This window comes from Cryobacterium sp. W22_MBD10_FK3 (genome assembly GCF_052113745.1).
Lineage (GTDB): Bacteria > Actinomycetota > Actinomycetes > Actinomycetales > Microbacteriaceae > Cryobacterium.
Genome location: NZ_JBGQOH010000010.1, coordinates 1 through 56,993 on the forward strand (window position 1 = coordinate 1; position 56,993 = coordinate 56,993).

Below are 56,993 nucleotides of genomic sequence, written 5' to 3' on the forward strand. Positions count from 1 at the left end.
GTCATCGTCCGAAGCCGGCGGTGGTGCCACATCAGGGCTACTCATGCTGAGATCGTCTCACCTACCACCGACACTGCAGCCTCCCCGGCACCAGCCCGGACGAAAGCATCCACGACCACTAAAAAGAGCCGCCGAAGTCGCGCATTTTTCGGGGCCCTGGCACGGTTCGGGGCCAGAACGGTCGGTTAGACTGCACGTGCATGAACCTCAACTGAATACTGGGCCTAGCGCTCGATGCGGGAGAGTTCGACGTCGCAAGACGAGCGAACACCGAAGGAGCAATCCTCCCCGACAATCTCTCAGGTACTCGTACCGCATCGAACGGGCCACTCTGAAAAGCGGACGAGCACAGCGCGTCCGGGCCTCGCTCAAGCGGGAACCGGACAGAACTGCCGAGTCCCGCCCATGGTGAAAGCCGGCGCAGCGCAAAGCGCCCCGGCGAAGCTCTCAGGCCAGACGACAGAGGGGGAGTTCCCAGCGGGGTTCAAACGAGCCCCGGAGCAACTCGCTTGGCACCCAGCCCGGCGACGAACCGGAGAACTCATGACCTCGGCAAGCACTGACCCCATCAACTCCGCTAATTCCGTCACTCCCGACGTCGCTGTGCCCGCTGACCCAGCCGGCACCGCGCCGACCGAACGGTTCTCGCCGCTGCACTCAGCCCACGTGGCCGCCGGCGCCAGCTTCACCGACTTCGCCGGCTGGCAGATGCCCGTACGGTACTCCAGTGACCTCGCCGAGCACCACGCCGTGCGCAAGGCCGCCGGCCTCTTCGACCTGTCCCACATGGCCGAGATTAGGGTGAGCGGGCCCCAGGCCGGCGAGTTCCTCGACCACGCCCTGGCCGGCCAGCTCTCGGTCATCGACCTGATGCAGGCCAAGTACAGCCTGCTGCTCAACTCGCGCGGCGGCATCATCGACGACCTCGTGGTCTACCGCACCGGCGAGACCGACTTCCTCGTCGTCGCCAACGCCGGCAACCACGACCAGGCGCTGGATGCCCTCACCGCCCGGTCCGCCCGGTTCGACGTCACCGTCACCGACGAGAGCGACGACACCGCCCTCATCGCCGTGCAAGGTCCGAACGCCCTCGCGATCGTGCAGGCCACCGAGGGCCTCAACATCGACAACGACGTGACGAGCCTGCGCTACTACCGCGCCCTCACCGCCACCTACAACGGCGCCCCCGTGCTCGTCGCCCGCACCGGCTACACCGGCGAAGATGGTTTCGAGCTCTACCTGCCGGGCGTGGAGGCCCTCGCGCTCTGGGACGCCATCGTCGTCGCCGGCGCCGCGCACGGCCTCGTTCCCGCCGGGCTCGCCAGCCGCGACACGCTGCGCCTCGAAGCCGGCATGCCGCTCTACGGCCACGAGCTGACCACCTCCACCTACCCCGCCCAGGCCGGGCTCGGCCGTGTGGTCAACCTCGCCAAGCCCACCGACTTCGTCGGCCGCACCGCCAGCGAGGAGGGTCCCTCCGGCGAGGCCCCCGTGCTTGTCGGCCTGGTCTCGGCCGGCAAGCGCGCCGGCCGCGCCGGCTACGAGATCTTCCGCAGCATCGATGCCACCGAGCCTGAGGGCGTCATCACCAGCGGCGCGCTGTCCCCGACGCTGGGCTACCCGATCGCCATGGCCTACCTGGCCCCGCCGCTGGCCCGACTCGACACCGAGGTGTTCATCGACGTGCGCGGCACCCGGTCACCCGCCACGGTGATCGCCCTGCCGTTCTACAAGCGCCGCAAATAACCGCGCCGCACGGATGCCCGGCCCCGGGCATCCGGCACCCGACGGCGCGAGACCCTCGCGCTTCGCCCCAGAACTGATCCACCGAACCCTGATCAACTCCCGATCAACCCCCTGTGATCAACCCCTTGAGAGGAAGCCCCATGGCTGACAAGACCGAACTCCAGTACACCGCAGAGCACGAGTGGGTGCTCGTCGACGGCGACATCGCCACCATCGGCATCACGGCCTACGCCGCCGACAAGCTCGGCGACGTGGTCTTCGTGGAGCTGCCCGAAGTGGGGAGCTCCGTCGCGAGCGGCACCGTCGTGGGTGAGATCGAGTCGACCAAATCGGTGGGGGAGCTCTTCGCCCCCATCGACGGCACCGTCGCCGAGATCAACGACGCCGTCGTGGACAGCCCCGAGCTCGTCAACAGCGATCCCCTCGGCGCGGGCTGGCTCATCAAGGTGAACTTCGAGACCCTGCCGACCCTGCTCAGCTTCGCCGAGTACTCCGCGATCATCGGCGAGTAACAGCCAACCCGCTGCCCACAGCCTCACCTCGCACGACCGAACCAGACCCCGGAAAGAGCCTCCCCTCACATGTCGCAGCCCTTCACCCAGCGTCACATCGGCACGGATGCCGACGCCCAGTCCCGCATGCTGGCCGTCCTCGGCCACACCAGCGTCGAGTCACTCGTCAACGCGGCCGTTCCGGCGTCGATTCAGGTCGAGCAGTTCCGTCGCGACGGCGACAGTACTCTGCCGCCTGCGGCCACCGAGCGGGAGGCTATCCAGGAGCTTCGCGCCCTGGCCGACAAGAACACCGTGAAGCGCTCGATGATCGGGCTCGGCTACTACGACACGATCACGCCCGCCGTGATCAAGCGCAATGTGCTGGAGAACCCGAGCTGGTACACCGCGTACACCCCGTACCAGCCGGAGATCAGCCAGGGCCGCCTCGAGGCCATCATCAACTTCCAGACCATGGTCGCCGATCTCACCGGCATGGCCACCGCCAACGGTTCCATGCTCGACGAGTCCACCTCCGTGGTGGAGGGCATGCTGCTGGCCCGCCGCGCCTCCAAGTCGCCGTCGAACCGGTTCATCGTCGACGCGGATGCGCTGCCCCAGACCCACGCGCTGCTCGGCAACCGCGCGCACGCGCTCGGCATCGAACTGGCCGTGCTGCCGCTGGACGAGACCACCACCGCGGAGGAGCTCGGCGACTACTTCGGCATCTTCGTGCAGTACCCGGGAGCATCCGGCCGCATCTGGAACCCCGCCGCCGTGATTGCCCTCGCCCACGAGAACAAGGCACTCGCCGTGGTCGCCGCCGACCTGCTCGCTCTCACCCTGATCACCTCGCCCGGCGAGCTCGGCGCCGACGTCGCCGTTGGCACCAGCCAGCGCTTCGGCGTTCCGATGGGCTTCGGCGGACCGCACGCCGGCTACCTTGCCGTGCGCAAGGGCCTGGAGCGCCAGATGCCCGGTCGCCTCGTCGGCGTGAGCGTCGACGCCGCCGGCCACCCCGCCTACCGCCTGTCGCTGCAGGTGCGCGAACAGCACATCCGCCGCGACAAGGCCACCTCAAACATCTGCACCGCCCAGGTGCTGCTGGCCGTGATGGCCGGCATGTACGCGGTCTACCACGGGCCCGACGGCCTCAAGGCGATCGCCACCGAGGTGCACGAACGCGCCGGCGCCCTCGTCGCCGCGCTCCGTGCGATCGACGTCGATGTGACCAACGACAGCTTCTTCGACACCGTTCGGGTGTCGGTGCCCGCCGGCGCCGCCGCCATCGTGGCCCAGGCCGCCGCCGCCGGCTACAACCTGCACGCGGTCGACGCCACCACCGTGGGCATCTCGGTCGACGAGACCACCACGGCGGCCGACCTCGCCGCCGTCGTGGGCTTCTTCGGCGGCCGCGACTCCTTCGGCCACGTCAACCTCAGCGCAATCGAGGACGGCCTGCCCGACGACCTGGCCCGCACCAGCGAGTACCTCACCCATGCCGTGTTCAACACGCACCGCTCGGAGACGAGCATGATGCGCTACCTCAAGCGCCTCGCCGACTACGACTACGCGCTGGACCGCGGCATGATCCCGCTGGGTTCCTGCACCATGAAGCTCAACGCCGCCACCGAGATGGAGGCCGTCACCTGGCCCGAATTCGGCGGACTGCACCCGTTCGCCCCCAAAGCCGACGTCGAGGGCTACCTCGAACTCATCCGCCAGCTCGAAACCTGGCTCACGGATGTCACCGGATACGACTCCGTGTCGCTGCAGCCCAACGCCGGCAGCCAGGGCGAACTCGCCGGACTCCTCGCCATCCGCGGTTTCCACCTCGCCAACGGTGACGTGGACCGCACGGTCTGCCTGATCCCGTCCAGCGCCCACGGCACCAACGCCGCATCCGCGGTGCTCGCCGGCATGCGTGTCGTGGTCGTGGCCTGCGACGAGCTGGGCAACGTCGACCTCGATGACCTGCGCGCCAAGATCGAACAGCACGCCGACAGCCTCGCCGCGCTGATGATCACCTACCCCTCCACCCACGGCGTCTACGAGCACGAGGTCGGTGCGATCTGCGCCGCCGTGCACGACGCCGGCGGCCAGGTCTACGTGGACGGCGCCAACCTCAACGCGCTGCTCGGCTTCGCCCGGTTCGGCGACTTCGGCGGCGACGTGTCGCACCTCAATCTGCACAAGACTTTCTGCATCCCGCACGGCGGCGGCGGCCCCGGCGTCGGTCCGGTCGCAGCCAAGGCGCACCTAGCCCCGTTCCTGCCCGGCCACCCGCTCGCGCAGAGCGACGAGCACTACCTGCTCGGCGGCACCGGCACCGAAACCGTCGTGCACGGCGGCGGCCCGGTCTCGGCAGCCCCCTACGGTAGCCCGAGCATCCTGCCCATCTCCTGGGCGTACGTGCGCATGATGGGCGCGGACGGTCTCAAGGAGGCCACCGGTGCCGCCGTTCTGGCCGCCAATTACGTGGCCAAGCAGCTCAGCGGCCACTACCCGGTGCTCTACGCCGGCGACAACGGCCTGGTCGCGCACGAGTGCATCCTCGACCTGCGTCCGCTCACCGCGGCCACCGGGGTCACCGTCGACGACGTGGCCAAGCGCCTCGTCGACTACGGCTTCCACGCGCCCACCATGAGCTTCCCGGTGGCCGGCACCCTCATGGTCGAGCCCACCGAGAGTGAAGACCTCGGCGAGATCGACCGGTTCATCGAGGCCATGATCGGCATCAAGGCCGAGGCGGATGCCGTCGCCGCCGGCACCTGGCCGGCCGACGACAACCCGTTGCACAACGCCCCGCACACCGCCCAATCGGTGATCGAGGGGGAGTGGACGCACCCTTACGACCGCGAGACCGCGGTCTACCCGGTGCGAACGTTGATTCGCAACAAGTACTGGGCGCCCGTGCGCCGCATCGACAACGCCTACGGCGACCGCAACCTGGTGTGCGCCTGCCCGCCGCCCGAGGCCTTCGAGTGACCCCAGCCTCACGAACCGAGTGAAAAGCCCCAAGAATTTCTTGATTCTTGGGGCTTTTCTCACGGGTCGCGGGCTAGGACGCGGGGGTCATGAGCGCCGGCCACCAGAGCACCGCCAACGGGTAGCCCACGAAGGAGAGGATGTCGAGCACCCAGTGCGCGATGACCAGCGGCATCACCCGGCCCCAGCGTAGGTAGCACCAGCCGAATACCACTCCCATCAGGGCATTGCCCACGAACGGGCCGATGCCCTGGTAAAGGTGGTAACTGCCGCGCAGCAGCGCCGCCGACACGATGATGGTCCAGGCGTTCCAGCCCAGCTCGCGCAGCCGGGTGAAGAGGTAGCCCACCACGATGAGCTCTTCGCTGAGTGCGCTGCGGATGGCGGAGAACACCAGGATCGGAATGGTCCACCAGAACGTGTCCAGCGGTGAGGGCACCACAGCCACCGTGAAGCCGAGCGCCCGCCCGGCCAGGTAGAGGCCGAGCCCCGGGATGCCGATGATCAACAGCAGCCCGCCGCCGCGAAGCAGGTCCCGGCGTGGTTGGGTAAAGTCCACGCCAAGCCGCCGGAACCCGTTCTGCCCGGGTTGCCAGAGCAGGTAGAGCACCAGTGCCACCGGGAACAGTGAGAAGACGATGCCGAGGAACTGATAGGTGAAGTCGAGCCACTCCCGTGTGGACTGGGACCCGTTGATGGTGGCCGATTGGTCGGCCAGGGCCACTTCTGCGGTGAGCCTGGCGATGATCGACACTATCGAGTACACCGCGGAGGCGCCGAGGGACAGCCCGAGCACTATGACTACCTCCCAGCGCAGCCGCACCGACGAGGGCCCCCGGGGGCCTGCGGTCGCGGCCGGACCAAGGGGCAGACTGCTCATGCCGGCCTCGGCATCCGGCACGCCGGAGTGCCGCCGGGCAGCCGGTACCTGTAGCGGGCGACGAGCCTGTAGCCGGCCTCGGCGGCCCATGACCACGGTGGCAGCACGGCCAGCCAGCCGAGGGCTCGCAACGCAGGAATCGGTTGCCCGCGCAACAAAGCAGCGACAGCGGCGGCGCCACCGTAACGCCGGCTCCCCACGACGAACCACACCCGGCTCCTCGCCTGCTCCTCGGTGAGGCCGAAAGCCGCGAGATCTGTCCATTGGAATGGTGCGGTCGCCGGGACGCGAGGCATCGTGCGCTCAAGCCAGAGCACCGCGGTGGTGCAGAATCCACAATCGCCGTCGAAGATGAGAGTGGCGGGTCGTTCGGACGGGGTGATCGGCATTCCTCTATTTTGCGCCTTGAGCGACAAAAGCACCGTTTCGGTAGCCACAGTCGCCTTCTTGAAATCGCTTGCACACACCCTCGGGACCATGGTCCCAAGCATCGTGAGAAATCCTCGTTGGATTCGCAGATAAAGCCGAGAATGCCCGCCTCGGCGCAAGAATCGTGCGTCTATTGTTTCTCATCGGTAACGTTTACCGCTACGTTTTGCACCCGGCGCGAGACGTACCTAGGGTTTTGATAACTAGCGCGCCGCTCTGGTCACGAACCACGGCGGCGCCTTCACCTTTGCACAGGAGGAATTTTGAAGAGATCCCGCATGGGCCTGAGCGCCCTCGCGCTTGTTTCGGTTAGCGCTCTGGCGCTCGCCGGCTGCGCTTCGACCGATGAGGCTGACGCCCCCGCAGCAGACTCTGCTGCCATCGTCAGCACTAACGGTAGCGAGCCGCAGAACCCGTTGATCCCCACCAACACCACCGAGACCGGTGGCGGAAAGATCGCCACGTCGATCTTCGCTGGTCTGGTGTCGTACAACGCTGCAGGCGAGATCGAGAACGAGGTCGCCAAGTCGATCGAGTCCGACGACGCGACCAACTGGACCGTCACGCTCAACGAGGGCTGGACCTTCTCCAACGACGAACCCGTCACTGCTTCCTCCTTCGTGGATGCCTGGAACTACGGCGCGCTCTTCAGCAACGCGCAGAGTGCTTCCTACTTCTTCGACGACATCGTCGGCTTCGACTACGAAGCTGACTCCGAACTGACCGGCCTCAGCGTCGTTGACGACACGACCTTCACGGTCGAACTCGCTTCGCCCGAGGCTGACTGGCCGCTGCGCCTGGGCTACACGGCCTTCATGCCGCTGCCGACCGCCGCGTACGACGACATGGCCGCCTTCGGTGAGAACCCGATCGGCAACGGCCCGTACATGCTTGATGGTGAAGGCGCCTGGATCCACGAGGAAAAGATCAACCTCGTCACCAACCCGTCCTACGAAGGCGTGCGCAAGCCCGTCAACGGTGGCCTCGAGATCAAGTTCTACTCCACCCAGGACGCCGCGTACGCGGACGTTCAGGGCGGAAACCTCGACGTGCTCGACGCTGTTCCGGACTCCGCGTTCGAAACCTACGAGGCCGAATTCGGCGAGCGTTCGGTGAACCAGGCTGCAGCCATCTTCCAGGGCTTCAATATGCCGTACTACCTCGAGCACTGGAGCGGTGAAGAAGGCCAGCTGCGTCGTGCCGCGATCTCCATGTCGATCGACCGCGACCAGATCACCGATGTCATCTTCCAGGGCACCCGCACCCCCGCGACCGACTTCACCTCCCCGGTGATCGACGGCTACTCCGACAAGCTCGAAGGCGCCGAAGTCCTGGAATACAACCCGGAAGAGGCCGTCAAGCTGTGGGCCAAGGCTGACGCCATCGCACCGTACGGCGACACCACGTTCGACATCGCCTACAACTCCGACGGTGGCCACCAGGCCTGGGTCGACGCAGTGATCAACAGCGTCGTCAACACGCTGGGTATCTCCGCAACCGGCAAGCCGTACCCGACCTTCGCTGCGGCCCTCGAAGACCGCTCCAACGACGCGCTGACCGGTGGAACGCGCGCCGGCTGGCAGGGCGACTACCCCTCGATGTACAACTTCCTCGCTCCGCTGTACCAGACCGGTGCCGGATCGAACTACGAGGACTACTCGAGCGAAGAGTTCGACGGCCTGCTCAAGGAAGGTGCCGCGGCCGAAACCGTCGACGACGCCACCGCCAAGTACCAGGCTGCACAGGAGGTTCTGCTCAAGGACCTGCCGTCCATCCCGCTGTGGTACTCCAACGTCAACGGCGTTTGGGCTGACACCGTCAGCGACGTGGTGTTCGGCTGGGATTCCGTCCCGCTGTACTACCAGATCACCAAGGGTTAATTCCTAGTTCCACCCGCAGTGCAATGTCCGGGGCGTCAAGCCCCGGACATTGCACTGACTAGACTCATTCAGTGATTGCGATCCTCATGCATAAAAGACTCACGGAGCTCACCTGATGCTGTGGTACACAGGCAGGCGCGTCCTCCAAATGATCCCCGTCTTCTTCGGGGCGACATTCTTGATTTACTTCATGGTCTTCTCCCTGCCGGGCGACCCGATCGCGGCGCTCTACGGCGATCGTCCGCCGGCACCAGGCGTGATCGAACAGATCCGCGCCCAGTACAACCTGGACAAGCCGCTCATCCAGCAGTACTTGATCTACATCGGCAACTTCTTCCAGGGCGACCTGGGCACCACCTATTCGGGCCGACCCGTCAGCGATGTGATGGCCGGGGCCTTCCCGATCACCTTCCGCCTGGCCATGCTCGCCCTGTTCTTCGAGTCCGTCGCCGGTGTCGTCGTCGGTCTGATCGCGGGTCTGCGCAAGGGCAAGTGGTTCGACGCCAGCGCCCTCGTCGTCAGCCTGCTCCTGATCAGCGTGCCGACCTTCGTGCTCGGTTTCCTCTTCAGGCTGATCTTCGGCGTGCAATTGGGCTGGTTCAGAACCACCGTGAGCAGTGAGGCTCCCTGGGGCGAACTGATCCTGCCGGCCCTCGTGCTGGCCAGCGTGTCGTTCGCCTACATCGTGCGCCTCACTCGCGCCAGCGTTGCAGACAACCTCAACGCCGACTTCGTGCGCACCGCCACCGCAAAGGGCCTGTCCCGGCGCCGCGTGGTCACCGTTCACGTTCTGCGCAACTCTCTCGTGCCCGTCGTGACGTTCCTGGGAGTCGACCTCGGTTCCCTCATGGTCGGCGCGATCATCACCGAGGGCATCTTCAACATCAACGGCGTCGGTGGCACCGTGTACAAGGCGATCGTCCTCGGCGAGAGCACCACCGTGGTGTCGTTCATCGCCGTCATGGTGGTCATCTTTGTGCTCGCCAACCTGCTCGTCGACCTGCTGTACGCAGCTCTGGACCCAAGGATTCGTTATGCCAAGTAAGCGTGGCCAGGCCCATTTCGTCGCGGAGCTGGAAGACACCCCGGTAGCCCCCGTCGACCGTCTCGACGAGTCGCAGAAGGCGCGCAGCACCTGGGCGGATGCCTGGGACTCGATGCGCCGCCGGCCGATGTTCTGGATCTCCTCAGTGCTCATCGTCCTCATCGCCGTCATCGCCCTGTTCCCAGGGCTGTTCACCTCGGTGTCACCCAGCCTCGGCTGTGACCTCGGCAAGAGCAACGGCGGCCCGGAGGCCGGGCACCCCTTCGGGTTCACCCGACAGGGCTGCGACGTTTACGCGCGCACCATCTTCGGCACCCAGGCATCCGTCACCGTCGGCCTGCTCGCCACCGCCCTCGTCACCCTCATCGGTGTCGTCATCGGTTCCCTCGCGGGCTACTACGGCGGCTGGCTCGACGCCATCGTCTCCCGCGTCGGCGACATCTTCTTCGCGATCCCCACCATCCTCGGCGCCATCGTGCTGATGTCGGTGCTGCCGGCCGCGACGCCCACCTCGGTGGCCTTCGTGCTGTCGATCTTCGCCTGGCCCCAGATTGCCCGCATCATGCGCGGTGCGGTGCTGTCGGCCACGAACTCCGACTATGTGATGGCCTCGACCGCCCTCGGCGTCTCGAGGTTCCGGATTCTGCTTCGGCACGTGATCCCCAACTCGATCGCACCGGTCATCGTGATCGCCACCGTGTCGCTCGGTACGTTCATCGTGGCCGAATCGACCCTGTCATTCCTGGGCATCGGACTTCCGACCAGCGTGATGTCGTGGGGGAACGACATCAGCCAGGCCCAGACTTCCCTTGTCACCAACCCGCAGGTGCTCCTGTACCCGGCGGCCGCCCTGTCCATCACGGTTCTCGCGTTCCTGATGCTCGGCGACATTCTGCGCGACGCGCTTGACCCGAAGGCGAGGGCGCTTCGATGAGCCAGACACTGACAGACACCACCCCGGAGGGCACCGAGAGCCAGGAGCAGCCGCTGCTGCAGATCCGCGGCCTCGAAGTGGGCTTCCAGACCCAGCGCGGTCTGATTCCCGCGGTGCGCGGCGTTGACATCACCCTGTACTCCGGCCAGACCCTCGCGATCGTGGGGGAGTCCGGTTCGGGCAAGACCACCACCGCGCAGGCGATCATCGATCTTCTGCCCGGCGCCGGCAAGATCACGGGCGGTCAGGTGCTCTTCGAGGGCCGCGACCTCACCAAGCTCAGCCCCAAGGACATCCAGGCTGTGCGCGGAAACCTGATCGGCTACGTGCCCCAGGACCCGATGTCGAACCTCAATCCGGTCTGGAACATCGGCTTCCAGGTCGAGGAGGCCATCAAGGCCAACGGCCTCGCCCAGGGCAAGGCCGCACGTGCCCGCACCATCCAGGTGCTGCAGGAAGCCGGACTCAGCGACGCTGCGGACCGCCTCAAGCAGTACCCGCACCAGTTCTCCGGCGGTATGCGCCAGCGCGTGCTGATCGGCATCGGGCTGTCGGCCCGACCGAAGCTGCTGATCGCCGACGAGCCCACCAGCGCGCTCGACGTCACAGTGCAGCGTCAGATTCTGGACCACTTGGGCACCCTCACCCGTGACTACGGCACCAGCGTGCTGTTCATCACGCACGACCTCGGCCTCGCCGCCGAACGTGCTGAGCAGCTCGTGGTGATGTACAAGGGCAAGGTTGTCGAGTCCGGTCCGTCGCAGGAGATCCTGGCCAACCCGCAGCACCCGTACACGCAGCGTCTCGTCTCGGCAGCGCCGAGCCTGGCATCGCGTCGTATTCAGTCGGCGAAGCACGCATCAGTGGGCGACACCGCGATCTACAGCGGCGATTCGCTCGACGACGCCATGGTGTCCAGGGCGGCAGAGCGCGAAAGCGCCGCACCGGTCAAGGACCTGATCTCGATCGACAACATCTCCAAGGTGTACCGCATTCGCAAGAAGGGCCTGCGCACCGACGAGCTCAGGGCCGTCGACGGCGTTTCGTTCGGCATCCAGAAGGGCACCACCACGGCCCTCGTGGGCGAGTCCGGCTCGGGCAAGTCGACTGTCGCCAAGCTCGTATTGCAGCTGGAGAGCATCACCAGCGGTGCGATCGAGTTCGATGGCCAGGATGTCGCCGGGCTGAAGGGCAAGGCGCTCCTGAAGTTCCGCCGCCGAGTGCAGCCGGTCTTCCAGGACCCGTACGGATCCCTCGACCCGCAGTACAGCGTGGGCAACACCATCGCCGAGCCGCTGCTGGCGCACGGCGTCGGTACCGCCAAGGAACGCCAGGCCAGGGTAAAGGAACTGCTTGACCAGGTCTCGCTGCCGTGGTCCTCCAGGTACCGGTATCCGAGCGAGCTTTCCGGCGGTCAGCGACAGCGCATCGCGATCGCCCGTGCGCTCGCCCTGAAGCCCGACGTGCTCGTGCTCGACGAGGCCGTTTCGGCGCTCGACGTGCTCGTGCAGGGTCAGGTGCTCAACCTGCTCACCGAGCTGCAGACCGAGCTCGGCCTGACCTACCTGTTCATCACCCACGACCTTGCCGTGGTCCGCCTGGTCGCAGACAACGTCTGCGTCATGCAGAAGGGCCGGATTGTGGAGGCAGCGTCGACCGACGACGTCTTCGACAACCCCCAGCAGGCGTACACGCAGGAGCTGCTCGCCGCCATCCCCGGTGGCAACTTCCAGTTCGGCCGGTAGGCCGCGCTCGCTGTGACTGCCCCTCGACGACTGCGCCTCGGCCTGTCGCCGGGGGGCAGTCGTCGTCGGGGGGAGCCGGCCGGCGTTCGCCTGCGCGCCCGCACCTCGGTGCTGGTTGGCGTGGCTCTGCTCGCCCTGGTGGGTGTGTTGCTGGCCGACGCGCTCGTCCGGGGCCGGTGGGACGTGGCAGTGCTTTCCCTGCCCGCCCTGGGGCTGGTGGCGTTTCTCGCCGTGGAGGTGTTCCTGCGACCCAGCATCCGGGTGCACCCGGGTGGCATCACCGTGGTGAACCCGCTCGTGACGACCGAGGTGCCCTGGGCCGATGTGGGCGACGTCACCACCCGGTTCCTGGTGACAGTGCACGCCCGCAACGGCAGGCGGATCCACTGTTGGGGTGCCCCGACGGCCGCCCGAACCGCACCGACGACCACCCGCTCAACCGTCTCGTCGGCGTCTGAGACGAGCGCCTGGCTGCGAGCGTCCTCGCCGCACCGCGTGATTGAGTCATATGTTGTGCAATACGGTGACCTGCCGGCATCGACGGGCGGCGTGGAGCACGCTGCCGGGGCGCACCGACACTGGCACTCGATGACGGTTTTCCTTGCCCTGGCGCTTGTACTGGTGGCCGCCGGCCAGGTAGCCATCGGCGGCTAGGGCTGCTCATCTGAGCGCACGATGTGGTGGATTCATCGGACCGTCGCGAAGATTTCATGCTCAATTCCAGAGATTTCAGCTGATATGTGCGAATCGGGTGTTTCCTGCGAATCTGCCGTCAGAGCTCGCCTAGGCTCTCCCCAATACTTGCTGAGCACCGGAGCTTTGATCGTTAGTGCTCTCCTGGGGGGGAGCTAAGGGGGAACACAGTGAATCGCACCACCCTGTTTTTCAAGCTGACAGCCACCACCCGCGTCGGGATTCTTGGGAGCGCTCCGAGCCGATGGGTCCAGACCGGCCGACGACAGGCGGTCAGGCTCTAGGGCAGTTCGAGCTCCGACATGGTCTTCTACACCCTGCGGCGATTCGTCAACTATTTCATCCTCTCCGCGATCGCCACCTGCCTCGCCTACGTCGTCGCGAGCCTGGCGCTCGACCCGGCGGCCAAGTATTACGGCCGGAACCCGCAGCCGAGCGCGCACGTTATCGAGAGCATCCTCAACGGCCTCGGAGTCAACCCCGATGTGCCCGTGCTCGTGCGACTGTGGAACTGGATCGTCACACTCGTCACCCAGGGTTCACTGGGCGAAACCGTCGGTGGCCGGTCCGTCGTCGCCGAGATCGTCACCCGGTCCGGCGTCAGCCTCCAGCTGCTTCTGCTCGGCTCCATCATCGGCGCGATCCTCGGTGTTGTGCTCGGCGTCTGGGGCGCCGTCAAGCAGTACTCGCTCAGCGACCAGGCCGTCACCTACAGCTCCTACCTGGTCTTCGCCACTCCCACGTTCGTGATCGGCGTTCTGCTCATGATCGGTGCGACCGTGCTGAACGGCGTCGTCGGGCAACAATTGATCACCTTCACGGGGTCGTATTCGGCCGGTCTCACGGGTTCCTGGTGGGACCTGCTGGTCGACCGCGCCGTGCACCTGCTGTTACCGACGATCGCGTTGGTGCTCACCGGTGCGGCCAGCTACTCCCGCTACCAGCGCAGCGTGATGCTCGACGTGCTCGCGTCCGACTACATCCGCACCGCACGCTCCAAGGGCCGTTCGCGCAACTCGGCGCTGGTGCGGCACGGAGTGCGGGTGGCGCTCATCCCCATGTCGACGTTCTTCGCCTACAGCTTCGGCACCCTCGTCTCCGGTTCGATCATGCTCGAGATCGTGTTCTCCTTCCACGGCATGGGGGAATTCACCCTGCAGGCCATCACCCAGAGCGATATCAACGCCGTCGCCGGTTCCACGCTGTTCCTGGCCGTGCTGGTGCTGTTCTCCTCGACCCTGTCCGAAATTCTCTACGCAGCACTCGACCCCCGAGTGAGGAACTGACATGTCGATCGTCGAAGGCGCCAGCGCCACCCTCGTTGCCGGGCCGGAGCCCGAAGAAACTCCCGTCACGCTGGCCCGCAAGCCGCTGTCCCGCGGCCGGCTGATCTGGAACCGGCTGGTGCACACCCCGCGGTTCTGGATCGGCGCAGTCGCCATGGCGATCATCGTGCTGTGGGCCGTGCTCGGCCCGATGCTGTACCCGGTGGATGCCTTCAGCCGCGACCCGCTCAACATGGGCATGGGCCCGACCCAGTTGCACTGGTTCGGCACCAACAACATCGGCCAGGACATCTACGCGCAGACTCTCATCGGCCTGCAGAAGTCGTTGGTCATCGGCTTGATCGCCGGCCCGCTCGGCACCCTGATCGCCGCCGTGGTCGGTTCGGTGGCCGGGTACGTGGGCGGCGTCGTCGACAGTGTGCTGGTTTGGCTGATCAACCTGCTGCTCGTGCTGCCGTCGTTCATCCTGCTGGTCATCCTCAGTCCGCTGTTCGAGGACCTGTCCTGGGTGTTCCTCACGGTCTTCCTGGCCGGCTTCAGCTGGATGATCATGGCCCAGGTGATCCGGTCGCAGACCCGGTCGCTCCGCGGCCGTGACTTCGTCAAGGCCGCCAGGTACATGGGCGTGCCGATGCGCACGATCCTCTCCAGGCACATCATCCCGAACGTGGCCTCGCTGCTGATCATCGACGCGACGCTCGGTGTAGTGGCCATGATCATGGCCGAGACCAGCCTGAGCTATTTCGGTTTCGGCATCCGCGCCCCCGATGTCTCGTTGGGCACCCTGCTCTCCGAGGGCACCGGCGCCGCCGTCACCCGGCCGTGGCTGTTCGTGTTCCCGGCCGGGGTGCTCATCATCACCCTCTTCGCCGTCAGCCTTATCGGGGACGCGCTGCGCGACGCCGTCGACCCCACTTCGGGAGTGAACCGTGACTGATCTTCTCACCGGCACCGTCGGCGCCGAACGCGCCAGGCGCAGCAGCCCGCTGTTGCAGGTGCGCAACCTCTCGGTGACCTTCCCGCAGCGCAGCGGCCCGCCCGTCAACGCCGTACGCGGCATCAGCTACGACGTGCACGAGGGCGAGTTCCTGGGCATCGTGGGGGAGTCAGGGTCGGGCAAGTCGGTGTCGTCGCTGGCACTGATGGGCCTCCTGCCCAGCTCCGCCCAGATCACCGGCAGCATCGACTTCGACGGGCACAAGCTCCTGGAGATGAACGACCGCCAGCTGTCCGGGCTGCGCGGCCGGAAAATCTCGATGATCTTCCAGGACCCGCTGTCGGCACTCACTCCGGTGTACACGGTCGGCGACCAGATCGCCGAGGCCCTGCTGCTGCACGACGCTGCGTTGAGCAAGCAGGCGGCCCGCGCCAGGGCCGTTGAATTGCTCAAGGTGGTGGGCATCCCCGCACCGGAACGCCGGGCGAAGGCGTTCCCGCACGAGTTCTCCGGCGGCATGCGCCAGCGCGCCATGATCGCCATGTCGATCGCGAACGATCCGAAGCTGATTGTCGCCGACGAACCCACCACGGCCCTGGATGTGACCATCCAGGCCCAGATCCTCGAGGTGCTCGAGAAGGCCAAGGAACTCACCGGAGCTGCGGTGGTTCTGATCACCCACGACCTCGGCGTCGTCGCCGGCCACGCCGACCGCATCGCCGTGATGTACGCGGGCAAACTCGTGGAGAACGGCAGCACCGCCGATGTCTTCAGCGAACCGCACATGCCGTACTCCATCGGCCTGCTCCGCTCGGTGCCGAACATGCAGACGGCCGGCACCCAGCGGCTGGTACCGCTCGAGGGCCGACCGCCGTCGCTTACTGCGCTGCCGCCGGGATGCCCGTTCGCCGCCCGCTGCCCGATTGCCCTCGACGTCTGCCGTGAGGTGGAACCTCTCCTCGCCGCGCACGGCGAATTCGCTGACGGTGTGACAGGCGTCGACCTCTTCGCTACCGGCCCGACGGCCGCTGACACGGCAACGGCCGGTCCGTCCACCGCCGCCCACGTGGCCGCCTGCCACCGCTCCGGCGAGATCGCCGCAGGCACCCTCACCCGCGCCGACGTCTTCCCCCGGCCGGAACCGCTGGACGTGCAGCACGCTGTGCGGCGGGACGCGCAGGTGCCTGTGCTCACCGTCACCGGTCTCAAACGCCACTTCCCGCTCACCAACGGCGGAATCTTCTCCCGCCGCATCGGCACAGTGCGGGCCGTGGACGGCGTCTCGTTCTCCATCCAGCCGGGCCAGACCCTCGGACTGGTTGGCGAATCCGGGTGCGGCAAGTCCACCACCATCCTCGAAATCCTCGAGATGGCCACGCCCCAGGCCGGCCAGATCCTCATCGACGGCACCGACACCGGCACCGCCAGCCGGGCCGAGCGGCTGCGGTTGCGCAAGGACGTGCAGATCGTCTTCCAGGACCCGATGGCCGCCATCGACCCGCGTCTGCCCATCGGTGAGGTGATAGGCGAACCCCTCACCGTGCACGGAGTCGGCCGGGCCGAGCGCCGGGCCCGGGTGCAGGAACTCCTCGACCTGGTGGGACTGGACCCGCAGATGGCCGACCGCTACCCGCACGAGTTCTCCGGGGGCCAGCGCCAGCGCATCGGCATCGCCCGCGCCCTGGCCACGAACCCGCGCCTGGTGGTGCTGGACGAACCGGTTTCAGCGCTCGACGTCTCGATTCAGGCCGGCGTGATCAACCTGCTCGAAGACCTCAAGGAACGACTCGGGTTGTCTTACCTCTTTGTGGCCCACGACCTGGCCATCGTGCGTCAGATCGCCGACACCGTCGCCGTCATGTACCTGGGTCGCATTGTGGAGTACGGACCGGTTGCCGACGTGTTTGCGCACCCCCGGCATCCGTACACGCAGGCTCTCATCTCGGCCGCGCCGATCCCCGACCCCGCCATCGAACGCAGCCGCACCCGGGTGCTGCTCGAGGGCGACCTGCCCAGCCCCACCGAGGAGATCACGGGCTGCAACTTCCGCACCCGCTGCCCGCTCTATAGGTTGCTCGACCCGGCCGCCCAGTCCCTGTGCGCCACAGACGACCCGCCACTGACCGCCCACGATGGCGTGGACGCCGCGTGCCACCACGTCGGTCGCAATCGGATCGTCGATTCGGCGCTTGTCGCCGCCCCCTAGCTCGTCTGACCGCTCTATCCGCAGTACCGAACACAGCACCTGAAGCCCAGCACAGCAAGCACAGCCCTCACCAAGATAAGAAGGAGAAACCCTATGCGTCGTAGAAACACCGCATTTGCGGCAGTCGCCGTTCTGAGTGCGTCTGCCCTACTGCTCACAGCCTGCGCGCCAGGCAACACCGCCACGGATACCTCAAGTTCCGGCGCCGCCGAGGAACTGCCCAGCACCGCTTGGGCCGCTGCCGACGCCGCCGATGTGCAGGATGGCGGCACCCTCAACCTTTCCATCGGCTCCATGCCGGTCAACTGGAACTCCTGGGAGGTCGACGGCAACGAGGTCGACAGCATCAACACGATTTCGCCGACAACCGGTGGACCCATCCGGATCGGCGAGGACGGCACTCCCGAGATCGACCCCGACTACGCAATCTCGGCCGAGGTCGTCAGCGAGGATCCCCAGGTTGTGGAGATCAAGCTGAATCCCGAAGCGGTCTGGGAAGACGGCACGCCGATCACCTATAAGGACTACGTCGCTACCTGGCAGGCCGTCAACGGCAGCAACGAGGCGTATCTGCCGGCATCCACGGCGATTTTCGAGGACATCACCGCCATCGAGTCAACCGGAACCGACTTCGACTTCACGATGACCTTCGACAAGATCACCGCCGACTGGCAGTCCATCCTCGTCGGAGCCCCCGGGGTCCTTCCGGCCGCCGCCGCAGCGACGCCCGAGACCTTCAACGCCGGCTACCTCGACTCCCCGGTGCCGTCGTCGGGCCCGTTCATGATCTCGGACATCGACACCTCCGGCCAGGTCGTCACCCTGGTGCGCAACCCGGTCTGGTGGGGCGAGACCCCCAAGCTCGACACCATCATCGTCAAGGTCATCGACGCCGCAACCGCGCCGACGTCCTTCGGCAACTCCGAGACGGACGTGCTGTACATCTCCTCGAACGCCGACGCGTATGAGACCGCGAAGAAGCGTACGGATGCCGAGATCCAGGCATCCGGCGGTCTCACCTGGACCCACGTCACCATGAACGGCTCCAAGGGCCCGCTCGCCGACGTCAAGGTGCGTCAGGCCATCGGTCACGCCGTGAACCGGGAGCTGATCTCCGAATCCGCCAACACCCCGGTGGGAGTACCCGCCACCACGCAGGGCAGTTACGTGTTCATGCCCGGCCAGAAGGGCTACGAAGACAACGTGGGAGCTGCCATCGGTTTCGATGTCGACGCTGCAGCCAAACTGTTCGACGAGGCCGGCTACGAACTGAACGACGACGGACTGCGCGAGAAGGACGGCGATGTGCTGACTCTCTCGATCACGGTGCCCGCCGAAACCCCGACGAACAAGCAGCGCGCCGTTCAGGTTCAGGCCGACCTCAAGGATGTGGGTGTCACCGTCGAACTCGACGAGGTTCCCGCCGCCAAGTACTTCTCGGACTACATCATCCCCGGCGACTACGAGATGACGAGCTTCTCCTGGCAGGGCACCGCCTTCCCGATCTCGTCGACCGAAGCGCTGTTCTCGCCGGTTGACTCCGAGTCGAACTTCACCGGAATCACCGACGACTCGCTCGAGGGCCTGTTCGACGAGGCCAACGCCGAGCTGGACCCCGATGCCCGCCTGAAGATCGCGGACAAGATCGACAAGGTGCTCGCGGCCTATGTGCCGATCGTGCCGGTCGCCCCGCTGCCCAATGTGTACGCGGTCAAGGACGGGCTGGTCAACTACGGTGCCAAGCAGTTCCAGTCGGTCGACTGGACCGTCGTGGGCTGGGCCAAGTAAGTCTGCGAACAGAGCTCATGTCGCCGGCACCGGCCGGCACCTGACCTCAGGATGGGACGTGGCCGAGGCCGCGTCCCATCCGTCGTCTACCCCGTGTGTGGGGGACCGGTTCATGGGCTGTTAGCGCACTGTATATAGGAGTGATCGGGCCCGGCCCGACGAGAAGTGGGTCGAGTACGGTAGCATAGACCCTTGGGTCCGTAGTGACCCCACTCATCCACTCTGCGCCGCATGTGATTTTCCGCGGCATCCATTCTTCGTAAGGATCTATTTTTATGGCGATTGCTACCCGCAATAACCTCCGGAATGTTGCAATCGTTGCCCACGTTGACCACGGCAAGACGACCCTGGTCGACGCGATGCTCCAGCAGACGAACTCGTTCGCCGAGCACTCGCACACCGAAGAGCGCGCGATGGACTCCAACGAGCTCGAGCGCGAAAAGGGCATCACGATCCTCGCCAAGAACACGGCGATCTCGTACAAGGGCGTTCACGCCACCGACGGTCCCATCACCATCAACGTCATCGACACCCCCGGCCACGCCGACTTCGGTGGAGAGGTCGAGCGCGGCCTGTCCATGGTCGACGGTGTCGTGCTCCTCGTCGACGCATCCGAGGGCCCGCTGCCGCAGACCCGCTTCGTGCTGCGTAAGGCACTCGAGGCGCACCTGCCGGTGATCCTCCTGGTCAACAAGACCGACCGTCCCGACGCTCGTATCGATGAGGTCGTCGAAGAGAGCCAGGACCTGCTCCTCGGCCTCGCATCCGACATGGCCGACGACGTTCCCGACCTCGACCTCGACCTGGTCCTCAACGTCCCCGTCGTCTACGCCTCCGGTCGCGCCGGTGCTGCCAGCCTGAACAAGCCTGAGAACGGCGTTCTGCCCGACAACGATGACCTCGAGCCGCTCTTCGGCGCGATCCTCGAGCACATCCCCGCTCCCGTCTACGACGACGAGCACCCGCTGCAGGCCTGGGTCACCAACCTCGACTCCTCGCCGTTCCTCGGCCGCCTCGCGCTGCTGCGCATCTTCCAGGGCACCATCAAAAAGGGCCAAACCGTGGCCTGGATCAAGCACGACGGCAGCATCGCCAACGTGCGCGTCACCGAGCTGATGATCACCAAGGCCCTCGACCGTTACCCGGCCGAGAGCGCCGGCCCCGGTGACATCGTCGCCGTCGCCGGATTCCCCGACATCACCATCGGTGAGACGCTCGCCGACCCCGAGGACCCGCGCCCGCTGCCGACCATCACGGTCGACGACCCCGCCATCTCGATGACCATCGGCACCAACACGTCGCCGCTCATCGGCAAGGTCAAGGGCCACAAGCTCACCGCCCGCATGGTGAAGGACCGTCTCGACAAGGAGCTCGTCGGTAACGTCTCGCTCCGTGTCATCGACATCGGCCGTCCGGACGCCTGGGAAGTCCAGGGCCGTGGCGAGCTCGCCCTCGCCATCCTGGTCGAGCAGATGCGTCGTGAGGGCTTCGAGCTCACCGTCGGCAAGCCGCAGGTAGTCGTCAAGCGCGTCGACGGCAAGATCCACGAGCCGTACGAACACCTCACCATCGACTCGCCGGAAGAGTACCTCGGCGCGATCACCCAGCTCCTGGCCGCCCGCAAGGGTCGCATGGAGAACATGGCGAACCACGGCACCGGCTGGGTCCGCATGGAATTCATCGTTCCGTCGCGCGGCCTGATCGGTTTCCGCACCGAGTTCCTCACGGACACTCGCGGTACCGGTATCGCCAACGCGATCTTCCACGGCTACGAGGCCTGGGCCGGCACGATCAACACCCGCACCAACGGCTCGATCGTCGCTGACCGCTCCGGTGTTGTCACGCCGTTCGCCATCATCGCTCTGCAGGAGCGCATGCAGTTCTTCGTCAACCCGACCGAAGAGGTCTACGAGGGCATGGTCATCGGCGAGAACTCGCGCGGCGACGACATGGACGTCAACATCACCAAGGAAAAGAAACTGACCAACATGCGTCAGTCCACGTCTGACACCTTCGAGTCGATGACGCCGTCCAAGCAGCTCACCCTCGAGCAGTGCCTGGAATTCGCCCGCGAAGACGAGTGCGTCGAGGTCACCCCCGCCGTCGTTCGTATCCGCAAGGTCGAGCTCGCCGCATCCGCTCGTCAGCGCAACGTCTCGCGTCTGAAGAAGCAGGACGCGAACTAGATCAACAGTTCCATCTGCTGCAGGCATCCTGTTCCGGTTTTCCGGCGCGGGGTGCCTGCGGTTTTTTGTCAGCCCTTCGACAATGTGTGAGGAAACCATGACCCCTGGATCAACGACGAGAACGTCACGGTTGCGGATGACCCTGGCCGTGGCGGCACTCGTGGCCGTCGCACCCGCACTCGCGGGCTGCTCCGACACCCAGGTGCAGGATGCCGTGAACGGCGCCGTGCAGGGCGCAACCGACGGCGACGTCAGCCTCGGCGGAGCGCTGCCGGACGGCTGGCCGACAGAGATCCCCGTGATCGAGGGCGAGATCAAGTTCGGTGCCGGCAACACCACCAACGGCGATCAGGGCTGGGTGGTCACCATCGCCTCCGGTGCCGCCGACCCGCTGGCCGACGCCGAGCAGAAGCTCGTCGATGCCGGCTACGTGCCCGACACCAGCTCCTCCGCCAACGTCGGCGATGTGGGAGTGGTGGCCCTGGTCAACGACACCTACGTCGTCACCATCGCCGGCACCCCGGACGGTGTGCTCTACACAGTCGCGCCCGCCTAGGCGGCCTCGTGCACGTCGGCAAATGAGGAAGAAGTGACGAGATTAGGACGGAATCGGTTGGGGTGACCTTTTTTCCGTTCGTTGTCCCCATAAACCGCCGTTGCTCTGCCGCGGAGCCACTCGGAAGTGCTCGGCGGTGGGGGAGCGAGGCGGGGAGCTAGGCGAAGAGGGGCGCGCCCACGTAGGAGCCTTTTGCCGCTCCCGGCGGCACGGCGAAGAGCGCGGAGCCGACGTGCCTGATGTACTCGTTCAGGGCGTCGTGGCGAGCCAGGTTGAGCTGCACCGCGGTGAAACTCTCCGGTGAGCGCTGGAAGCTGATGAAGAACAGCCCGGCGTCCAACCGGCCCAGGGAATCGTTGCCGTCGACGAAGTTGTAGCCGCGGCGCAGAATGCGGATGCCGTCGTTCTGGGTGGGGTGCGCCAGGCGCACGTGGGCCGCCGTGTCGATGAGCGGCTGGTCGGCGCGACCGGCGAGCTCGAAGTCGGGTTCGGTGAACTCGGTACCCCCGGAGAGCGGGGCGCCCTCGCCCTTGTTGCGGCCGATCACGGTCTCCTGCTCGCGGAGGCTCGTGCGGTCCCAGGTCTCGATGGTCATGCGGATGCGCCGGGCCACCAGGTACGACCCGCCCGCGAGCCAGGCGGGCCCGTCCGAGCTGCCCACCCAGAGGTGTTCGGTGGCCGCGGCAGGCTCCTCGGCCTTGATGTTGGCCGTGCCGTCCTTGAACCCGAAGAGGTTGCGCGGGGTGACCTGGCTGGTGCTGGTGGACGACGTGCGGCCGAAACCGAGCTGGGACCACCGGATCGCGGCCCGGCCGAACGCGATGCGGGACAGGTTGCGGATGGCGTGCACCGCCACCTGCGGGTCGTCCGCGCAGGCCTGGATGCAGAGGTCGCCGCCACTCCTGGTCTCTTCGAGCATGTCGCCGGGGAAGTGCGGCAGGTCGACGAGGTCGGCCGGCCGACGGGCGGCCAGGCCGAAGCGGTCAACGCCCTCGGCGGTCTGGAAGAGGCTGGGCCCGAAACCGAACGTGATCGTCAGCCCGGCCGGCGGCAGGCCGAGGGCCTCGCCGGTGTCTTCGGGGGGAGCGTCGTACGGCCCGCTGACGGAGCCGTAGTCGCCGACATCCTGACCCGCGGTCATGGCCGCGGCCGCGACGGTCCAGTCCTGCAGCAGCTCGATGAGGTCTGCCCGGCTGGTGCCGGCGGTCACGTCGAACGCGGCAAAGTGCAGCCGGTCCTGGGCCGGGGTGACGATGCCGGCCTGGTGCTTCTGGAAGAACGGGTACACCGCACCCGCGCTGGTCTGGGCCGACGATGCGGCGACCGCCAGCGCTGCCCTGTCGCCAGCGATGCCGAGCCCGAGCCCGGCAACCCCGGCCCCCGCCAGACCGAACAGCCCCCGCCTGGACAGGCCGCGGGCTGCGGTCGGAGCAGTGCCCTCGCGAGCAGTGCCCTCGCGAGTAGTGCTTTCGAGAGCGCTGCCGTCGGGAGGCGTGCCTGCGGTGGCGCCTGTCGAGTCGGGGGCTGGGGAGTCGTTCATGCGGGTGGGGCTTCTTTCGGGCGGGGTTAGAGCACGAGCGTAGCGGTCAGCTGGTTGAGCGGCTCGCCGAGGGCGTTCACCTGATCGGCGAAGGCCTTGACCTCGGCGGGGGTGAGGTCGGTGTACAGGGTGAAGTCCTCACCAACGCGCTGGGCGTCGAGCAGTTCCTGCAGGGCAGCGAACTCGGTGTCGAGCTCGGTGGCCAGGTCGGCGTCTTCCTCGATCAGGATGTCACGCACCCCGGCGTAGAGCACCTTGGCGCCGTCGATGTTGGCCTGGAAGTCCCACAGGTCGGTGTGCGACCAGAACTCTTCCTCGCCGGTGACCTTGCCGGTGGCGACCTCGTCGAGCAGCCCGATCGCGCCGTTGGTCTGCTGGGACAGGGTGAAGTCCAGGTCCTGTACCTTGTCGTTCAGCGTTTCGGTGTCGGTGACGAGCAGGTCGGCCAAGTTCTGGCGCTGTTCGGGCGTGTACGCGGCGAAGCCGGCTTCGGCCTCGGCGGGCCAGAGGTCCTTCTCGATGGCGTGCCAGCCGGTCCAGTCCTGGCCCTCCTCGAGGTCGGCCTCGCGCAGGTCCAGCTGCGGGTCGAGGTCGCCGAATGACTCCGCGACGGTTTCCACGCGCTCCCAGTGCGCACGGGTCGGGGCGTACAGGGCACGTGCGGTGTCGTCGTCTCCGGCGAGGTAGGCGTCGGCGAACGCCTGGGTGCCGGTGAGGAGCTGGGCGACCTGGTCGCGCACGTATGCCGCGTAGTTGGTGTTGGCGACTTCGACCTGGGCGTCCAGGTCGGCATCCACCACCTCGTCGCCGGAGTCGGTGACGGTGAAGGCGGTCTTGTCGATGCCGTCGCCGACCATGCCCGGCTTGCAGGTGGTGAGGTAGTTGCCGGGAGCGAGCTGCACGACCAGGTCGCGGCTGAGGCCGGGGCCGATGTTCTCGACCTCGCCGACGATGCGCAGGCCGTCTTCGGCCAGGAGGTAGAACTCGGTGACCTGGTCCCCGGAGTTGGTGACCGCGAAGCTGAGGTTGCCCGACGGCGCCTCGGCGGCCGACACCGTGCAGGCATCCGCGCTGCTGTCCACGGTGAGGGCGGCGTTGGCCGAGTCGGCGTCTGTGGCGTTGGCCACACACCCGGTCAGGGCGAGCAGGCCGACGGCTGAGGCGGCGACGAGGGGGAGGAGGCGGGCGCGCATGGGAGTCCTTAGAGGGAGGCGGTGCGGGTGGGGTTAGTGGGAGAGAACCGCGGGTGCGGGCTGGTGCACTGGTGCTGACGGTGCCGGCTTAGCCTGACGGCTCTTCACGATGAAGAGAGTCAGGGTGGGCACCGTGTAGGCGATCCAGGCGAACATCTCCAGCCAGGTGGTGGCCGGCGAGAAGTTGAGGGTGCCCTTGAGCAGGGTGCCGTACCAGCTGTCCGGGGGGATCACCGCGGAGACATTGAACGCGAGCGCGTTGAGCCCGGGCAGGATGCCGGCCTCCTGCAGGTCGTGCACACCGTAGGAGAGCACCCCGGCGGCAACGATGATGAGGATGGCGCCGGTCCAGGTGAAGAACCGGCTGAGGTTGATCTTGAGCATGCCGGCGTAGATCAGCCAGCCCAATCCCACTGCGGTGAGGATGCCCAGGCTCGCCCCGACCAGCGGCAGCGTGGTCTCTCCGGTGGCCTGCACAGCCGCCCAGATGAACAGTGCCGTCTCGATGCCCTCCCGGCCCACCGCGAGGAACGCGACCAGGACCAGGCCCAGGCCGGAGCCGGCGAGGTGCCTGTCGATGCTGCCGTGCAGGTGCCCCTTGAGGTCGCGGGCCGTGCGCAGCATCCAGAACACCATCCAGGTCACCAGACCCGTCGCGATGATGGAGAGCAGCCCACCGATGGTCTCCTGCGCGGCGAAACTCAGGCCGTAGGTGCCGAAGGTGAGGATGGCGCCAAGCACGAGTGCCAGGAGAACGGCAAGCCCGACGCCGGCCCAGAGTCGCCCGAGCACGTCGCGGCGGCCGATCTTGACGACGTAGGCGATCAGGATCGTCACGATCAGCGCTGCTTCGAGTCCTTCGCGCAGGCCGATCAGGTAGTTTGCGAGCACAGAGCTTCCCGGTTGTTGTGGAGTGGGTGTTGTGGGGTGGGTGTTGAGGAGTGGTGCGACAACAATGGTAAGGCTTACCTTACCCACCCACTCTACGTAGGATCGCCGGATGTGTCCAGCTAAGATTTGTCAGCGGCCCGACACGCGTTCGGTCAGTCAGGTCACCCGCCCGTCGGTCACGCGGCCACGTTGTTCAGGAGTCACCCATGCTTATGTCCGGAAGCGGCGAACGGGTGGTCTTCGTGCTCAACACCCCCGGTGACGAGTCGTTGCTCACCGGCGGCACCATCGCGCGGCTGTTGGATGACGACGCCGAGGTCACGGTGCTCTTCGGCTGGGCGAAAGCGCCCGACACCCACGCCGGCGGCGATGTGCCTGCAGCCACGGACCTACCGGCCGGCGCGGCTGCCGTCGAGGCCGCCCGCACGGCCCTGGGTGAGACCGATCCCGCGCGCTGGCGCGTGCTGGACGGTTCGCCGGACTCGGTCGAGGGCCGTGCGGCGTTGGGCGCGGCCTTCGCGGAGGCGAAAGCCACTGCCGTCGTGGTCGCCGCCGTCGACCCGGCACTGCGCCAGGTGGCCGCAGAGGCAGCCGGAGATCACGGCCTGCCGGTCTTTCTCAGCAGCCGGGTGGAGACGTCGCCGGGAGCGCGGCTCACCGCGATCGATGTCAGCGACCACATCGACCGAAAGCTCAGCGCGCTGGCCGCCTATCCCGCGCGGTGGCAGGTTGACGGCCGGGTGGTCCGTCTGAATTCAGGGGCGGAGATTCTCGTCACCGGCACCGAAACGTATCTGCGCGGCACCGGCCCTGCACGCCCGGCCGAGACCGAGGCCCCCAGCGCGGGGAGCCGGCTGCTGGCCACCCTGATGGCCCTCGCCGCCGGGGTGCTCTTCGGGATTCTGGGTACCGTGGCCCACCAGACCACCTTCGCGCTGGGCTCCCTGACGATCCCCGTCGGTCTAGTGCTGTCACTGCTCGCCAGCTGCACGCTGGTGCTCGGGCTGCGCCTTGTGGTGCGGGACAGACTCGTGGTGCTCGCCGCCGCTGTCGGCCTCATCGGCACCGTGTTCCTGCTGTCGCTGCGCAGCACCGGCGGTTCGGTGCTGATACCCGCCGGCGTGCTCGGCACCGTCTGGACGATGGTGCCCGCGTTGTTCGCCGCGTTGGTGATCGCCTGGCCACGAATTCCGGCCAGACGACCGACGGCGTAGACTGATTACTCTGTTCGTGAAGGGAATTCAGCCACTGTGACGTATGTGATCGCCTTGCCCTGTGTGGACGTCAAGGACCGCGCCTGCGTCGACGAATGCCCCGTCGACTGCATCTACGAGGGTGAGCGTTCCCTCTATATCCACCCCGACGAATGCGTCGACTGTGGCGCCTGCGAACCGGTCTGCCCGGTCGAGGCCATCTACTACGAAGACGACCTGCCCGAACAGTGGGCGGACTACTACAAGGCCAACGTCGAGTTCTTCGACGATATCGGCTCGCCCGGCGGCGCCGCCAAGGTGGGCGTCATCGCGAAGGACCACCCGGTGATCTCGGTGCTCCCGCCCCAGGTCCAGCACTAGAGCGTGCTCAAGCCACTTCCCGACTACCCCTGGGACGCCATGCTGCCGTTCGCACGGCAGGCCAGGGAGCATGCCGACGGTATCGTGGACCTGTCCATCGGGTCTCCCGTCGACGCCACCCCGCCCGTCGTGCAGGCCGCCCTGGCCCAGGCGACGGATGCTCACGCCTACCCGCAGACCACCGGCACGCCGGCCCTGCAGCAGGCCATCATTCACTGGTACGCCCGCCGCCGCGGCGTCACCGGGCTGGCCGAGAAGAACGTGCTGCCCACCATCGGCTCGAAGGAGCTGGTGGCGCTGCTGCCCTTCATGATCGGCGTGGGTGAGGGCGACACCATCGTGCACCCGCGGGCCGCGTACCCCACCTACGCGATCGGTGCGGCCATGGCCGGGGCGGATGCCTTCCCCTCCGACGATCCCGCCGAGTGGCCGGACACGACGAAACTGATCTGGCTGAACAGCCCCGGCAACCCCGACGGCCGGGTGCTCTCCATCCACGCCCTGCGCGCCGCCGTTGCCCGCGCCAGGAAACTCGGCGCCGTGATTGTCAACGACGAGTGCTACGCCGAACTGGGCTGGGCCGCGCCGTGGGACGCCGAGCCGATCCCGAGTATCCTCGACCCCCGCGTCACCGACGGTGACACGCACAATATCGTGGCCATTTACTCGCTGAGCAAGCAATCGAACATGGCCGGCTACCGCGGCGCGTTCGCCGCCGGCTGCGACGAGGTGCTCGGCCGGCTGCTGACCGTGCGGAAGCACGCCGGCCTGATGCTGCCGGCCCCGCTGCAGGCCGCCATGGTGGCCGCCCTGGGCGACGACGAGCACGTGAGCGTGCAGCGCGAGCGCTACCGGGCCCGTCGTGAGATTCTGCTTCCGGCGCTTCTGAGCGCGGGTTTCCGCATCGAGAACAGCGAGGCTGGCCTGTACCTGTGGGCGACCAAGGGCGTGGACGCCTGGGAGTCGATCCGGCAGCTGGCCGAGCTCGGGATTCTGGCCGGTCCCGGCCCCTTCTACGGCGACTTCTACCCCCGGCACGTGCGGTTTTCGCTCACGGCGAGCGACGAGCGCATCAACGCGGCAGCGGCCCGGCTCCTGGCCTGGGCCGACGGTGCGTAACTCCTGCACTTCCTGAGGTCGGCCGCCCTCGGATGCCGGGAATCCCGCGGGCGGCGACCCGCGGTGACCAGATTCTGCAGGAGTTGTGCTCAGCAGAGGCCTGTCTAGGCTGGGAGCATGGCAGACGGAGTGGACCCGGTCGACGACCCCGTGGACGACGACCCCGTGGACGACTACGCCATCGGCGTCTCCGCCCTGAGCGCGCTGGTGGCGAAGCTTCCGGCGCATCCGCCGGTCACGCACGGACGGATGTTCAACGGCGACGGCGTGAAGGTGCACGGGAAGATGTTCGCGTTTATCGGCCGCAACGGCGATCTCGTCGCCAAGCTCCCGCACGACCGGGTGCGGGACCTGGTCGCCAGGCGATCAGGGGATCCCGTCGTGATGGGCGTGCGCACCATGCGCGAGTGGGTGCGGCTTTCGGCGGAAGCCGAAGCGGAAGCGGAAGCGGGTGCGGGCGCGTGGAGCGAGGTGCTCTTCGAGGCCTACAGTTTCGCCCTGACCCGCCCGAACGGGTGAGGTTCAGCCCAGGCGCTGGAGGCTGGGATGCTCGGCGACGGCATCCGCACCGTGAGTGAGGAGCACGGTCATGACGCTGATCAGGGCCGCATCCGGCCCGGCCAGAAGGAGCGGCTCTGCGGTGCCGCCGAACTCACAGATCAAGGTCCAGCGGTCGACCTCGGGGTACACCGCCGTCATGGTCGAGTAGGGAAACGACAGCCATTGGCCGCCCGCGTGGCAGACCAAGCGCTGATTGGTGACGACAACCCTCGCCGGCTGGCTCTCGCGCCAGGTGGCCTGGGATGCGGCGATGGCGGCGTTCCGTCGTCGGGTGTTGCCGATGCCCGTGGCGGCGAGCCCGGCCAGCACGAAAGCGGGGTGCCCGAAGAAGAAACCACCCGACTGCGAGTACTGCACATCGCGGCCGTAATACCGGGCGTAATCCGCGGAGAGGTCGAAAAACATGACTTCGCCCGCATTGGGCACCACTTCCCACACCCGGATCGCCGGCGGAACCTCGCGGGCAATCAGGCTGGCCCGCAGCGCCTGAGCCTGGGACCACGCGGCGGTGGAGGAGTGTTCCCGTTGGCCGCGGACTGCGTTGACCGCACGCTCCGACGGGCTGAAATGGCCATTCGAGCGTCGCCACTGCCGGTAGGTGCGCACTCCCGCCACAATGGCTGCGACCACAGCCACGACCGGGCCGATCAGGCCGACGAGGAAGAGCCCCACGGCGGCAAGAGCCAAACCTGGGTTGTCGGCGGCCTCGGAGGCGGTGCTGAGCGCGGACGACGAATACATGCCGCCGTAGAACAAGACCGGGATCAGAAGCAACGGGATCAGCCATTTAACATGTCGCTTCATGCCACCACGCTAGTGGATCAGCGCCGTCGATTAGAGTCCTCTGGCCCTAGCGGTGCCGGGCGCGGCGGTACGCTTGAAGTCAGGGCGCCTGCACCGCAGTACTACCTGTGGTGTAGCGCCAACGGACTCCGGTCGATGTTGGCGGATGCAACAGTATGCCCCTCGGCGGAATAGGCTGTAGGCGGGTTATCGTTGCCAAGCACCAGGAGCGTGCTGCGGCGGACCGCCACAGACCAACAGCCGGAAGGCTTTGAAATCCAGGGAGGCGCCGTGAGCGACGTCGCGCAGCGAACACCATCCAATGAGCCGCAGTTCATCGATCGGCCCGTACCGGGCCCGCAGATGGCCACGCTGACCTACCCGGGAGGAACGGCGCAGTTCCCGATCCTGGGTAGCACAGACGGCCCATCCAGCATCGACATCGCGACGCTGACCAAACAGACCGGCTTCACCACGTTCGACTCGGGATTCGTGAACACGGCGGCGACGAAGTCAGCCATCACGTATATCGACGGCGAACAGGGAATCCTGCGCTACCGGGGTTACCCGATCGAGCAGATCGCGCAGAACTCCAGCTTTCTCGAAACCGCCTGGCTGCTGATCTACGGCGAACTGCCCAGCGAGAGCGAACTGAGCGCGTTCGACACCCGCATCCGCCGTCACACCCTGCTGCACGAAGACCTGCGCCGCTTCTTCGACGCCCTGCCGCACAATGCGCACCCGATGTCGGTGCTCTCTGCCGGTGTGTCGGCCCTGTCGACCTACTACCAGGACTCCCTGAGCCCCAAGGATCCCGAGCAGGTGGAGCTGTCGATGATCCGGTTGCTCGCGAAGCTGCCGGTGATGGCCGCCTACGCGCACAAGAAGAGCATCGGCCACGCGTTCCTGTACCCGGACAACTCGCTGAGCTTCGTGGACAACTTCATCAAGCTCAACTTCGGCACCCTCGCCGAGCCGTATCAGGTGAACCCCGTGGTGAGCAAGGCGCTCGAGCGCCTGCTCATGCTGCACGAAGACCACGAGCAGAACGCCTCGACGTCTGCCGTGCGCCTGGTCGGCTCCACCGAGGCAAACCTGTTCGCCTCGGTCTCCGGCGGCATCAACGCGCTGTCCGGCCCGCTGCACGGCGGCGCCAACGAGGCCGTGCTCACCATGCTCAGCGACATCAAGGCCTCCGGCGAAGGCGTGCAGAAGTACGTCGAGCGGGTGAAGAACAAGGAAGCCGGCGTGCGCCTGATGGGCTTCGGCCACCGGGTCTACAAGAACTATGACCCGCGCGCCAAGCTCGTCAAGGAGAGCGCCGACGCCGTGCTCGAGGCCCTCGGGGTGAAGGACGACCTGCTCGACATCGCCAAGGAGCTCGAGTTCATCGCGCTGAACGACGACTACTTCAAGGAGCGCAAGCTCTACCCGAACGTGGACTTCTACACCGGCGTCATCTACAAGGCGATGGGCTTCCCGCCGCGCATGTTCACCGTGTTGTTCGCGATCGGCCGGCTGCCCGGCTGGATCGCACACTGGCGCGAGATGAACCTGGACCCGGCGACCAAGATCGGCCGCCCCCAGCAGCTCTACACGGGCTCCGTGGCCCGCGACTACCCGCAGGCGTAGTTCCGCGACATCAAAAAACCCCTTCCCGCCGGGAAGGGGTTTTTTGCGCTGTCTGGAGATTAGGCGTGCAGGGCCGCGTTCAGGACGATGCCGGCCTGGCGGGGGAGAACCTCGACCGCGCCGGTGAGCGAGTTGCGGCGGAAGAGCAGGTTCGGCACCCCGGAGAGGTCCTTGGCCTTGGCCGTGCGCGGGGCGCCGTCGGCCGTGCGTGCGGCATCCAGCAGCACCACCTTGGTGCCGGCGGTCACGTACAGGCCCGCCTCCACGACCGAGTCGTCACCGATGGAGATGCCGATGCCCGAGTTGGCGCCGAGCAGCGCCCGCTCGCCGATGGTGACCCGCTGCGTGCCGCCGCCGGAGAGCGTGCCCATGATGGATGCGCCGCCGCCGATGTCTGCGCCGTCGCCCACCACGACGCCCTGTGAGATGCGGCCCTCGACCATCGATACACCCAGGGTGCCGGCGTTGAAGTTGACGAACCCTTCGTGCATGACGGTGGTGCCGGGGGAGAGGTGGGCGCCGAGGCGCACCCTGGAGGCGTCGGCGATGCGTACCCGCTCGGGGGAGACGTAGTTGAGCAACGGCGGGAACTTGTCGAGGCCGGTGGCGTTGATGCCGTGCCGCTGCAGCGACGGGCGGAGCCGGTTGAAGTCGGCGGGCAGCACCGGGCCCGCGTTGGTCCAGACCACGTTGGGCAGGTGCGCGAAGATGCCGTCGAGGTTGATGGTGTTGGGCTTGACCAGCAGGTGCGAGAGCAGGTGCAGGCGGAGGTACGCATCCGAGGTGCCTGCGGGCGCCGCCTGCAGGTCGATCTCCACGGTGACGGCTTCGACGCGCACATTGCGTCGAGCGTCGGGTCCGGCGGCCTCTTCAAGTTCGGTGGGCACGATCCACCTGTCGCGATCGGCGGGCAGGGCGCCCAGCTTCGGCGCCGGGAACCAGGTGTCCAGCACGGTGCCGTCGCCGGCGATCGTGGCCAGACCGTACCCCCAGGCGTGCGAAGCGGCCGGTGCGGCGGAGTTTGACAGGGGTTCGGGGGGAAGCTCGGTGACCATGGCTCTAGATTAGTAGGGTGCCCTCAGACCGAACCACAGACCCGACTTCTTCCGCCCCGACCCTCGACCTGAGCATGTCGTCGGTCGAGCTGACCCGCGCCGTCTGCGACGTGGAGTCGGTCTCAGGCAACGAGACCCCGCTCGCCGACGCGATCGAAGCCGCCCTGGCCGGCGCCGCACACCTCGAGGTGATCCGTGACGGTGACACCATCGTGGCCCGCACCAGCCTGGGCCGCGCCCAGCGGGTGGTGATCGCCGGACACATCGACACCGTGCCGTTGAACGACAACCTGCCCACCCGGTTCGAGACCATCGACGGCGTCGACTATCTCTGGGGCCGCGGCACCACCGACATGAAGGCCGGCGTGGCCGTGCAGCTCAAGCTGGCCGCCGAACTCGCCGACACCAGCGTCGACGTGACCTGGATGTGGTACGACCACGAAGAGGTCAACGCCGACCTCAACGGCCTCGGCCGGCTCGCGGCCAACCGACCCGACCTGTTCGAGGGCGACTTCGCTATTCTCGGCGAGCCCAGCAACAGCCAGGTCGAGGGCGGCTGCAACGGCAATGTGCGCGTCGAGGTGCGCACCTTCGGCAAACGCGCACACTCCGCCCGCGCCTGGGCGGGCGAGAACGCCATCCACAAGGCCGCCCCGATCCTCGACATCCTCGCCGGCTACACCCCGCGTGAGGTGGAGGTGGAGGGCCTGGTCTACCGGGAGGGTCTGAACGCCGTGGGCATCAGCGGCGGCATCGCCGGCAACGTTATTCCCGACGAGTGCATGGTGCACGTGAATTACAGGTTCGCGCCCAGCCGCACGGCCGCGGAAGCGGTGGCGCACCTTGAGGAGCTGTTCGCGGGCTTCGACATCACCGTGGTCGACCTCGCCGAGGGTGCCCGCCCCGGCCTGGACGCCCCGCTGGCGCTGAAGTTCCTCGAGGCCGTGGGCGCGGAACCGCGCCCCAAGTACGGCTGGACCGACGTCGCCAGGTTCTCCGCCCTGGGCATCCCGGCCGTGAACTACGGGCCGGGCGACCCGCTGAAAGCACACGCCGACGACGAACGGGTTGCCCTGAGCCAGATCACCGACTGCGAGGACGCCCTGCGCGCCTGGCTGACCGCGCCCATCGGCTGACCCGTGCCGCCGACCCGCTCGCCAGCCACGCCGGTGCGCCGAGCCGGCGCCCTGCCGGCGCGCTGGCGGGCTCGGTACCGGCTGGTGCCCTGGTGGCTGAAGGTCACCGTCATCTGGCTGGCCTCCCGTCTGGTGACCACCACCCTGGTGCTGATTCTGGCCAGCGTGCAGGGCCAGAATGCGTGGACGACGGCGAAGCCCGGCTATTCGGCCTTCGCCACCATGTGGGATGGCCTCTGGTACAACATCGTGGGCGTCGGCGGCTACCCGCAGGTGTTGCCGGTCACCGTCGACGGCCACATCGGTGAGAACGCCTGGGCGTTCATGCCCGGGTACCCGGCGGTGGTGCGACTGCTCACGGTGCTGACAGGGGCCCCCTGGGCGCCGGTGGCGGTGTTCGTGTCTGTGCTCTGCAGCCTCGGCACGGCGCTGCTGTTCTACAGGCTGATGCGGCGGGTGCAGCCGCAGTCGATGGCCCTGTTCTCGGTGCTGCTGTTCTGCGTCGCGCCGCTGTCACCACTGCTGCAGTTCGGTTACGCCGAGTCGATGCACCTGTTGCTGCTCACCCTGGCGCTGTTGCTGGTGCTGGAGCGGCGCTACCTGGCACTGGTTCCCGTGATCGCGGTGATGGCCCTGACCCGGCCGAGCGGTCTGGCGTTCGCGCTGTTCCTGGCCCTGCACGTGGGCTACCGCTGGTACAGCCGCGCCCGCGACCCCTTCCCGGTGCGCGAGGCCGTCACCGCATCATCCGTGGCCGTCTTCAGCGGGGTGATGGGCCTGGCCTGGCCGGGCGTCGCGTGGCTGGTGACCGGGTCGATCACCGCATATACCGATACCGAGCTGGCCTGGCGGTCCGCGTACATCGGCTACCAGGAGCTGGTGCCGTTCGCGGCCTGGTTCCAGAGCGGGGTCTGGTGGCTCGGGGCGCCGCTGGGGATCGTCGCGGTGATCGCGCTGATCGTGGCCTTCGCTCTGGCGATGTTCTCGCCGGCGGTGAAGAGCCTCGGCGTGGACCTGCGGCTCTGGGTGCTGTCGTACGCGCTCTACCTGCTGGCGGTGTTCTTTCCGCAGTCGAGCGTGTTCAGGTTGCTGATGCCGATGTTCCCGCTGCTCGGCGCGTTGGCACGGCCGCGGAATATCGTGTACCGCGTTGTGGTCACACTGGTGTTGATCTTGGGCCAATGGGGCTGGCTTTTGCTCTGCTGGGGTGTGGATGGCGCCGATTGGACACCGCCCTAATTACTGTCTGACGGCCGAATGGTCGATAATAGGAGTACAGACTACGAATGGAAGGGGAGTTCATGGCGGCCATGAAGCCACGGACCGGAGACGGGCCAATGGAGGCTGTAAAGGAGGGGCGCCTGATCATCGTGCGTGTACCGCTCGAAGGTGGAGGTCGACTCGTCGTCTCTGTGAACGACGCTGAAGCCAAGGAGCTTCACGATGCGCTCGCCGGTGTAGTCAGCCCGGCTGTATAGATTCGCTCGAAATTCATTCGGCTCATCGGCTGTGCGGTTCTCCGCACAGCCGATTACTGTATCCGCGTACGGCCCGTGCGGTTAGGCGCGCAGCTTGGTGATCTGCAGCAGGCCGTCGCCGACGGGGGAGAGCGCGCTGATCACGGCCTTGGACGTGGCGATCTCGTTCAACAGGGTGCGGAAGCCGGTGGCCACCTCGTCGCGTTGCACGGGGTCGGCCACCCGGCCGCGCCAGAGCGCGTGGGCCACCAGCACGGTGCCGCCCGGCCGGGCCAGGCGCAGAGCATGCTCGACGTATTCGATGACCGACTGCGGGTCGGCGTCGACGAACACGATGTCGTAGGAGTTCTCGTTCATGCGCGGCAGCACCTCGGCGGCGCGGCCGGTGATCAGGCGCACCCGGTTGGTGGGGATGCCCGCCTCGTGGAAGTTGGCCTTGGCGTGCTGAAGGTGGTCGACCTCGATGTCGATCGAGGTGAGCGTGGCGCCGGGGGCGCCGGTGAGCAGCCAGATGCCGGACACGCCGGCTCCTGTGCCCACTTCGAGGATGCTGCGGGCTCCGGTAGCCGCGGCGATGACGGCCGATTGTGCACCGACCGATGGCGCGATGGCGTCGATGCCGAGTTCGAGGGACTGCTGCCGGGCTCTGGCCAGGGCGTCGCTCTCCACCACCGAGTCGTCGGCGAATTTCCAATTCAGATCTTTGTCAGACATTCCGCAACTCCAGTAGATGATTAGGTCAAGACTACGGCGGAGGGACCCGTGGTTCGGGGATGCCTCGCCGGGGGGATATTCTGAGGGCATGTTCGGTCTGACGTTCGAGAAGCTCCTGCTCATCGGGATCATCGCCGTCTTCTTGCTCGGACCGGAGAAGCTGCCGCACTACGCGGCCCAGCTCGGCCGCCTGGTACGCCAGCTGCGGGACATGGCCAACGGCGCCAAGGACCGGATGAAGGACGAGATGGGTCCGGACTTCGACGACGTCGACTGGAAGAAGCTCGACCCCCGGCAGTATGACCCGCGCCGGATCATCCGGGAAGCCCTCATCGAGGAGGACCCGATGAAGGCGCAGTCCCAGGTGATTTCGCGCTCGGGCCCGAACCCCGACAGTGCCTACCTGCAGCGGAAACGCGCCAGGGAAGGTGTCCTCACCGGACCGGCCCCGTTCGACTCCGAGGCCACCTAGCCCCTCGACGGCCCGAACTGGAGGGACTCGTGCCGGGCGCGGGTGGGTAGCGTGAGAGGGTCGGGGTGCGTTCTGGCGCGCACGGAGCTTTGTGCGCCCGGGCTGACGCTCGGCCCAGGGGAGGATGCAGGATGAGCAGGTCACGCAGTCGCGTCATGATGGTGGGGTTCGTCGCGGCGGTCGCCGTGCTGTCGGTGGGTGCCACCGCGTACGCCGCCGAGCACGGCCAGGCCGAGCAGGTGAAGGCCGAGCAGGTGCAGGCCGAGCAGACCAGCGCAGTGCAGGCGCCGTCGACCCCGGTCCAGACGCCCAGGGCCACCGCGTCGCCCACCCCGGCAGTGACCGCTGTGCCCACGGCGACGCCGGATTCGGCCTCGCAGGCTGCCGCTGCCGACACCGGCGCCGCAGAGGAGGGCGCCGACTCCACCGCCGACTCCGCCGCCGACTCCGCCGCCGAGTCCGGCGCGGGGCCGTCCGACGGCAACGTCGTGGAGGTGCGCACCCCCAACCCAGAGGCGATTCCCGACACTCCCGCGGAATACGAACACTTCTATGGGCTCGTCACGCAGTGCATGGCCGACGCGGGCTACGACTGGCGGGTCGTGGTCCACTCGACCGACGGCGTCTTCACGGGTGCCGACCTACCCTGGGCCCACGACGTCGACCCGGCGCTGCGAGCCGGGTTCACCCTGGCCTTGGACGGCGACACCGGTGGCGGCGACTACTACCACTGGGCGGACGCCGGGTGCTGGGGCTACGCCGTGCACGTCACCGGCAACGACGGTAACAACTAGCCTGCCGGGCGTTCTGCGCCGTGTCCTCAGCGCCGCCGGATGGCCTTGAGGGTGCGCGCAAGCAAGAGCATCGGGGGCACCAGCCGGGCGAACTGCACCCCGGTGACCGGCAGCTTCAGGGCGCCAGTGGCCAGGGAGATCGTCACGGGGTTCACGAAGCGCAGCAGCCCTTCCGGCCCGTTGCGCCGGCCCAGGCCGGAGTCCTTCATGCCGCCCATCGGGGCGTCCACGGCCGAGAACGACCCGCGGTAACCCTCGTTGACGTTCACACTGCCGGCCTCGAGCGCGGCGGCCACCCGCAGGCCGCGCCGGGCGGAGCCGCTCTGCACCGACGCGTTCAGTCCGTAGTCGCTGTCATTGGCGGCCAGAATCGCCTCCTGCTCCGAATCGAAGACCGAGACCGCCACCACCGGGCCGAAGGTCTCGCCGGCGTGGCAGAGCATGCCCGGCGTGACCCCGGTGAGGATGGTCGGTTCGAAGAAGTACGGCCCGAGGTCGGGTCTGGCGCGGCCGCCGGCCTGCACCGTGGCGCCGTGGGCGACCGCGTCGGCGACGTGCTCGGTGACCCTGTCGAGCTGGGCCTGCGAGGTGAGGGAGCCGACATCCGCGCTGTAGTCGAGGGCGGAGCCCAACAGGAGGGCGCGGGTGACCGTGACGAACTCGCGCAGGAACTGGTCGGCCACGCCGTGCTGTACATAGATGCGCTCGATCGACACGCACAGTTGCCCCATCGACGAGAAGCAGGCGTACGCGGCCTGGGCGGCGGCGCGGTGCGGGTCCACGTCGTCGAGCACGATCATCGGGTTCTTGCCGCCCAGCTCCAGCGATGCCCCGGTGAGGGTGCTCGCGGCCTGGGTGCCCACCCGCAGCCCGGTGGCGGTCGACCCCGTGAAGCACACGTAGTCAGCTCCCGCGGTGACGGCTCCGCCGATCTCGGCGCCGTCGCCGACGACGACGGCCCACAGATCGGCGGGCACGCCGGCGTCGATGAAGGCGCGGCGCAGCATCAGGATGCTCAGCGCCCCCTGGTTGTCGGCCTTCTGCACGACCCCGCACCCGGCGGCCAGTGCGGGCACCACGTCCATCGCGGCCAGGCTGAGCGGGAAGTTCCACGGCGTGATGACCCCGGCGACGCCCTTGGGCCGGTACCGCACCCGGGTGCTGACCATCACCGGCAGGCCGGAACGGCGGGCCTGCCCGCCCAGCACCCGGCGGGCGGCCAGGGCGTTGTACCTGGTGACCCCGGCGGACTGGAAGATTTCTTCGAACGCCTGGCCGCGGGTCTTGCCGGTCTCGGTCTGCAGGGTGTCGAGAACGGCCTCGCGGCGGGCGAGCAGCAGGTCGTGCGCGCGCAGAAGCACCGCCCGGCGGTGCGCGAAACCGGCGCGGGCCCAAGCGATCTGGGCGAGACGGGCCAGCGCGTAGGCATCCGCCACATCGCTCGTGCTACTCACCGGCAGGCTGTGCAGCGGTTCACCGGTGAACGGGCCGATGACGTTCACGGTCTCGTCCGTCGTCGAACGGATGTCCCGCACCAGCTCGGCGGCGAGCGTGAGGTGCGGAGTGGATGCGGTCAGCGTCGGCGCAGTCATGCTGGTCAGTTTAGACACGCTTGAGCCAAGTGCAGCAGGGCGGCCGCAGGCTGCTCGCAGGTTCAGCGCGGGCTGATGCCCAGGTTGAGCCCGGCGAGGCCGCGGCCGCGGGTGGCCAGGGTACCGGCGATGGCCTGGATGGCGACGGCGGCCGGGTCGGCCGGGTCGCCGAGCACCACGGGCAGGCCGGTGTCGCCGCCGCTGCGAAGGGCCACCGAGAGCGGCACCTGCCCGAGCAGGGGCACCGGGCTCTCCTGGCCGGCCGAGAGCCGGGCCGCGACGTCGGCCCCGCCGCCGGCGCCGAAGATCTCCAGCAGGGTGCCGTCTGGCTGCATCAGCCCGGACATGTTCTCGATCACGCCGTAGATCTTCTGCCCGGTCTGCCGGGCAACGGCGCCGCTGCGTTCGGAGATGTCCGACGCGGCCGGCTGCGGCGTGGTGACCACGATGACCTCAGCGTGCGGCAGAAGTTGACCCACCGAGATGGCGATGTCACCGGTGCCCGGCGGCAGGTCGAGCAGCAGGATGTCGAGGTCACCGAAGTACACCTCGGTGAGGAACTGGGTGATGGTGCGGTGCAGCATCGGCCCGCGCCACGCCACGGCCACCGAGGTGTCGTCGACGAACATGCCGATCGAGATGACCTTCACGTCGAAGCCGATCGGCGGCAGGATCATGTCGCCCACCTGGGTGGGCTTGACCATGCCTGGCTGGCCGCCGGGGCTGGCGGGCGGGGTGACGAGGCCGAGGAGGCCCGGTATCGAGAAGCCGTAGACGTCGGCGTCGACGATGCCCACGCGCAGCCCCTTGGCGGCCAGGGCCACGGCGAGGTTGGCGGTGACGGTCGACTTGCCCACCCCGCCCTTGCCGCTGGTGATCGCGTAGATCTGGGTGAGCGAGTCGGGGGAGAACTGCAGGCTGCGGGCACCCTGACCGCCGCGGAGCTTCTCGGTCATGGCCCGGCGTTGCTCCGGCGTCATCACGGAAACCACCACCCTGGCCAGGCCGGCGCCGACGACGGATTCGGTGGCTTCGCGCACATCCGTTTCGATGCGGGTCGCCGCGGGGCAACCGGCGATGGTGAGACGGATGTGCGCCGTCGCGCCGCCATCGGCGTCGATCGTGACGCCCGAGACCATGTCGAGCTCGGTGATGGGTTTGCGGATCTCAGGGTCGATGACGCGGGCGAGGGCGGCCCAGACCTGGCTCTCAGTCAACCGGGCGCGCCTCCTGCGCGGTGCGGCTGTCGCGGGGACTGGCCTCGCGCTCCTGGCTCTCCAGCTCGCGGCTGTCCCGGTCGCGGGCGGCTTCGCGTTCGCGGCGTTCCTGCTCGTCGCGCTGGTCGAGGTTGTCGAGCAGGGCGCGCAGCTCGGCGCGCAGGAAATCCTTGGAGGCGAGGTCCTTCATGCCCAGGCGCAGCGCCACGACCTCGCGGGCGAGGTACTCGGTGTCGGCCAGGTTGCGCTCGGCGCGCTGGCGGTCCTGCTCGAACTGCACCCGGTCGCGGTCGTCCTGCCGGTTCTGGGCGAGCAGGATCAGCGGGGCCGCGTAGGACGCCTGCAACGAGAGCACCAGGGTGAGGGCGATGAAGCCCAGCTCGATGGAGTCGAACCGGAGGCCCTCGGGGGAGAGCGTGTTCCAGCCGACCCAGAAGACCACGAGGCCGGTCAGCCCGATCAGGAACCAGGGCGTGCCCATGCCGCGGGCGATCGCCTCGGTGAACCGGCCGAACCTGTCGTTGGAGCGCCCGCCGCGCTTGCGACCGACGAGGTTGGTGGTGCGCAGGCCCTTGGGGGTGTCGAGGCGGAGTTCGCTCTTGTTAGCGCGTGCCATTGCCGTTCCTCCGTCCTGGCAGGGGGATGCTTCCAGTTACCAGCTGGGTTCTGGCCGTGGCACGTTTGCGTACCTCGTCGCCGTCGTCGTGACTTCGCCAGTCGTCCGGCAGAAGGTAGTCGAGCACGTCATCAATCGTCACCACCCCGACGAGTCGGTGGTTCTCGTCGACCACGGGCACGGAGACCAGGTCGTAGCTGGCGAGGATGCGGCTGACCTCGGCCGCGGAGGTGTCAGCGGTGACGGGTTCCAGGCCCAGGTCGAGCAGGGTGCCGAGACGCTCGTGCGGCGGGTAGCGCAGCATCCGCTGAAAGTGCACCATGCCCAGGAACCGGCCGGTGGGAGGTTCGTACGGCGGCAGGGTGACGCAGATCGCCGCGCCGAGGGCCGGCGCGAGGTCGTGCCGGCGGATGAGGGCGAGGCCCTCCGCCACTGTGGCGTCGGCCGAGACGATGATCGGCTCGGTGGTCATCAGACCACCGGCGGTGTCGGGGGCGTAGGAGAGCAGGAACCTGACGTCGTCGGCTTCCTCGGGCTCCATCAGGTCGAGCAGGTGTTCGCCGCGCTCTTCGGGCAGCTGCGCGATGAGGTCGGCGGCGTCGTCTGGCTGCATGTGGTCGAGCACCTCGGCCGCCCGGGAGTCGCCGAGCCGGGTGAGGATGCCCACCTGTTCGCTCTCGGGCATCTCCTCGAGCACGTCGGCGAGACGGCCGTCCGGCAGTTCCTCGGCCACCTCGAACATGCGCTGCCTGGGCAGGTCGAGCAGCGTGTTCGCGAGGTCGGCGGGCTTCATGTCTGAGTAGGTGGCGATGAGCTGCTCGGCGGACTGCGCCTCGCCGGCCGTGACCTTCTCGTAGACCTCTGGCCAGCTGGCGAACGCCGTGGCGCCCTTGGTGAAGAGCGAGGAGCTGGTCTTGGGGCGGCGCACGAAGAGCTGGCTGATCGCCCAGTCGCCCTGGGCGGATTCCTCGATGGCGACGTCTTCGATGGTGGCTTCGCCCGAGCCGTCGTTGAACGCGACCCGGCGCCCGAGCATCTCGGCGATCACGCGCACCTCGCCGCCGCGCTGCTCGAACCGGCGCACGTTGATGAGCCCGGTGGTGATGATCTGACCACTGCCGATGCTGGTGACCCGGCCGATCGACACGAACACGCGGCGTTTGCCGGGAATCTCGACGATCAGGCCGACCACGCGGGGCGGGTCGTCTTTTCGGTAGACCACGAGCACATCGCGAACCTTGCCCACGCGGTCGCCCGCGGGGTCGAAGACGTTGCACCCGGCCAGCCGGGCGACGAAGACTCTGGTGTTTGCCACACCTATAACTTAGCTTGTGCGGGCTCCGTGGCGGCCGTGGCGGATGCGCGGACGTGAACCTCCGGTTCGCCCTGCCCGGGCGGGTCGGGGCATCCGTTTGGCTGATCATCGAGGCATTCTCCCAACCGATGCACAGCCGCCTCATCGGGGATTCCCGGTGGGCGTGAAACAATGGAGGCATGACCAATCAGAGCCCCTTCGGCGGTCGTGCCGCCGCCGCGCTGTATCCCGTGCTGCCCAAGGGTGAGGTGGTGGCGACCTACGAGACCTACAACGAAGCTCAGCTGGCCGTTGACGTCCTCGCGAAGGCCGACTTCCCGGTGAAGCAGCTCTCGATCCTGGGCAACGACCTCAAGACCGTTGAGCGGGTCACCGGCAAGCTCACCTGGGGGCGGGTGGCCCTGGCCGGCTCGGCATCCGGTGCCTGGCTCGGTGTGTTCTTCGGCCTGTTGTTCTTCATCTTCTCCCCGGATGCGGCCGGGCTGCCGTTCGTGTTCGCCGCGGTGCTGATGGGTGCCGGCTTCGGCATGCTCTTCGGCCTGGTCAGCTACGCCGTGAACCGTCGGCGCAAGGACTTCACCTCGACGATGCAGGTGATCGCCGGCAACTACCAGGTGATCGTGGACGTCGAGTTGCTGAACAAGGCGCGCAACCTGCTCGCCGGTCACGCCGAGCCCGCAGCCGCCGCCGCGGCGCATCCGTCTGACCCGCCGCGATCCGCACCAGAGCCCGTACCGCCGGCCGAACCCACGGGCGACCCCGCCGGCCACCCGGCCGGTGACCAGCCGACAGCGCCGCCCGCGTACGGTCAGCCGGCCCCGCCGGTGTCTGCCCCGCCGGCCGCCGGCCCGGCTGCGCCGCAGCCGCCGGTCTCCGGTCCGATCGACCCCGCCCGCTAAACGGGTCTGCCGCCACCACACCTGTCCGGCTCCCGGGTTGGCTGCGGGTGGGCCGGGGGCACGGCACCGGGTGCCGAGCCGACTGTTGCCGAATCGGACAAATGGTGCCGGTGTGCCGGGTGCCAATGTCCGCACGGGCAACAGTTGCGGGCAGGGCCGCGCGTGGCCCGCTGACGGCTAGGCCTGCAGCGCGGCCATCCAGGCCTCGACCGCCGCGGATTCGCGGGGGATGCCTGCGGAGAGGTTCTCGGCGCCGGTCTCGGTGATCAGGATGTCGTCTTCGATGCGCACCCCGATGCCGCGGTACTCGGCCGGCACGGTGAGGTCGTCCGGCTGGAAGTACAGGCCGGGTTCGATGGTGAAGACCATGCCGGCCTCGATCACGCCGTCCATGTACATGTCGCGGCGGGCCTGGGCGCAGTCGTGCACGTCGAGGCCGAGGTGGTGGCTGGTGCCGTGCACCATGTACCGGCGGTGCTGGCCGTTCTCAGGCTGCAGCGCCTCCTCGGCGGTGACGGGCAGCATGCCCCAGTCTGCGGTGTGGCGGGCGATGACGGCCATCGCCGCAGCGTGCACATCGCGGAAGATCGCGCCCGGCTTGGCCACCAGGAACGCGGCATCGGCGGCCTCGCGCACGGCGTCGTACACCCGGCGCTGCACGTCGCTGAAGATGCCCGTGATGGGCAGGGTGCGGGTGATGTCGGCGGTGTAGTAGCTGTCCACCTCGACGCCGGCATCCAGCAGCATCACGTCGCCGGGCACGACGGGGCCGTCGTTGCGGGTCCAGTGCAGGATGCAGGCGTGCGGGCCCGAGGCGGCGATGGTGTCGTAGCCCACGGTGTTGCCGTCCACCCTGGCCCGGGTGTTGAACACGCCCTCGACAAGGCGTTCGCCGCGTTCGTGGGTGCTCGAGCGGTGCAGGTCGCGGATGACGTCTTCGAAGCCGCGAGCGGTGGCCGCCACGGCCAGGCGCATCTGGCCGATCTCGTAGGCGTCCTTCACCAGCCGCAGCTCGGACAGGTCGCGGGCGAGCTGCGCATCCGCGTCGTGCTCACCGTTGATCTCGACGCTGAACGGCGCATCGGCGGCGTTCGCGGTGAGCATTCTCTCGGCGGCGTTGCGGAGGCGCGCGTCGTCGACCTGGCCGGTGAGGAACGGGTCGGCCTCGCGCACGAGCAGAGTTTCACTGTCGACGCGGCGGAGCACCTCGGCGAAGTCGTCGATGCCGCGCACTGTGAGCGCCAGGTCGCCGGCGACCTGGGCGATCGAGGGGCGCGGTCCGATCCAGAATTCGCCGATTTCGGAGTTGGCGTAGAACTCGTCGGAGTCACGGCCGGCGCGCTCCCTGAAGTACACGGTGACCTCGTGGCCGGTGTGGGTCGGCTCGAAGACGAGCACGGCGCCGGGCTCGGCATCGCTGCCCCACCCGGTGAGGTGCGCGAAGGCGGAGTGGGCGCGGAACGCGTAGTCGGTGTCGTTGGCGCGCTGCTTGAGGCGCCCGGCCGGAACGATCAGTCGGTGGCCGAGGTGCTGCTGGGAGACCCGGTCGCGCCGGGCGGCGGCGAACGGCGCCTGCTCGCGGGCGGGCGGCACCTCTTCGGAACGGTCGGCCCAGCCGCTGGAGATGTACTCCTTGAACCCTTCGGAGCCTGGCGTGGTCGACCGGTTCTCGTTGGAACGGGCGGCGGGTGCGGCGGCGGAAGCGGGTGCGGGGGCGGTGTCGGTGGAGTCAGCCATTCCTCCATTGTCCCACCCGGTGAAGCGGAGCGCGTCGGTCGAGCCTCAGCCGATGGCCGTGAGCGTGGCGACGACGGGCCGGTGATCGCTGCCGGCCGAGTCCTCGGTGCCGATCACGCGCATCCGTTCGACCTGCCAGTCGGGGGTGGCCAGCACGTGGTCGATGGGGGTGCCGAGCAGGGTGGGCGCCCACGCCGGCCAGGTGCCCACCGCGCCGGCGCCGGCGACCAGGCCGGCATCCCGGCAGTCGCCGAGAACGGCGCCGTCGGAGGTGGCCCGGCCGGCGAAATGGTCGACCGTGGCGTTGAAGTCACCCGCCATGATCACGCCGCCGGTGCTCGAGGTGCTGCACTGCTCGGCCAACCAGTCCAGGTCGGAGCGCCAGTTGGACATCTCCCACTGGATCGGAGCGACGGCGTGCACGGCGATGATCGTCGGGCCGGCGCCGTCCACGGGTGCCGCGATCACGGTGGGCAGCACATTGGTGTTGCCTGGCGGGCCGGAGCCTTCCGCCGAGGTGACCGTGTAGTCGCCGAGGTCCGGACTGATCAGCAGTGTCGTGGAGCGTGCCTTGGAGATGAGGTCGAACGACACCGTGTGCACCCACATCGGCCGCCCGGCCGCGCGCATGGCCTCGGCGATCAGCACGCCGGTTTCCTCGGTGGTCTCGGGCAGGGTGAGCACGTCCGCCTCTTCGGCCAGGGCGAGTTCGGCGATGGCGTCGGCGCCGGGGGCATCGCCGAGGGTGTTCCAGCTCAGCACCGTGATGGGGGCGCCGGCGTCGACGGCGAGGTCGGTGGTGGCGGCAGCGTCGGCGGCGGCGGCTGCGGCTGCGGCTGGGTCGGTCGGCGCAGCAGCCGAGCCCAGACCGCGGTGCAGCAGGATGCCGGTGTTGACGGCGCCGAACGCGACGAGGAGCACCATCAGCAGGGCCGTGGTGCGGCGGAGCGGTCGCACGAGGAGCAGCAGGATCGCGAGGAGGGCGAGCAGGGCGACGGCGACAACCACTGCCAGGCCGCGGAAGGACACGGCGTGCGCGACGACCCAGGTGTTCTGCAAACCGAACAGTTCGGGCCAGGCCAGCACGGTGAGGATGGCCAGGGTCGCAAGCCCGACGACGGCGCGGAAGAGGAAGGAGAACATAGATGAGTCACTGTAGGCGACAAGGCTGTATTCCCGCGCCAACTAGCATGGGGGAATGGCAGTCGAACGGCGTTCCACGGGTCCGATCGACCTGCACACCCACTCCAGCGTTTCTGACGGTACCGAGACCCCGTCGCAGCTCGTGCGCGCCGCCGCGGCCGCCGGGCTCGGCACCGTGGCGCTCACCGACCACGACTCCACGGCGGGCTGGTCGGAGGCCTCCGTCGCCGCCAGGACCGCCGGCATCACGCTGATCCCCGGCATGGAGTTCAGCACCCGCGTCGGCCACGCCAGCATCCACCTGCTGGCCTACCTGTTCGACCCGTCGGATGCCGGAATCGTCGCGGAGACCGCGCACATTCGTCAGGCCAGGCTCACCCGTGCCGAGCAGATGGTGGCCCGCATCGGCGCCGACTACGAGATCACCTGGGACGACGTGCTCGCCCAGACCACCACGGGCGGCACCGTGGGGCGCCCGCACATCGCCGACGCCCTGGTGGCCAATGGGCTGGCGCTCACCCGCAGCGAGGCGTTCGCGGGCATCCTGCACTGGGAGGCCGGTTACTACCAGCCGCACTATGCCCCGGACCCGCTGCGCGCGGTGGCCCTGGTGCGTGCGGCCGGGGGAGTGCCGGTCATCGCGCATCCGGCCACCCGCGGCGTCGCCGACGTGATGGCCGAGAGCCGGTTGGCCGCCCTCGTGGAGGCGGGCCTGTTCGGCCTCGAGCTTCGGCACCGGGAGAACAAGCCGGAGGCCACCGCCCGGCTCACCATGCTCGCGGAGAAATATGGTCTGGCCGTCACCGGGTCCAGCGACTACCACGGCGAGGGCAAGCCCAACCGGCTCGGCGAGAACACCACCACGCCCGAGGTGCTCGAACGTCTGATCGCCCAGGGTCACGGGTCGGAGCCGGTCTTCGCCGGCTGATTGGTGTCGTGACGCTGGTTCGCTGAGACTCAGCCGAGCTGCGTGCCTTGCGAGACCCACACCCGGCCGATGGCGTCGGAGTACTCCGGCAGGCAGGCGTCGGCAACGGTCTGGATGGCTGCGAGCTCCGTGTCGTTGGGCGCCTCGATCGAATAGTCGAAGCTGAGCTGGTTGCCGCTGTGCGCTATCGGCGAGGCTTCGGCGCCCGCCGCACCGACGCAGCCGTGCCAGTCGTCGACCGACTGCCGGTACTCCGCCTCGTCGACGTACAGATCCGCCAGGACCAGCTGCTGGTATTCACTCGCCCCGTCACGCAGCTCGGTGCGCTGATCGTCGGTCAGACCGTTGAAGGGCGAGACGCTACACCCGGCGAGCACCAGGACTGCCGCGACCGGGACGAGGAGTGCCCTCCGCATCGGGCTACCTCGCGGCCGAGAAGTGTCGACGCACGGCCGAGGCACGTTCGTCGGTGAGCAGCCAACGTGTCTCCGGCGGATTCAGTGTGCCGTATTCGCGGCGGAGGAAGACCCGGATGGGCCGTTGGCCGATACCGAGCTCTCGTGACAGATCGGCCGGTGTGCGGAGATCATCCATACCGCGAGGGTACTGCTCGGCGCGAGCCGGCGGGGCTTCGCGAGTTGCTGCACTGTGCCCCATCCGAGGCGCTCAAGGGGGATTCTCCGGCAAGTCGGCGCCACGGCGTGCCGCGACAGGCTGCGAAAGGCCCGATGACGCGAGGTCATGGGGCCTTCTGCCGCAAGCCGGTGCCGGCTGCGACGGCGCGGAGCTCGTTACGCGGTGGGCGCCTGCGGGGAGCGGCGACGGGTGCGGCTGCGGCGGCGCGGGGCGCTGTTGCCGTCGTGGTGTTCGGCTCCGCCGCCGTCGTGGGTGCCGGCGGCCGGGGTGGCCGCGGGGGCATCCGGGTTGGTGGTCGAACTCACGCGCACCCGGGTGCGGGGCGCCTGGTCGGCGGAACGGCCGGAGCCCGAGCGGTCGCCGGAGCGTCCCTCGGAGCGCCCGCCGGAGCGGCCGTCGCCGCGACCGCCGCGACCGGAGTCGCGGCCGGACGGGGCTCCAGGCACGGTCTCCTTGATCGGGGTCGCGCGCAGGCGGCCCTTGGAGCCGGCGGGGATGTTCAGGTCGGTGTAGAGGTGCGGCGACGAGGAGTAGGTCTCCTGCGGCTCCGGGGTGCCGAAGTCGAGGGCCTTGTTGATCAAAGTCCACTTGGGCATGTCGTCCCAGTCCACGAAGGTGACCGCGATGCCGGTCTTGCCGGCGCGGCCGGTGCGGCCCACGCGGTGCAGGTAGGCCTTCTCGTCTTCGGGGATGGTGTGGTTGATCACGTGGGTGACGTCGTCGACGTCGATGCCGCGGGCGGCGACATCCGTGGCGATCAGGATGTCTTTCTTGCCGGCCTTGAACGACGCCATGGCGCGCTCGCGCTGCTCCTGGTTGAGGTCACCGTGCACGGCGGTGGCGTTGAAGCCGCGGTCGCCGAGTTCCTCGACGAGTTTGGCGGCGGCGCGCTTGGTGCGGGTGAAGATCACGGTCTTGCCGCGGCCCTCAGCCATCAGGATGCGGCCGATGACCTCGTCCTTGTCCATGTTGTGCGCCCGGTAGACGAGGTGCTCGATGTTGGCCTGCATGAGGCCCTCGTCGGGGTCGCTGGCACGGATGTGGATGGGCTTGGTCATGAACCGGCGGGCCAGGGCCACGATCGGGCCGGGCATGGTGGCCGAGAACAGCATGGTGTGGCGGGTGGACGGCGTCTGAGAGAACAGCTTCTCGATGTCGGCGAGGAAGCCGAGGTCGAGCATCTTGTCGGCCTCGTCGAGCACCATCTCGCGCACGTTGGCGAGGCTGAGCAGACGCTGGCTGGCGAGGTCGAGCAGGCGCCCCGGCGTGCCGACGACGATCTGCGCGCCGGCCTTGAGCTGCTCGATCTGACCCTCGTAGGCCTTGCCGCCGTAGATGGAGACGACGGTGGTGCCGCGGTTGCCGGCGGCAAGCTCGAGGTCTTCGCTGACCTGCACGCACAGTTCGCGGGTGGGAACGACGACGAGAGCCTGCACGCCGGGCTCGGGGTTGAGCCCGAGGCGCTGGATCAGCGGCAGCCCGAAGCCGAGGGTCTTACCGGTGCCCGTCTTGGCCTGGCCGATGATGTCCTGGCCGCTGAGGGCGAGGGGGATGGTCTGCGTCTGGATCGGGAAGGGCTCCAGAATGCCCTTGGCGGCCAGAGCCTCGACCATGTCCTGGTCGATATTGAGATCGGTGAAGGTCACGTTTTTGTTTGCCTGTTCAGCTAGAAGCGGGATGCGCCCGTCTTTTGCTTCAGGCGCAAGTCCACCGATCCGACGCCGGTGAATGACACCAGACTATAGTGCGGCCCTGGGCGGAACGGGTGACCACACCGCACCCGGCACGTTATTCGACAGCGGAGCCGGAGACCTGGACCTATGCTTGGCAGGTGATCTCCTGGTTAGGTGAACGCCCGAAACGGGCAGAAACTCCGCGGCTGTCTGCCCGGGGCGACAGGCGCGCCACCACGAAGGTGGACATCACCGAACTGGCGCCCGACCTGCTCACCTACCTCGGCCAGGCCGCATATTTCGAATTGGGAATGTTCGAGAGCCTGTCGACGGCGGTCATCACGGCCCCCACCCTCGCCGCGAAGGAGGGACTCAGCCTCGCCGCCGGCCGGGCGCTGTCGAAGCACCACGGACTCATCGACGAGATCCGCCGCCGCGACGGCGAACCGGCCAGCGTGATGGGTCCCTTCGTTCCGGCGCTGGACAACTTCCGTGCGATCACCGCGGGCGAGGACTGGCAGGAGCTGCTGCTCAGCTGCTACCTCACCGGCGGATTGCTCGACGACTTCTTCATCAGGCTCTCCGACGCGTTGCCCGGCGACATCGGCCCGCGCATCGCGCATCTGCTCGGCGAACACGGCGGTGCCGATGTTCTCGTGCACGAACTCTCCGCGGCCATCGCCGCACAGCCGGCGCTCGAGTCGCGCCTGGCCCTGTGGGGGCGGCGCCTCGTGGGCGACACCCTGCTGGTGGCCCGCTCGGCCATGGCCGTGACCCAGGACTCGAAGATCGAGCCCGTCTTCACCGAGCTGATCGCGGCGCACACCAGGCGGATGGACGGCCTCGGCCTCACCGCGTAGCCGCGCCCGCCCCGCACAGCGCGCGCATCCGCCCCGATCACGAAAAAACACCCCCATCGATCTCGATGAGGGTGCTCTCTCAGCTGACGTTACGCGGGCAGCCCGGTTTTGCTGATGGTGTGCAGCATCGCGAGGTCTGCGGCCTCACGGCGACGCCCGAGAACCACATCGACCACGACGGCGGCGACGGCGGCGACCACGAACGACACCCACCAGATCCAGCCGCCGTCCCACGCCCAGCCCAGCCAGGTCAACACGACCCAGACCAGCGACGCGACCCCGGTGCCCACGGCCGGCACCAGCACTGAACCGTGCGTGAGCCGGCGGGGCAGCGCGTAGCGTGCGGCGAGGCCGAGCAGCGCGCCGCCGAGGGCGACGAACAGAAGCTCCATGGGAGTCTTAGGCCACGAAGCCGACGCGGCGGGAGGACTCGGAGCCCAGCTCGACGTAAGCGAGTCCGACGGTCGGGACGATGTACACGTGCCCCTTCTTGTCACTGAGCTTGAGGTAACCGGTCTGCCCCGCGAGGGCCGCAGCGACGGTTTCCTCGATCTCGGTGGCCGGCTGGGTCGACTCGAAGCTGATCTCCCGGGGGGAGTTGAAAATGCCAATGCGAATGTCCACGGATGCGCCTTTCGGTTGCCTACCCGCTCAGATTACGACATGCCCCATGCTCGGCCCGCCACGTTCACTGTCGGCGCAACCCGTTACCGTTGGACCGTGATGAACCCGGTGTCCGAACTGCTCGACGATCCCGCCGTCCCCGCAGCCGGGCGTGCTGCCCCGGCCACCCCCGCGCCGCTGTCGGCCGAGGCCGCACCGCCCGCCGGATTCCCCGGCCTGGATGCCTCCCAGCAGGCCGTTCTGCGCCTGCCGGTCGACCGGTCGGCCGCGGTGATCGGCGCCCCGGGCTCTGGCAAGACCCACACCCTCGTGGAGTTCGTCGCCGACCGCGTGCTCGCCCGCGGTTTCTCGCCCAGCGAGGTGCTGGTGCTCGTGCCCACCCGCACCGGCGCCACGGCGCTCCGCGACAGGCTGGCCCTGCGCCTCAAGGTGCCCACGAACGGTCCGCTGGCCCGCACCATGAACTCCGTGGCCTTCCAGATCGTGCGCGACGCCGAGGTGGCGACCGGCCGCACCAGCCCGACGCTGCTAACCGGCGGCGAACAAGACCAGATCATCGCCGAGATTCTGGCGGGCGACATCGCCTCGGGCACCGGACCGGCCTGGCCGAGCCCGCTCGACGCCGAGGTGCGGGGGCTGCGCGGCTTCCGCACCGAGCTGCGCGACCTGATGATGCGCGCCGTGGAGTACGGGGTCACCCCCGCACGCCTCGCCGCCCTCGCCGAAGCCCACGACCGCCCGGAGTGGGCCGCCGCCGCCACGTTCATCGGCGACTACCAGGAGATCAAGGATCAGAGCCGGCCTGGCCAGTTCGACTCCACCGAGCTCGTGCAGTTCGCCGCGGCCATCGTGCAGGACGCCCCCCGGCTGCCGCCGCGACCGGCCGGCGTCGCCGGGCCCACCGCGCTGCCCGCCGTGACCGCAGGCAACCCGCTCGGTCCGCTCGGCGCGCTCAAGCTGATCGTGCTCGACGACGCCCAGGAGGCCACCCAGTCGACCCTGGCCCTGCTCGCCCAGTTCGCCGCCAGGGGCGTCACGATCGTGGCGTTCGGCGACCCCGACCTCAGCACCGGGTCGTTCCGCGGCGCCCACCCGGATGCCCTCGGCCGGCTCGGCCACTACCTGCGGCTGCCCGAGGTGGACACCCGCATCCTCGACACCGTGCACAGGCACGGCAGCGAGCTGCGCGGCGTGATCCGCGAGTTCACCGGACGGATCGGTGCCGCCGCGGCCGGCACACAACGCGCGGCCGGCAATTCGGCGGAGGTTCAGAATGCGGGCGCCGAGCCCGCCGCGGTGCCCGCTTCGGAGCCCGCCGCGGTGCCCGCTTCCGTGACCGCCGCGGCGCCAGGCGCCGTGCAGACCGTCGTCACCGCCAGCCCCGCCGACCAGCTTGCCGTGATCGCCCGGCGTCTGCGCGAACGTCACGTGCTCGACGGCCTGCCCTGGGGGCGGATGGCCGTGATCGTGCGCACCGGCGCTCTGGTGCCCGCGCTGTCCAAGGGCCTCGCCGCCCTCGAGGTGCCCACCCAGGTGGCCGCCGCCCAGACTGCCCTGCGCGATGAACCTGCCGTGCGGGCCTTCATCCTCGCCCTCGACATCACCCTCGGCCGCCGCCCGCTCGACGCCGACGCGGCGGTTGACCTGCTCCGCGGCCCGCTCGGCGGCCTCGACCCGATCACCCTGCGTCGCCTGCGTGCGGCGCTGCGGCAACAGGAACTCAGCCGGCCCGAACCCGGCGACCCCGAACCCGTTGACCCCAGCCCCGGCGAACCCGAGCCCGGCCAACCCACGCCAGGCAACGACGGCGCCCGCACCGCCGACGAGCTGCTCGTCGAGGTCTTCGCCAACCCGGCCCTGCTCGAGCCGATCGACAACCGCACCGCCCGCCGGGCCGCATCCTGCGCCAAGAACCTTCGCCAGACCCGCACCGCCTTCGCCGCCGGAGCCACCATCGAGGAACTCCTCTGGGGACTCTGGCAGCGCAGCGGCCTCGCGCCGGCCTGGGCCGAGCAATCCACCGGCACCGGCATCGACGCCGACGAGGCCAACCACAACCTCGACGCCATCGTGGCCCTGTTCTCGGCCGCGCAACGCTTCGTCGAACGCACCCCGGCGGCCCCGCCCGTCTTGTTCGTGGAACACCTCGTCGACACCGACGTGCCCGAAGACACCCTCGCCCCGCGCGCCCTGGCCGAATCCGTGCTCGTCTCCACCCCCAGCGGCACCATCGGCCGTGACTACGACCTGGTGGTGCTCGCCGGCGTGCAGGAGAACGTCTGGCCCGACCTGCGCATCCGCGGCTCGCTGCTCGGCGCCGGCGACCTGGCCCTGCTCGCGGCGGGGGAGCGGCCCGACCCGGCGGGCGCCCGCACCAGCGTGCTGCACGACGAACTGCGCATGTTCGCCCAGGCCGCCTCCCGCAGCCGCACCGAACTGCTGGTGACCGCCGTCGACAACGACGAGAACCAGCCCTCGGCGTTCCTGCGGCTGCTGCCGGAGCCGGACCCCGCACCCCTGGCCCGCTACCCGCTGTCGCTGCGCGGACTGGTCGGGCGACTCCGCCGCGACCTCACCCACACCCTGCGCCCCCGCCTGCACGCCACGGCGGACGCCGACCCCGTGGCCGCCCTGCCCGCCGTGCTGCCGATGCGGGCCACGGATGCCGCCGCCACCCTGGCACGCCTGGCCCGCGAGAAGGTGCCGGGAGCGTCGCCCGCCGAATGGTACGGCCTGCGCCAGGCCAGCACCACGCGGCCCCTCAACGACCCCGACGCCGGCGACGGACCCGTGCGCGTGTCGCCCTCGCGCATGTCGGCGTTCGAGACCTGCCCGCTGCACTGGCTGATCGGCCAGATCGGCGGCGGCGACTCGAGCACCGCGGCCAACCTGGGCACCATCATCCACAAGGTGATGGAAGACGCCACCGACCCCGCCAACGCGCCCGACCCCGGCCAGATCACCGCGGATGCGCTCTGGGCCGGCGTCGAGGCGCGCTGGGGCGAACTCGCCTTCGACGCCGACTGGCAGTCCAGGGTGCAGAAGACCCAGGCCCGCGAGCTCACCGACCGGCTCGCCGCCTATCTCGGCGACGGCGCCCGCGACGGCACCCGACTGCTCAGCGCCGAGGGACGCTTCAACCTGGACCTGGACGGGGCCGTGCTCTCGGGCACCATCGACAGGGTGGAGCGGCTGCCCGATGGCCGCGCCGTGATCGTGGACCTCAAGACCGGCAAGGGCGACCCTACCAGCGACACCGGGGTCGCCGAGCACCCGCAGCTCGGCGCCTACCAGCTGGCCTTCTCCGCCGGCGTCATCGACGGCCTCGAACCCGGCATGGAGCTGGCCGGCGCCCGCCTGGTCATCGTGTCCTCCGGCACCCAGAAGCAGAACTACCGCAACCCCACCCAGCCCGCCTTCACGCCGGACGAACTCGCGACCTTCACCAAACGGGTCACCGACGATGCCGCCGGCATGGGCGGCGCCACATTCGTGGCCGAGATCGCCGACCACTGCCTCAACCCCCGCTCCTACGGCTCGTGCCGCATCCACGTCATCAAGCAGGTCAGCTCATGAGTACCCCCCACACGCCGGCGCCGCCGGTCAGCGCCCTCGACATCGCCGAGGCGCTGGGCATGTTCCCGCCCACCAGCGAACAGCAGGCCGTGATCGAGGCCCCGCTCAGCCCCACCCTGGTGGTGGCCGGCGCCGGCAGCGGCAAGACCGAGACCATGGCCAACCGGGTGCTCTGGCTGCTGGCCAACGGCCACGCCAGGCCCGACCAGATCCTGGGCCTGACCTTCACCCGCAAGGCCGCCGGCGAACTCGCCGAACGCATCAACTCACGCATCCACCAGCTCGGCGAGGCCGGGTTGATGCCCAGCAGCGCCGCCACGACGGCCGGCGAACCCGGTATGGTGCGGAGCCTCGATTCGGCCGACCTGTTCAACGCCCCCGCCGTCTCCACCTACAACTCCTTCGCCAGCCGGCTCTTCACCGACAACGCGCTGCTGCTCGGCCGCGAACCCGAGTCGGTGCTGCTCAGCGAGACCAGCGCCTGGCTGCTCGCCCGCCGGGTGGTGGTCGCCAACGGCGACGGCCGGCTGGTGCAGTACGGCAAGGGCGTCGACGCCGTCACGGATGCGGTGCTGTCGCTCAGCCGGGCCCTGGCCGAGAACCCGCCCCCGTTCGTGCCCGGCGAGGAGCCGGTGCCGCACGACCTGGCCCGCCTGGCGACCAGCTTCGGTTACCTCGCCGACCTGCCCTACGGCAACCCGCGCAAGAAGAAGCCGTACGACTCGGTGCTCGAGGCCATCGCCGCCGTCGCGCCGCTGCCGGTGCTGGCCGAACTCGCGGATGCCTACGGGGCCGAGAAACGCCGTCAGGGCCTGATCGAATTCTCCGACCAGGTGGCCCTGGCGCTGCAGGTCTGCCGCAAGGTGCCGGCCCTGGTGACCCGTTACCGCGAGCAGTACCGCATCGTGCTCCTGGACGAATACCAGGACACCTCGGTGCTGCAGACGGAGCTGCTGCGCACCCTGTTCGCCCACCACCCGGTGATGGCGGTCGGCGACCCGCACCAGTCCATCTACGGCTGGCGCGGCGCCAGTTCCGCCAACCTGCTCGGCTTCTCCACCGACTTCGCCGAGCTGCCCAACACCGCAGCGCCGTCGATGTCGCTCTCGTTCACCTGGCGCAACCCGGTCACCGTGCTCGAGACCGCCAACGCCCTGGTCGCCCCGCTGAGCGCCCAGCTGCGTGCCCGGCCGAACGGCATCCAGGTGGAGACCCTCAAGGTTCCGCCTGGCAAGGCCACGGGCTCCGTCGACGCGGGCATGCACGAGACCATCGCCGACGAGGCCGCGGCCGTCGCCCGCTGGTTCGCCGGAAGGCTCGCTGCCACCCCCGGCGACGCGGACGCGGCACCCAGGTCCGGCGCCATGCTGTTCCGCGCCCGCCGCGACATGGAGTTCTACGCCGAGGTGCTGCGCGAACACGGTGTGCCCGCGCACGTTCTCGGCCTCGGCGGCCTGCTCTCCACCCCCGAGGTGGCCGATGTGCTGGCGGTGCTGCGGGTCGTGCACGACCCCTCGGCCGGCAGCGACCTGATCCGGCTGCTCACCGGCGGCCGCTGGCGCGTCGGGGTGCGGGATCTGCAGGTCCTCTCCAACGTGGCCGGCTGGCTGGCCACGCACGACTGGGCGCAGAAGGCCGTCACCGACGAGCTCAAGGCCAAGCTGCGCGCATCCGTGGCCACCGAAGAGAGCCGGTCGCTCGTCGACGCGCTCGACTTCGTGGCCGCCGCCGGCGAGTCACACGGCCAATTGGCCGATTTCAGCGCCGAGGGCCGGCAGCGCCTGCGCCAGGCCGGCCGGCAGCTGGCCTGGCTGCGCAGCCGCGCCAACCTGGGGCTGCTCGACTTCGTGCGGCTGATCGAACAGGAGACCCTGCTCGACCTGGAACTGGTCGCCAACGAGAGCCACGGCCGGGCCCTGGCCAACCTGTACGCGTTCCACGATGCCGTCTCTGCGTTCCTCGACAGTGACGAGCTGGGCACCCTGGCCAGCTTCCTGCGCTGGCTGGCCCGGGCGGAACGCCAGGACGACCTCGGTCCGCGCGGCGAAGCGGCCGAACCCGGCACCGTGCAGCTGCTCACCATCCACGGCTCCAAGGGCCTGGAGTGGGACTACGTGGCCATCCCCGGGCTCACCGAGAAGAACCTGCCCGCACAGAGCCGGGAGACGACGGGCTGGTTGCGCTTCGGCGAACTGCCCTACCCCTGCCGCGGCGACCGGGCCGAACTGCCCGAACTCAAGCGCCTCGGTCACGAGACGCAGCTCGAATTCGACGAGGGCTTCACCCTCTACAAGGAGCAGCTCGCCGACCGGCACGACGCCGAGGAACGCCGGCTGATCTACGTGGCCACCACCCGGGCCCAGCAGCAGCTGCTGCTCACCGGGGCGTTCTGGGGCGGCGGAACGACAGTGCGAAAGCCCAGCCGCTACCTGCTCGAACTGGCCGAGGCCGGGCTGATCGCCGACCTGCCGGAGGGCAGCGAGCACGACGAGAAGCCGGTCACCGACGACGACGCCACCGAGGTGTGGCCGTTCGACCCGCTCGGCACCCGCCGCCCGGTGGTCGAGGCCGCGGCCGCCCTGGTGCGCGCGCACGACGAGCAGGGCGCCGACGCTGGCGCGCCCACCGATGCGGATGCCGCGGCCGGCGCCGCCGAGACGCCCTGGTCCCGGGAGGTGACCCTGCTGCTCACGGAACGGGCAGAGCGTCTGGCCGGCCCCGGCTCGCTCGACCTGCCCACCCGGATCCCGGCATCCAGGTTCAAGGACTACGTCGACGATCCCGCGGCGGTGCTGGCGCGGCTGCGCCGACCGATGCCGGAGCGGCCATACCGGGCCACCCGGCTGGGCACCCTGTTCCACTCCTGGGTCGAGCAACGCTCCACCGGGGCGTCATCCGGTGACCTCATCGACGCGGGCCTGACCGAGCTCGACGTCGAAACCGACCTCGAGCTCGATACCGCCCCTGACACCGGCGCCGGGTTGGAGCTAGAGCAGCTGGAGACGTTCAAGGCCACCTTCGAACGCTCGCCCTGGGCGGCGCTGGCGCCGGAGGAGGTGGAGATCGAGATCCACCACGTGCTGGGCGACCAGGTGTTCATCTGCAAGCTCGACGCCGTCTACAAGACCGCCACCGGCTACCAGGTGGTGGACTGGAAGACCGGCAAGGCGCCCAAGGACGCCGCCGACCTCGAACTCAAGCAGACCCAGCTGGCGCTGTACCGGCTCGCCTACGCGACCTGGAAGGGCATCGACCAGGACCTCGTCGACGCGGTGTTCTACTTCGTCGCCGATGACCGCATCGTGGCCCCGGAGCGGCTCTACTCCGAAGAGGACCTTCTGCGGGCCTGGTCATCGGTGGCTGAGTCATCCGCCGTGGGGTCGCCAGTGGGAATCGGGCCCGTGGAGTCGTCGGTGTAGTCCGTGTCGAAGCCGGTGCCGTCGAA

The 56,993-nt window shown here is 68.5% G+C and carries 49 protein-coding genes and 1 riboswitch (1 of these 50 running past the window's edge); of the genes, 29 read left to right on the top strand and 20 right to left on the bottom strand.

What is annotated here, in order from left to right; genetic code table 11:
* Window positions 1-227 precede the first annotated feature (227 nt).
* Window positions 228-325, top strand: a riboswitch (glycine riboswitch).
* Window positions 326-543: 218 nt separating this feature from the next.
* The 3 genes from gcvT (at window position 544) to gcvP (ending at window position 5,225) form a co-directional block, all read left to right on the top strand.
* Window positions 544-1,746 (top strand): glycine cleavage system aminomethyltransferase GcvT, encoded by a 1,203-nt coding sequence (gene gcvT, locus ACEN2M_RS11145; RefSeq protein ID WP_441648196.1) that lies wholly within the window; start codon window positions 544-546, stop codon window positions 1,744-1,746.
* A gap of 140 nt (window positions 1,747-1,886) precedes the next feature.
* A complete protein-coding gene (gcvH, locus tag ACEN2M_RS11150; RefSeq protein WP_441648197.1) occupies window positions 1,887-2,258 on the top strand; it encodes a glycine cleavage system protein GcvH in 372 nt (123 codons plus the stop codon).
* Window positions 2,259-2,327: 69 nt separating this feature from the next.
* On the top strand, window positions 2,328-5,225 hold the full coding sequence (gcvP, locus tag ACEN2M_RS11155; RefSeq protein ID WP_441648198.1) for an aminomethyl-transferring glycine dehydrogenase: 2,898 nt from the start codon (window positions 2,328-2,330) through the stop codon (window positions 5,223-5,225).
* Between the two features lie 73 nt (window positions 5,226-5,298).
* Here gcvP and ACEN2M_RS11160 read toward each other — a convergent pair whose 3' ends face one another.
* Complete coding sequence (locus tag ACEN2M_RS11160; protein WP_441648199.1) at window positions 5,299-6,105, bottom strand: CPBP family intramembrane glutamic endopeptidase; 807 nt, start codon at window positions 6,103-6,105, stop codon at window positions 5,299-5,301.
* The gene (locus ACEN2M_RS11165; protein ID WP_441648200.1) at window positions 6,102-6,494 is read right to left on the bottom strand and encodes a thiol-disulfide oxidoreductase DCC family protein; all 393 of its coding nucleotides are present in this window, start codon (window positions 6,492-6,494) and stop codon (window positions 6,102-6,104) included. The genes ACEN2M_RS11160 and ACEN2M_RS11165 overlap by 4 nt, the downstream gene beginning before the upstream one ends.
* Before the next feature lie 303 nt (window positions 6,495-6,797).
* Here ACEN2M_RS11165 and ACEN2M_RS11170 point away from each other — a divergent pair, with 303 nt between their 5' ends.
* The 11 genes from ACEN2M_RS11170 to ACEN2M_RS11220 all read left to right on the top strand — a co-directional run bounded on the left by ACEN2M_RS11170 (window position 6,798) and on the right by ACEN2M_RS11220 (window position 21,790).
* Window positions 6,798-8,414: a peptide ABC transporter substrate-binding protein gene (locus tag ACEN2M_RS11170; protein WP_441648201.1), complete on the top strand. Its 1,617-nt coding sequence runs from the start codon at window positions 6,798-6,800 to the stop codon at window positions 8,412-8,414.
* A gap of 115 nt (window positions 8,415-8,529) precedes the next feature.
* Window positions 8,530-9,459: an ABC transporter permease gene (locus tag ACEN2M_RS11175; protein ID WP_441648202.1), complete on the top strand. Its 930-nt coding sequence runs from the start codon at window positions 8,530-8,532 to the stop codon at window positions 9,457-9,459.
* Entirely contained in the window at window positions 9,449-10,393 is a 945-nt protein-coding gene (locus ACEN2M_RS11180) for an ABC transporter permease (protein ID WP_441648203.1), read from the top strand. The genes ACEN2M_RS11175 and ACEN2M_RS11180 overlap by 11 nt, the downstream gene beginning before the upstream one ends.
* Window positions 10,390-12,138, top strand: a complete 1,749-nt coding sequence (locus ACEN2M_RS11185) for a dipeptide ABC transporter ATP-binding protein (protein WP_441648204.1) — start codon at window positions 10,390-10,392, stop codon at window positions 12,136-12,138. The genes ACEN2M_RS11180 and ACEN2M_RS11185 overlap by 4 nt, the downstream gene beginning before the upstream one ends.
* Window positions 12,139-12,150: 12 nt before the next feature.
* Window positions 12,151-12,792, top strand: a complete 642-nt coding sequence (locus tag ACEN2M_RS11190) for a PH domain-containing protein (protein WP_441648205.1) — start codon at window positions 12,151-12,153, stop codon at window positions 12,790-12,792.
* Between the two features lie 341 nt (window positions 12,793-13,133).
* On the top strand, window positions 13,134-14,117 hold the full coding sequence (locus ACEN2M_RS11195) for an ABC transporter permease (RefSeq protein ID WP_441648206.1): 984 nt from the start codon (window positions 13,134-13,136) through the stop codon (window positions 14,115-14,117).
* A 1-nt stretch (window position 14,118) separates the two neighbouring features.
* Window positions 14,119-15,054 carry an ABC transporter permease gene (locus tag ACEN2M_RS11200; protein WP_441648207.1) on the top strand — a complete coding sequence of 312 codons (936 nt, stop codon included), beginning with the start codon at window positions 14,119-14,121 and terminating at the stop codon, window positions 15,052-15,054.
* On the top strand, window positions 15,047-17,260 hold the full coding sequence (locus ACEN2M_RS11205) for an ABC transporter ATP-binding protein (RefSeq protein WP_441648208.1): 2,214 nt from the start codon (window positions 15,047-15,049) through the stop codon (window positions 17,258-17,260). Before ACEN2M_RS11200 ends, ACEN2M_RS11205 begins: the two co-directional genes overlap by 8 nt.
* 93 nt (window positions 17,261-17,353) lie before the next feature.
* On the top strand, window positions 17,354-19,048 hold the full coding sequence (locus ACEN2M_RS11210; protein ID WP_441648209.1) for an ABC transporter family substrate-binding protein: 1,695 nt from the start codon (window positions 17,354-17,356) through the stop codon (window positions 19,046-19,048).
* Between the two features lie 275 nt (window positions 19,049-19,323).
* Window positions 19,324-21,234, top strand: coding sequence for a translational GTPase TypA (gene typA, locus ACEN2M_RS11215; protein ID WP_441648210.1), 1,911 nt, complete (start codon window positions 19,324-19,326; stop codon window positions 21,232-21,234).
* A 97-nt stretch (window positions 21,235-21,331) separates the two neighbouring features.
* Window positions 21,332-21,790 carry a hypothetical protein gene (locus ACEN2M_RS11220; RefSeq protein WP_441648211.1) on the top strand — a complete coding sequence of 153 codons (459 nt, stop codon included), beginning with the start codon at window positions 21,332-21,334 and terminating at the stop codon, window positions 21,788-21,790.
* Between the two features lie 157 nt (window positions 21,791-21,947).
* Here ACEN2M_RS11220 and efeB read toward each other — a convergent pair whose 3' ends face one another.
* The 3 genes from efeB to efeU are packed head-to-tail and all read right to left on the bottom strand — an operon-like array spanning window position 21,948 to window position 25,414.
* A complete protein-coding gene (gene efeB, locus ACEN2M_RS11225) occupies window positions 21,948-23,330 on the bottom strand; it encodes an iron uptake transporter deferrochelatase/peroxidase subunit (protein WP_441648212.1) in 1,383 nt (460 codons plus the stop codon).
* A gap of 26 nt (window positions 23,331-23,356) precedes the next feature.
* Window positions 23,357-24,523, bottom strand: coding sequence for an iron uptake system protein EfeO (gene efeO / locus ACEN2M_RS11230; protein ID WP_441648213.1), 1,167 nt, complete (start codon window positions 24,521-24,523; stop codon window positions 23,357-23,359).
* A gap of 33 nt (window positions 24,524-24,556) precedes the next feature.
* Window positions 24,557-25,414 carry an iron uptake transporter permease EfeU gene (gene efeU / locus ACEN2M_RS11235; RefSeq protein ID WP_441648214.1) on the bottom strand — a complete coding sequence of 286 codons (858 nt, stop codon included), beginning with the start codon at window positions 25,412-25,414 and terminating at the stop codon, window positions 24,557-24,559.
* A gap of 206 nt (window positions 25,415-25,620) precedes the next feature.
* On the opposite strand from efeU, the gene ACEN2M_RS11240 reads away from it, so the two are divergent.
* The 4 genes from ACEN2M_RS11240 (at window position 25,621) to ACEN2M_RS11255 (ending at window position 28,626) form a co-directional block, all read left to right on the top strand.
* A complete protein-coding gene (locus ACEN2M_RS11240; protein ID WP_441648215.1) occupies window positions 25,621-26,628 on the top strand; it encodes a hypothetical protein in 1,008 nt (335 codons plus the stop codon).
* Window positions 26,629-26,664: 36 nt separating this feature from the next.
* Window positions 26,665-26,988: a ferredoxin gene (gene fdxA / locus ACEN2M_RS11245; RefSeq protein ID WP_066594116.1), complete on the top strand. Its 324-nt coding sequence runs from the start codon at window positions 26,665-26,667 to the stop codon at window positions 26,986-26,988.
* Between the two features lie 3 nt (window positions 26,989-26,991).
* Window positions 26,992-28,107 carry a succinyldiaminopimelate transaminase gene (gene dapC / locus ACEN2M_RS11250; protein WP_441648216.1) on the top strand — a complete coding sequence of 372 codons (1,116 nt, stop codon included), beginning with the start codon at window positions 26,992-26,994 and terminating at the stop codon, window positions 28,105-28,107.
* Window positions 28,108-28,224: 117 nt separating this feature from the next.
* Window positions 28,225-28,626, top strand: a complete 402-nt coding sequence (locus tag ACEN2M_RS11255) for a hypothetical protein (protein ID WP_441648217.1) — start codon at window positions 28,225-28,227, stop codon at window positions 28,624-28,626.
* A gap of 3 nt (window positions 28,627-28,629) precedes the next feature.
* Here ACEN2M_RS11255 and ACEN2M_RS11260 read toward each other — a convergent pair whose 3' ends face one another.
* Window positions 28,630-29,472 carry a hypothetical protein gene (locus ACEN2M_RS11260; protein WP_441648218.1) on the bottom strand — a complete coding sequence of 281 codons (843 nt, stop codon included), beginning with the start codon at window positions 29,470-29,472 and terminating at the stop codon, window positions 28,630-28,632.
* A 342-nt stretch (window positions 29,473-29,814) separates the two neighbouring features.
* On the opposite strand from ACEN2M_RS11260, the gene ACEN2M_RS11265 reads away from it, so the two are divergent.
* Complete coding sequence (locus ACEN2M_RS11265) at window positions 29,815-31,083, top strand: citrate synthase (RefSeq protein WP_441648287.1); 1,269 nt, start codon at window positions 29,815-29,817, stop codon at window positions 31,081-31,083.
* Between the two features lie 59 nt (window positions 31,084-31,142).
* Here the strand turns inward: ACEN2M_RS11265 and dapD are convergent, their stop codons facing one another.
* A complete protein-coding gene (dapD, locus tag ACEN2M_RS11270; RefSeq protein ID WP_441648219.1) occupies window positions 31,143-32,138 on the bottom strand; it encodes a 2,3,4,5-tetrahydropyridine-2,6-dicarboxylate N-succinyltransferase in 996 nt (331 codons plus the stop codon).
* A gap of 74 nt (window positions 32,139-32,212) precedes the next feature.
* Here dapD and dapE point away from each other — a divergent pair, with 74 nt between their 5' ends.
* The 3 genes from dapE (at window position 32,213) to ACEN2M_RS11285 (ending at window position 34,752) form a co-directional block, all read left to right on the top strand.
* Window positions 32,213-33,274 (top strand): succinyl-diaminopimelate desuccinylase, encoded by a 1,062-nt coding sequence (gene dapE, locus ACEN2M_RS11275; RefSeq protein ID WP_441648288.1) that lies wholly within the window; start codon window positions 32,213-32,215, stop codon window positions 33,272-33,274.
* Between the two features lie 3 nt (window positions 33,275-33,277).
* Entirely contained in the window at window positions 33,278-34,513 is a 1,236-nt protein-coding gene (locus ACEN2M_RS11280) for a hypothetical protein (protein ID WP_441648220.1), read from the top strand.
* Between the two features lie 62 nt (window positions 34,514-34,575).
* A complete protein-coding gene (locus tag ACEN2M_RS11285; protein WP_134490381.1) occupies window positions 34,576-34,752 on the top strand; it encodes a DUF3117 domain-containing protein in 177 nt (58 codons plus the stop codon).
* Window positions 34,753-34,833: 81 nt separating this feature from the next.
* Here the strand turns inward: ACEN2M_RS11285 and ACEN2M_RS11290 are convergent, their stop codons facing one another.
* Entirely contained in the window at window positions 34,834-35,466 is a 633-nt protein-coding gene (locus ACEN2M_RS11290; protein WP_441648221.1) for an O-methyltransferase, read from the bottom strand.
* Window positions 35,467-35,554: 88 nt separating this feature from the next.
* On the opposite strand from ACEN2M_RS11290, the gene ACEN2M_RS11295 reads away from it, so the two are divergent.
* The gene (locus ACEN2M_RS11295) at window positions 35,555-35,938 is read left to right on the top strand and encodes a twin-arginine translocase TatA/TatE family subunit (RefSeq protein ID WP_441648222.1); all 384 of its coding nucleotides are present in this window, start codon (window positions 35,555-35,557) and stop codon (window positions 35,936-35,938) included.
* Window positions 35,939-36,069: 131 nt separating this feature from the next.
* The gene (locus ACEN2M_RS11300; protein ID WP_441648223.1) at window positions 36,070-36,732 is read left to right on the top strand and encodes a hypothetical protein; all 663 of its coding nucleotides are present in this window, start codon (window positions 36,070-36,072) and stop codon (window positions 36,730-36,732) included.
* A 26-nt stretch (window positions 36,733-36,758) separates the two neighbouring features.
* Here ACEN2M_RS11300 and ACEN2M_RS11305 read toward each other — a convergent pair whose 3' ends face one another.
* From ACEN2M_RS11305 to ACEN2M_RS11320, 4 genes are all read right to left on the bottom strand, one after another.
* Window positions 36,759-38,324: a succinic semialdehyde dehydrogenase gene (locus ACEN2M_RS11305; RefSeq protein ID WP_441648224.1), complete on the bottom strand. Its 1,566-nt coding sequence runs from the start codon at window positions 38,322-38,324 to the stop codon at window positions 36,759-36,761.
* Between the two features lie 62 nt (window positions 38,325-38,386).
* On the bottom strand, window positions 38,387-39,541 hold the full coding sequence (locus tag ACEN2M_RS11310; protein ID WP_441648225.1) for a P-loop NTPase: 1,155 nt from the start codon (window positions 39,539-39,541) through the stop codon (window positions 38,387-38,389).
* Window positions 39,534-40,157, bottom strand: coding sequence for a DUF1003 domain-containing protein (locus ACEN2M_RS11315; RefSeq protein WP_441648226.1), 624 nt, complete (start codon window positions 40,155-40,157; stop codon window positions 39,534-39,536). Before ACEN2M_RS11315 ends, ACEN2M_RS11310 begins: the two co-directional genes overlap by 8 nt.
* Window positions 40,144-41,472, bottom strand: a complete 1,329-nt coding sequence (locus ACEN2M_RS11320; protein ID WP_441648227.1) for a magnesium transporter MgtE N-terminal domain-containing protein — start codon at window positions 41,470-41,472, stop codon at window positions 40,144-40,146. The genes ACEN2M_RS11315 and ACEN2M_RS11320 overlap by 14 nt, the downstream gene beginning before the upstream one ends.
* 179 nt (window positions 41,473-41,651) lie before the next feature.
* Here ACEN2M_RS11320 and ACEN2M_RS11325 point away from each other — a divergent pair, with 179 nt between their 5' ends.
* Complete coding sequence (locus tag ACEN2M_RS11325) at window positions 41,652-42,371, top strand: general stress protein (RefSeq protein WP_441648228.1); 720 nt, start codon at window positions 41,652-41,654, stop codon at window positions 42,369-42,371.
* Between the two features lie 177 nt (window positions 42,372-42,548).
* On the opposite strand, the gene ACEN2M_RS11330 is transcribed toward ACEN2M_RS11325, so the two are convergent.
* Window positions 42,549-44,108, bottom strand: coding sequence for an aminopeptidase P family protein (locus ACEN2M_RS11330; protein WP_441648229.1), 1,560 nt, complete (start codon window positions 44,106-44,108; stop codon window positions 42,549-42,551).
* 45 nt (window positions 44,109-44,153) lie between these two features.
* Window positions 44,154-45,251: an endonuclease/exonuclease/phosphatase family protein gene (locus tag ACEN2M_RS11335; protein ID WP_441648230.1), complete on the bottom strand. Its 1,098-nt coding sequence runs from the start codon at window positions 45,249-45,251 to the stop codon at window positions 44,154-44,156.
* Window positions 45,252-45,306: 55 nt separating this feature from the next.
* Here ACEN2M_RS11335 and ACEN2M_RS11340 point away from each other — a divergent pair, with 55 nt between their 5' ends.
* Complete coding sequence (locus ACEN2M_RS11340) at window positions 45,307-46,179, top strand: PHP domain-containing protein (protein WP_441648231.1); 873 nt, start codon at window positions 45,307-45,309, stop codon at window positions 46,177-46,179.
* Window positions 46,180-46,208: 29 nt separating this feature from the next.
* On the opposite strand, the gene ACEN2M_RS11345 is transcribed toward ACEN2M_RS11340, so the two are convergent.
* From ACEN2M_RS11345 to ACEN2M_RS11355, 3 genes are all read right to left on the bottom strand, one after another.
* A complete protein-coding gene (locus ACEN2M_RS11345; RefSeq protein ID WP_441648232.1) occupies window positions 46,209-46,595 on the bottom strand; it encodes a hypothetical protein in 387 nt (128 codons plus the stop codon).
* Between the two features lie 4 nt (window positions 46,596-46,599).
* Complete coding sequence (locus ACEN2M_RS11350; RefSeq protein WP_441648233.1) at window positions 46,600-46,773, bottom strand: hypothetical protein; 174 nt, start codon at window positions 46,771-46,773, stop codon at window positions 46,600-46,602.
* A gap of 197 nt (window positions 46,774-46,970) precedes the next feature.
* Window positions 46,971-48,461: a DEAD/DEAH box helicase gene (locus tag ACEN2M_RS11355; protein WP_441648234.1), complete on the bottom strand. Its 1,491-nt coding sequence runs from the start codon at window positions 48,459-48,461 to the stop codon at window positions 46,971-46,973.
* Between the two features lie 185 nt (window positions 48,462-48,646).
* On the opposite strand from ACEN2M_RS11355, the gene ACEN2M_RS11360 reads away from it, so the two are divergent.
* Entirely contained in the window at window positions 48,647-49,348 is a 702-nt protein-coding gene (locus ACEN2M_RS11360) for a ferritin-like fold-containing protein (protein WP_441648235.1), read from the top strand.
* Window positions 49,349-49,437: 89 nt separating this feature from the next.
* Here ACEN2M_RS11360 and ACEN2M_RS11365 read toward each other — a convergent pair whose 3' ends face one another.
* The gene (locus ACEN2M_RS11365; RefSeq protein ID WP_441648236.1) at window positions 49,438-49,740 is read right to left on the bottom strand and encodes a hypothetical protein; all 303 of its coding nucleotides are present in this window, start codon (window positions 49,738-49,740) and stop codon (window positions 49,438-49,440) included.
* Window positions 49,741-49,747: 7 nt separating this feature from the next.
* Window positions 49,748-49,972 (bottom strand): DUF3107 domain-containing protein, encoded by a 225-nt coding sequence (locus tag ACEN2M_RS11370; protein WP_265398581.1) that lies wholly within the window; start codon window positions 49,970-49,972, stop codon window positions 49,748-49,750.
* Window positions 49,973-50,071: 99 nt separating this feature from the next.
* Between ACEN2M_RS11370 and ACEN2M_RS11375 the strand changes: the two genes are divergently transcribed.
* Both ACEN2M_RS11375 and ACEN2M_RS11380 read left to right on the top strand, forming a co-directional pair.
* Window positions 50,072-53,548, top strand: a complete 3,477-nt coding sequence (locus tag ACEN2M_RS11375) for an ATP-dependent helicase (protein WP_441648289.1) — start codon at window positions 50,072-50,074, stop codon at window positions 53,546-53,548.
* Entirely contained in the window at window positions 53,545-56,967 is a 3,423-nt protein-coding gene (locus tag ACEN2M_RS11380) for a UvrD-helicase domain-containing protein (RefSeq protein WP_441648237.1), read from the top strand. The genes ACEN2M_RS11375 and ACEN2M_RS11380 overlap by 4 nt, the downstream gene beginning before the upstream one ends.
* Here ACEN2M_RS11380 and ACEN2M_RS11385 read toward each other — a convergent pair.
* Window positions 56,868-56,993, bottom strand: the end of a protein-coding gene (locus tag ACEN2M_RS11385; protein ID WP_441648238.1) for a phosphotransferase. The gene runs 1,086 nt beyond the window's last position; 126 of the gene's 1,212 nt are visible here — the last part of the coding sequence; its start codon lies off the right edge, out of view; its stop codon occupies window positions 56,868-56,870. The genes ACEN2M_RS11380 and ACEN2M_RS11385 overlap by 100 nt on opposite strands.

Excerpts from the sequence above, each read along its gene's own strand:
- ACEN2M_RS11200 (WP_441648207.1), top strand. The coding sequence starts at position 14,119 with ATGTCGATCGTCGAAGGCGCCAGCGCCACCCTCGTTGCCGGGCCGGAG.
- ACEN2M_RS11220 (WP_441648211.1), top strand. The coding sequence starts at position 21,332 with ATGACCCCTGGATCAACGACGAGAACGTCACGGTTGCGGATGACCCTG.
- ACEN2M_RS11315 (WP_441648226.1), bottom strand. The coding sequence starts at position 40,157 with ATGGCACGCGCTAACAAGAGCGAACTCCGCCTCGACACCCCCAAGGGC.
- ACEN2M_RS11175 (WP_441648202.1), top strand. The coding sequence starts at position 8,530 with ATGCTGTGGTACACAGGCAGGCGCGTCCTCCAAATGATCCCCGTCTTC.
- gcvH (WP_441648197.1), top strand. The coding sequence starts at position 1,887 with ATGGCTGACAAGACCGAACTCCAGTACACCGCAGAGCACGAGTGGGTG.
- ACEN2M_RS11265 (WP_441648287.1), top strand. The coding sequence starts at position 29,815 with ATGGCCACGCTGACCTACCCGGGAGGAACGGCGCAGTTCCCGATCCTG.
- ACEN2M_RS11295 (WP_441648222.1), top strand. The coding sequence starts at position 35,555 with ATGTTCGGTCTGACGTTCGAGAAGCTCCTGCTCATCGGGATCATCGCC.
- ACEN2M_RS11180 (WP_441648203.1), top strand. The coding sequence starts at position 9,449 with ATGCCAAGTAAGCGTGGCCAGGCCCATTTCGTCGCGGAGCTGGAAGAC.
- ACEN2M_RS11375 (WP_441648289.1), top strand. The coding sequence starts at position 50,072 with ATGAACCCGGTGTCCGAACTGCTCGACGATCCCGCCGTCCCCGCAGCC.
- ACEN2M_RS11335 (WP_441648230.1), bottom strand. The coding sequence starts at position 45,251 with ATGTTCTCCTTCCTCTTCCGCGCCGTCGTCGGGCTTGCGACCCTGGCC.
- ACEN2M_RS11350 (WP_441648233.1), bottom strand. The coding sequence starts at position 46,773 with ATGGATGATCTCCGCACACCGGCCGATCTGTCACGAGAGCTCGGTATC.
- ACEN2M_RS11340 (WP_441648231.1), top strand. The coding sequence starts at position 45,307 with ATGGCAGTCGAACGGCGTTCCACGGGTCCGATCGACCTGCACACCCAC.
- gcvT (WP_441648196.1), top strand. The coding sequence starts at position 544 with ATGACCTCGGCAAGCACTGACCCCATCAACTCCGCTAATTCCGTCACT.
- gcvP (WP_441648198.1), top strand. The coding sequence starts at position 2,328 with ATGTCGCAGCCCTTCACCCAGCGTCACATCGGCACGGATGCCGACGCC.
- ACEN2M_RS11255 (WP_441648217.1), top strand. The coding sequence starts at position 28,225 with ATGGCAGACGGAGTGGACCCGGTCGACGACCCCGTGGACGACGACCCC.
- ACEN2M_RS11325 (WP_441648228.1), top strand. The coding sequence starts at position 41,652 with ATGACCAATCAGAGCCCCTTCGGCGGTCGTGCCGCCGCCGCGCTGTAT.
- ACEN2M_RS11380 (WP_441648237.1), top strand. The coding sequence starts at position 53,545 with ATGAGTACCCCCCACACGCCGGCGCCGCCGGTCAGCGCCCTCGACATC.
- ACEN2M_RS11185 (WP_441648204.1), top strand. The coding sequence starts at position 10,390 with ATGAGCCAGACACTGACAGACACCACCCCGGAGGGCACCGAGAGCCAG.
- ACEN2M_RS11160 (WP_441648199.1), bottom strand. The coding sequence starts at position 6,105 with ATGAGCAGTCTGCCCCTTGGTCCGGCCGCGACCGCAGGCCCCCGGGGG.
- dapD (WP_441648219.1), bottom strand. The coding sequence starts at position 32,138 with ATGGTCACCGAGCTTCCCCCCGAACCCCTGTCAAACTCCGCCGCACCG.
- ACEN2M_RS11195 (WP_441648206.1), top strand. The coding sequence starts at position 13,134 with ATGGTCTTCTACACCCTGCGGCGATTCGTCAACTATTTCATCCTCTCC.
- efeO (WP_441648213.1), bottom strand. The coding sequence starts at position 24,523 with ATGCGCGCCCGCCTCCTCCCCCTCGTCGCCGCCTCAGCCGTCGGCCTG.
- ACEN2M_RS11330 (WP_441648229.1), bottom strand. The coding sequence starts at position 44,108 with ATGGCTGACTCCACCGACACCGCCCCCGCACCCGCTTCCGCCGCCGCA.
- ACEN2M_RS11305 (WP_441648224.1), bottom strand. The coding sequence starts at position 38,324 with ATGACTGCGCCGACGCTGACCGCATCCACTCCGCACCTCACGCTCGCC.
- ACEN2M_RS11290 (WP_441648221.1), bottom strand. The coding sequence starts at position 35,466 with ATGTCTGACAAAGATCTGAATTGGAAATTCGCCGACGACTCGGTGGTG.
- typA (WP_441648210.1), top strand. The coding sequence starts at position 19,324 with ATGGCGATTGCTACCCGCAATAACCTCCGGAATGTTGCAATCGTTGCC.
- ACEN2M_RS11240 (WP_441648215.1), top strand. The coding sequence starts at position 25,621 with ATGCTTATGTCCGGAAGCGGCGAACGGGTGGTCTTCGTGCTCAACACC.
- ACEN2M_RS11260 (WP_441648218.1), bottom strand. The coding sequence starts at position 29,472 with ATGAAGCGACATGTTAAATGGCTGATCCCGTTGCTTCTGATCCCGGTC.
- dapE (WP_441648288.1), top strand. The coding sequence starts at position 32,213 with ATGTCGTCGGTCGAGCTGACCCGCGCCGTCTGCGACGTGGAGTCGGTC.
- ACEN2M_RS11300 (WP_441648223.1), top strand. The coding sequence starts at position 36,070 with ATGAGCAGGTCACGCAGTCGCGTCATGATGGTGGGGTTCGTCGCGGCG.
- ACEN2M_RS11365 (WP_441648236.1), bottom strand. The coding sequence starts at position 49,740 with ATGGAGCTTCTGTTCGTCGCCCTCGGCGGCGCGCTGCTCGGCCTCGCC.
- ACEN2M_RS11210 (WP_441648209.1), top strand. The coding sequence starts at position 17,354 with ATGCGTCGTAGAAACACCGCATTTGCGGCAGTCGCCGTTCTGAGTGCG.
- efeB (WP_441648212.1), bottom strand. The coding sequence starts at position 23,330 with ATGAACGACTCCCCAGCCCCCGACTCGACAGGCGCCACCGCAGGCACG.
- ACEN2M_RS11285 (WP_134490381.1), top strand. The coding sequence starts at position 34,576 with ATGGCGGCCATGAAGCCACGGACCGGAGACGGGCCAATGGAGGCTGTA.
- ACEN2M_RS11165 (WP_441648200.1), bottom strand. The coding sequence starts at position 6,494 with ATGCCGATCACCCCGTCCGAACGACCCGCCACTCTCATCTTCGACGGC.
- ACEN2M_RS11345 (WP_441648232.1), bottom strand. The coding sequence starts at position 46,595 with ATGCGGAGGGCACTCCTCGTCCCGGTCGCGGCAGTCCTGGTGCTCGCC.